Consider the following 56,553-nt stretch of genomic DNA (forward strand, 5'->3'; position numbering starts at 1 on the left):
GGTTGGTCAGCCAGGAGCGGGCCATCTTCGGGGTGGCCCAGCGCACCGCGTCGGTTTCCCTCCCGTCCGGGACCGGCGGGGTGCCCGGGAACTTCGCGGCCCAGTAGTAGACGACCTTGGTGCCGGAGCCCACCGCATAGGTCATCGCCGGCAGCGGAATGCCCAACTGGATGTCCAGCCCGACCTCCTCGAAGACCTCGCGGGTGGCGCACTCGGGCAGGGTCTCCCCGGGATCGAGCTTGCCCTTGGGCCAGGACCAGTCGTCGTACCGGTCCCGGTGGATCATCAGGACCTCGAGCCCGCCGCCGTTGACCCGCCAGACGAGGGCCCCTGCCGCCCGCACCGCGAAGTCGCCGGTGCGGATGGATTCCGAATCGCTTGAACGCACGAAATGCACGCCCCTAGCGCCTGACCACGGTCCGCTGGCGGGTGCGCGACTCAATCAGCCACGACTGGATGTCTTCCAGCGGAGCGCCGTCCTCGTCCTTGTGGTGCCGGGTCCACTGGCCCTCGGCGTCCAGGTGCCAGCTGGCGGTGCCCGGATCCATGTAGCGGTCCAGCAACGCGACCAGCTCGGCGGTGTCCTCGCGGCTGCTCAGCGAGACCAGGGCCTCGACGCGGCGGTCCAGGTTGCGGTGCATCATGTCGGCCGAGCCGATGTAGACGATCGGCTCGCCGGCGTTGTGGAACATGAACACGCGGCTGTGCTCCAGGAAGCGGCCCAGGATCGAGCGCACCCTGATGTTCTCGCTCAGCCCCGGAACCCCGGGGCGCAGCGCGCAGATCCCGCGCACGATGACATCGACCGCGACCCCGGCCTGCGAGGCGCGGTAGAGCGCGTCGATGACGGCCTCGTCGACCATCGAGTTGACCTTGATGACCACCCGGGCAGCCAGGCCCGCCTTGCGGTTGGCGATCTCCGCCTCGATCCTGTCGATCAGCCCCGAACGCAGCGAGCGCGGGGCCACCAGCAGGCGCTTGAAGGTGGAGCGCGGGGCGTACCCGGAGAGCTGGTTGAACAGCCTCGAGAGGTCCTCGCCTACCGCGTCGTCACTGGTCAGCAAGCCCAGGTCCTCGTAGTAGCGGGCCGTGCGCGGGTGGTAGTTGCCGGTGCCGATGTGGCAGTAGCGGCGCAAGCGCTCGCCCTCGCGGCGGATCACCAGGGAGAGCTTGGAGTGGGTCTTCAGGCCCACGATGCCGTAGACCACGTGCACCCCGGCCTGCTCCAGCTTCCGGGCCCAGGAGATGTTTGCCTGCTCGTCGAAGCGGGCCTTGATCTCCACCAGGGCCAGCACCTGCTTGCCGGATTCGGCGGCGTCGATCAACGCGTCCACGATCGGCGAATCGCCACTGGTGCGGTACAGCGTCTGCTTGATGGCCATGACCTTGGGGTCGTTGGCAGCCTGCTCCAGGAACGCCTGCACACTGGTGGAAAAGGAATCGTAGGGGTGGTGCAGCAGGATGTCGCGGCGGCGCATCGCGGCAAACACGTTCGCGGCCTTGGAGGTCTCGGACTCGTTGAGGAAGCGCGAGGTGTGCGCCAGGTGCCTGGGGAAGTGCAGGTCCGAGCGGTCGATGTTGGCGATCACTCCCAGCCCGCGCAAATCCAGCGGCGCCGGCAGGGCGAAGACCTCGTCGTCCTCGACGCCGAGCTCGCGCACCAGCAGCGCACGGATGTTCGGGTTGATGTCGTCGACGACCTCCAGGCGCACCGGCGGGCCGAAGCGGCGGCGCAGCAGCTCCTTCTCCAGGGCCTGGAGCAGGTTCTCCGCGTCGTCCTCCTCGACCTCGAGGTCCTCGTTGCGGGTGACGCGGAAGAAGTGGTGCTCGACGATGTCCATCCCCGGGAACAGGTGTTCCAGGTGCTCGGCGATCACGTTTTCCAGCGAGATGAAGCGCGCCACCCGGCCCGCCGAGTTCCCGGCGCGCGGCCCGTCCACGGAGATCAGCCGCGCCATGGTGTCCGGGACCTTCAGCCGGGCGAAGAGCTCCTTGCCGGTCACCGGGTTGCGGACCACCACGGCCAGGTTCAGCGAGAGCCCGGAGATGTAGGGGAAGGGGTGGGCGGGGTCCACGGCCAGCGGGGTGAGGATCGGGAAGACCTGGTCAACGAACCAGCGGCGCAGCTCCTCGCGGGCCCGCTCGTCCAGGTCCGCCCAGCCCACCAGCAGGATCTGCTCCATTTCCAGGGCCGGGCGGACCTGCTGCGCGAAGACCTTCGCGTGGCGCAGCTGCAGCGCGTGCGCGTCGGCCAGCAGCATTTCGAGCTGGTCGATGGGGCTCATCCCGGCCGCCGAGGGCACCGCCAGGCCGGTGGCGATGCGGCGCTTGAGGCCCGCTACCCGGACCATGAAGAACTCGTCCAGGTTCGAGGAGAAGATCGACAGGAAATTGACCCGCTCCAGCAGGTGCATTTCTGCATCCTCGGCCAGCTCCAGCACCCGGGCGTTGAAGTGCAGCCAGCTCAGCTCGCGGTCAAGGAACCTGTCGTCGGCGAAGTCGCCGTCGGGGATCGGCGAGGGCTCGAAGTCGGGCAGCTCGATCCGGTCCTGGGTGGCGCGGGCCGCCGGGACGTCGGTGATGCCCAGGGAGGAGGTGGGTGGGTGCGAATCCATGAGCGTTGCCCCTAGCATGAAATATTGGTGGTGGTGCGTGCTTTCACGGCGGGCCGTGGAAAGGGCACGCGGCCTTGCGTCGCTTACTACCTTACCGAAGCCGGGGCGTACATGACGTCAACATCCCACTTGGTGAAGCCCAGTTTCCGGTAGAGCGAGACCGCCGGGGCGTTGTCCGCATCCACGTAGAGCATCAGCGCATCCAGGCCCAGGGAATCGAGGTACTCGATGCCCGCCAGCGTGAGCACCTTGCCCAGCCCGGTGCCCTGCGCCTCGGGGACGACCCCGACCACGTAGATCTCCCCGATGGCCTGGTGCTCGCCGGTGGTGGGGGAGGAGAGCGCCGGGTGCACCTTGGTCCAGTGGAAGCCCAGGATCTTCCCGGCTTCGTCCACTGCCAGCAGGAAGCCGGCCGGGTCGAACCAGTCCTCGGCCATGCGCGAGGCCAAGTCCTCGAGCGTCAGCGCCCCCTGCTCGGGGTGGTGGGCGAAGGCCGCGGCGTTGGCCGCGACCCAGCCGGCGGTGTCGGTGGCCGGGTCGAAGGCGCGGATGGTGATGCCGTCAGGGACGATGGCGGCGGGCACCTGCGTTCCGGCGACCATGCGCATGCGCCACAGCTCGCGCACCGGGGTGTAGCCGAAGCGTTCGGCGAGCTTGGCGGCGGCCTCGTGGTTCCCGTGCGCCCAGGCTCGCAGCGTGCCCAGCTCGGTGTTCTTCCCCAGGGCGGTGACCAACGCCCCGGCGATGCCCGAGTCGCGGAAGGAAGGGTGCACCACCATTTCCAGGGTGCCCGGGGCCGCGTCGGTGCCGCGCACCGCCACCGCGGCGCCGACCAGGTCGGTGGAGACGGTGTCGTCGTCCTGGCCCAGGTAGGCGTAGGCCCCCACCAGCAGCCCGGAGGCCGAGGGCGTGCGCAGGTCGAGCAGGGTCTGTTCGCTCAGCGGCGGGTTGCCGTCGGCTTCCTCGCCGGCAGCCACCAGCGCATGCAGCTCGGCGAGCACCTCCGGGTCCGGGGTGCCGGTGACGACTTCGATGCTGACTTCGGGATTCGGTGCGGCGTTCATATCCCTAAGATAGCCGCAGCGGCACCTAGGCGTCGACGACCTCGGTGTTTTCGTGGCGCGCCGGGGCAAAGCGGTAGCCGACGTTGCGCACCGTGCCGATGAGCTGTTCGTGGTCGGTGCCCAGCTTGGCGCGCAGCCGGCGCACGTGCACATCCACGGTGCGGGTGCCCCCGTAGTAGTCGTAGCCCCAGACCTCGTGCAGCAACTGCTCGCGGGTGAAGACCCGTCCAGGATGCGCCGCCAGGTACTTGAGCAGCTCGAATTCCTTGTAGGTGAGGTTCAGCGGGGTGCCGTGGACCTTGGCGGTGTAGCTGGCCTCGTCGATGATGACCCCGGCGGCGCGGATGGGTGCGCCGGCGGCTCCCGCGGCGGGTGCCGAGCGGGCGATGGCCAGGCGCAGCCGCGCCTCCACCTCGGCGGGCCCGGCGGTGTCCAGCAGCACGTCGTCGACCTGCCAGGATGCGGAGATCGCCGCCATCCCGCCCTCGGTGAGCACCAGCAGCAGCGGGGCCGAGATGCCGGTGGTGCGCAAGAGCTGGCACAGCGTGCGGGAGCCGGCCAGGTCCTTGCGACCGTCCACCAGCACGACCTCGGCGCCGTCGGAGGCCAGCAGCGCGGAGCCGGAGGCCGGCAGGACGCGGACCTGGTGGGAGAGCAGCTCCAGCGACGGGACGATCTGGGCCGAGGTGCCGGGGGTGTTGGTCAGCAGCGCGATGATCGCCATCGGGACCTCCCCCTGTGCTTGGGTTGCCGCTTGTCCCCGTGCGGCGCCGCCTGCGCGGCGCACCCTGGGGGGACAAACGGTGCTTACAACATGAAGTATAGATTGCGACGGGTTTCGAACATGTTTCGCTCCACGCAACACGCCCAGCGCCCCGGCGCCCGAATGGGGGCCCCGGGGGTGGTTAAGGCAGGATGTAACCTGTGAGACTCAAAGTTTTGGCCACCGGAACCATTGCCCTGGCACTGCTCGTGACGGCCAGCTACCTGCCCGGCCAGCTGGAAGGCGCGACCAACTGGCCGCTGGCCGCCGTGACCCTGGTGCTGATTGCCGCCTTCGCGCTCGGCTGGCCGAAGCTGATGAAGCTCTCGGCGCCGCTGCCGGTGTCCGCGGTGATTTTCCTGGTGGGTGCCGGGTCGACGGTGCTGGGCCTGTGGGCCCCTCCGCGTCCCTCGCTGGGATGGGTGGCACCGGCCCTGGCGGCCGGCGTCATCCTGGTGTTCCTCACCCAGCTGGTGCGCGGCACCGATGCCACCAAGCGCCTGGAATCGGCAGCCGTGGGCATGCTTGGCCTGCTTGTCGCCGCCTTCGGCTCCGGCTGGGCGGTGCTGGGCACCGAACCGGCCTGGCGCTCGGTGGCGCTGATGGCCGGGATCAGCATCCTGGCCGCCGCGGTGCCCGGGGTGCTGCGTTTGCCGGACCGCATCGTCTTCCCGCTGGGATTCGTGCTGGCCGTGCTGGCCGGCGGGGCCGCGAGCCTGCTCCACCCGGCGGTCCAGCTGGCCCCGGCGCTGGTGCTGGGCGCCGCGTGCGGGCTGGTGGTCGTCGGCTCGCGGGCCATGCTGGTGTCCTTGGGCGGACCCAAGGGAACCGTGCAGATGGCGGCCGCGGCGCTGGCCCCGCTGCTGGTGTGCGGATCGGTCACCTGGTACGTGTTGCTGCTGCTGCTTTAGCGGCTGCGGCGTGTCGCACCCAATGCGTGGCTGGCGTCATGAAAGAGGCAACCGGCGCCCCGAAGCGGTTAGGATGGTGCCATGAACGAATACCTTGGACTTGAAATCTTCTTCCTCTCCCTGCTGACCCTCGCGGGCCTGGGCATGGCCGGCTTCGCCGGGCTCGTGGTCGCGCGCCTCTTCAAGGGCCAGAAGTAACCTACCCCCGGCAGCAAAGAAGTACACACGATGGCCATTGAGATTCCCACCGACCTGACCCCCGAGCTGGTGCCGCTGTCGTGGTTGATCGGATCCTGGGAAGGGACCGGCCGCCTCGGCGAAGGCGAAGTCGACGACGAGCACTTCTGCCAGCGCGTGAGCTTCACCCAGAACGGCTTGCCGTTCCTGGAATACCGGTCCGAAACCTGGCTCACCGACGAGCAGGGCAACACGTTGCGCCCGCTCACGGTGGAGACCGGGTTCTGGTCCCTGGAACGCCCCATGGTCGAAGCGGACCTCGGCCCGGGCATGGTGCCCGGCGACGTGGTTCCCGCACTTCGCTCGGCGCAGGACGTCGAGGAGCTGCGCACCGATGAGGGCGGGTTCAAGATCCAGGCCAACATCGCGCACCCCGGGGCGATCTCCGAACTCTACTACGGCGTCATCAAGGGCCCGCAGATCCACCTGGCCACGGACCTGGTGATGCGCGGCACCAACGCCAAGGACTACGCCTCGGCCACCCGCATCTACGGGCTGGTTAACGGCGATTTGTTCTGGCGCTGGGACGTATCCACCGGCGGCAACGACCTGAAGGCCCACGCGTCGGCCGCCCTCAAGAAACAGGGATGACCATGGCGAATTCGCCGTTACTGTCACGACCCGGCGCAGTCGCCGGCGCAGGGATCGACGCGGGCACCGCCGCACACTACGGGGAACTGAACAAGGAGCAACGCGCGCTGTCCAACGGCTCCGCGGTGGCCGACATGTCCCACTTCGAGGTGGTGACCCTCGCCGGCGAGGACCGATTGACCTGGCTCAACACGCTTTCCAGCCAGTCGCTGACCGGGCTGCGTCCGGGACAAAGCACCCAGACGCTGCTGCTCACCGTGCAGGGCCGCATCGAATTCGACATCCGCGTGCTGGCCGATACGGACAAGCTCTGGCTCCTGGTGGAACCGGGCCAGGCCGAGCCGCTGGCCGCGTTCCTGAACCGGATGCGCTTCATGCTGCGCGTGGAGATCACCGACGTCTCGGAACGGTTCGCGATCCTCGGGGCGTGCGCGGCGCAGCCTTCACTGGAAAAGTACCCGGTGTGGGTGGATCCGTGGCCCGGGGTCACCGAGGGCGGCTACGCCTACTCCGCGCCCGAGCACCCCGGTGCCGAGCGCCCGTGGTTCGAGTACATCGTGCCGGCCGACGAGCTGGAAACCGCCGTCGGTCAGACGCCGCTGGCCGGGATGCTCGCGGTGGAGGCGCTGCGCATCGCCGCCTGGCGCCCGCGCTTCGGCTTCGACACCGACGAGAAGACCATCCCGCAGGAACTGGACCTGCTGCGCACCGCGGTGCACCTGGACAAGGGCTGCTACAAGGGCCAGGAAACCGTGGCCCGCGTGCACAACATCGGCCGGCCCCCGCGCCGCCTGGTGTTCCTGCAGCTGGACGGCTCGATGCACACGCTGCCCGCCCTGGGCTCCGAGGTCCGCATCGGGGAGAAGACCGTGGGCACGCTGACCTCGGTGGCCTCGCACTTCGAGGCCGGCCCCATCGGCCTGGCCCTCGTCAAGCGCAACATCGACCCGGGCACCGACGTCGAGGTCGTCGACGGGGACGAGCACTACGCCGCGAAGCAGGAAACCATCGTGAGCCCGGACGCCGGCCAGACCGCCGGGCGCTTCACCGGGTTCCTGCGCACCCCGCACTAAACGGAAAACAGCAGCAAGGGACGGGAACGCTCCGCTTGCGCCACAACACGCACAACGCCCGGCCGGGAAATCCTGGTCGGGCGTTGTGCGTGGACGGGCCGGCTTGGCCCCGCGGCGCTAGAGCCCGGTGTGCAGCTTCAGGGTCATCAGCGAGCCGACCATCTCGAATCCCAGCGAGGTGGCCAGCGCGTTGGCGGCGTCCTGCCCCTCCTTGATCCTCGCCTGCGGGACCAGGCCCTCGGACAACGCGTCGTCCACGGCCAGCGCCGCGGCGTACCGGCCCAGCCCGTGGCCGCGCAGCCCCGGCGCCGTGAGCACCGTGGTGTCGGCCAGCAACCCGCCCGGCGCCCAGTAGCCGGCCCCGGCCACCGGGTCCTCCCGGGTGTCGGAAAACAGCACGAAGCATTGGTCCCAGCCGGCCAGCTCGGTGGAGGAGGCATCGTCGCGAGGGCTCTGCTCGCGCAGCTCCGCCAGGTCCTCCGCGTCGACGGAGACCGTGATGTGCTCCGAGTCCACGATCTCGAACGGGGCGTCCAGGTAGGTCAGCGCATCCACGCCCAGCGAGCGGACCGAGGGGGCCAGCCCGGAGCCATGCAGCAGGCCCAGCAGCGCCCGGTCATCGACGAAGCGCTGGTCCCCGGCATCGCGCAGCAGCGGCAGGATGTCCGCCGGGGCGCGGACCACCTGGTGGTCGCCCAGGTGCAGCACCTCCACGCGGTCGCTGCCCAGCGCGGGGACGAACAGGCTCACCGGCGGGCGGTCGGGTTGCAGCGCGGAGTCGGGCACGGAAAATTCGCGTGCCCAGGACAGGGCAACGATGGCGCGGGTGCCGAATTCAAGATTCACGTTTTCGAGCCTAGTGCAGGTGAAGGGTCGCGGATGCCGCCGGATGCGTGCAAAACGCCTCGGCGTTGCGCAGCACCGGCCCGCCGGGCGCATCAGCCGAAGAGGATCCGCGCCTCGTCGTAGCGGTCCTGCGGAACGCGCTTGAGGTTGTTCAGTGCCGCCTGGAACGGCACCCGGTTGATCTTGGTGCCGCGCAGCGAGACCATCGAGCCCCAGGCCGCCTCGGCCACCGAGTCCACCGCGGCCATCCCCAGCCGGGTGGCCAGCACGCGGTCGAAGGCGCTGGGCACCCCGCCGCGCTGGATGTGCCCGAGCACCGTGGCGCGGGTCTCGATGCCGGTGGCGTCCTCGATGAACGGGGCCAGCTGCTCGCCGATGCCGCCCAGCCGCGGGCGGCCGAAGGCGTCCAGGCCGCGCTCGGAGAAGGCGCCTTCGGCGCCCTCGGGCACGAAGCCCTCGGCCACGACGACCAGCGGGGCGCGCCCGCGGTCGTGCGCCTCGGAAACCCAGGCGTAGATCTGTTCCATGGTGGTGGACTGCTCGGGGATCAGGATCGCGTGCGCCCCGGTGGCCATGCCGGCGTGCATCGCCAGCCAGCCCACGTGCCGGCCCATGACCTCGGCGATCATGCAGCGGTGGTGGGACTCGCCGGTGGTGCGCAGCCGGTCGATGGCCTCCACGGCGATCTGGTTGGCGGTGTCGAAGCCGAAGGTGTAGTCGGTGGCGTCCAGGTCGTTGTCGATGGTCTTGGGCACCCCGACGATCTTCAGCCCGGCATCGGTCAGCCGCTTGGCCCCGGCCAGGGTGCCCTCGCCGCCGATGGCGATCAGCGCGTCCACGCCCAGGCGCTCCAGGGTGGCGGCGATGTTCGCGGCCCCGCCGTTTTCGCCCTCGAAGGCGTTGGTGCGCGAGGTGCCCAGGATGGTGCCGCCCTGCTTGGAGATGCCGCGGACCGCGTGGCGGGGAAGTTCGATGAAGTCCCCGTCCTTGACCCCGCGCCAGCCGTCGCGGAAGCCGACGAATTCATGGTCGTAGCTCTTGATGCCGTTCAGGACGGCTCCGCGGATGACGGCGTTCAATCCGGGGCAGTCCCCGCCGCTGGTCATGATCCCGATGCGCATGCTCACTCAATTCATTTCCGTGCTCGATCACCCACGATGGACCTGCCTTCGGCCCGGGCGTTGTGTTGGAGCGCGACGTTGAGCTCGCCGAGAACAAGTGTAGCCAAGGCGGGGTTGTGATCGCCAACACCGCGTCGGCTGGATGGTCCCTGCATGACGCCGCCGTGCCGGCTAGTGTACGCCGCCCTGGCGCCTGCCGGACGCGCCGCGGGCCATGCCGCACGGGGAGGTTTTTCCTCGGCGGCATGGCCCGCGGGCAATGCATGGGGGGCGGGGGGAAGGCGTCAGCGCACGGAGCGGATCAGCTTCTGCAGGGCGATCGTGTCGTCCTGGTTGGGGATCAGCAGCCAGGCGACCACGTAGGCGCCGAGGCCGAAGAACGGCAGCAGGAAGCTGAGCAGCACCCCGATGCGCACCAGGGTGACGTCCCAGCCGAACTTGTCGGCGATGCCGCCGGCGATCCCGCCGACCAGGCGCTTGGGGCCGCGGCGGAGCGGGATTGAGCGAAGGGAATTGAAAAAGGTGTCCATGGTGTCAAAGTCTTTCATGTGGATCGCGGTTTGTGGGCGCGGGAGCGGATTTTGCCCCTTCGGGTTTTCCTACCGGGAGCGGCGGGCGGCCATGATCCCGGCGATGACCAGGATCAGCCCGGCCCCGGCCACGAGCCCGATGAACAGCAGCGGTGCGCTGATCTGGAAGCTGAGCAGCAGCCCGGCCAGCAGCGCGATGCCGATGGCCAGCAGGATCAGGCCGAAGACCAGGGTGCCGGTGGGGAAAGCCGGCGCCTCTTCGGCGGGGCTGGAGGGTTGTGCGGTGTGCTGGCTCATGGTGCAACCTCTGCCTTCTCTACGTTGATTTCGATGCTGCTGAATGCCCCGTCGATCTGCAGGTGCAGTTCGGGGCCGCCGAGCCCGGCATTCAGGACTGTGCTTCCATTGCGGATTTCGGCGGTGGCGCCATTGATCCGTTGGGATCCGAAGGCGCTTTGCGAGTCGATGACCACCGGGATGTTGTCCGGAACGATCAACTTCGTGGAGGAGAAGACGTTGTCGATCCGCACCGTGGTGTCCGAGGTGATGGTGGAGTACGACCGCAGGTCCAGTTCCCCGGAGTGGAAGACGTTGGTGGTGCCCCCGCCATCGGTGGTGGTGATGCCGCGGAACGAGGAGATCGGCCCGGAATCGCGCAGCGATCCGCCGCCCCAGACCAGGGCGAAGACCAGGGCGACGATGCCGAACCCGACCAGGGCCCCGCCGGTGCGGTTGCTCAGCGCCGCCCCGATGACTCCCAGGGCGATGATGATCAGTGCCACCGCGAATCCCACGGCCAGCGGGCTGGCCGGCACCTGGAGCATGCCCAGGTGTTCGAGCCCCGTGACCAGGGCGAAGGCGAGCACCGCCAGTCCCAGCACGATGGTTGCCACGTAGCCGGGGACGGACCTGCCGCGGACCTGCCGCGGAGCCTTGCCGGAACCCGGCGCGGGGGAGCCCGTTGCCGGTTCGAAGCCCGACGGAGGCGTCGGCCCGGATCCCGAGGGCTGCCCCGCGCGGTGGCCGGACCGTGCATCGGTCGGGGAGGCGGGGGACTGGGATGTTGGTTGCGGCATGGTTTGCTCCTCCGGGAACGGGCCGTGCCCCGGCACGGCGGCGGTCAGTGGCGTGGTGGGTGCCTCGGATCCCGGGGCACCGGGTCCGGCGGGGTCGCCGCCCGAGGTCCGGGCATCGGCCCCGGCCGGGGTTTCCGCGTCGTCCGCCTTGGTGGCGTCCGCGTCCGAAGCATCCGAGGCGGGCACATCGTCCCTCGTGGAGCCCTCGTCGAAGGTGTCCGCAGCTGCACCTGCCGTTGTGTGGGTGGCAAAAGCGTCATCGGGCACCGTGCCCGAGGCGGTGGCGGGGGTTGCTTCCCCCGGCAAGGAGCCGGTGGACGCGGCAAAGGACGCCGTGGGTGCCGCCGCCTGGGAGGCCGGGGCCTGCGTGGCACCGGAACCTGCCGGGTTGGCCGGGGCCGGGCTGTCGGTGCCCGTGGCCCACGATGCGGCGGGTTGCTTGCCTCCGGCATTTTCGGCAAAGCGTCCGCGCCGGGAGAAGACCAGGAAGCAGACGCCCAGGATCACCAGCAGCGTCCAGAACCCGCCGTCCCACCAGCCAAAGAGTGCCGGGGAGCCGACCGCGCCGATGACGAAGAAGACCAGCGCCCCGCTCATCCCGCTGCTCCAGCGCCCGGCAATCGCCTCCTGCACGTGGATCTTCCCGTCGGCCCCGGGCAGCAGGGCCCAGCCGACGCCGTAGACCAGCAAACCCAGCCCGGCCACGAAGCACAGCGCCACGAAGGCGCCGCGCACCAGGATGGGGGCGATGCCGAAGCGCGTCGCAACCCCGGAGGCGACGCCGCCGACCCAGTGGTCCTCGCCGCGCCGCAGCCCCAGTTCTCGTATCCACCGGAAAAACCCGTGTTCCATCGATGCTTCATTCATGCTTCAATCCTCGCGCCTCGGCTGCACCCCGCGCTATGGGGGTCGCCCCTGATTGAACCCTGAGCCCTACCCCGGGATCGGTGGCCAAAGGCCCGTTTGGGGCCCGGGGCATGCTTGGATGGATACATGAGCCAAGCACCCCTGCGTCCCGAGTTGCTGCGCGGACCGTCGCGCATCGTTGCCGGGGTCTGCTCCGGGGTGGCGGCGCACCTGGGCGTGCAGGTGAAATGGGTGCGGATCGGCTTCCTGGCCGCCTGCCTGCTGGCCGGGGCCGGGGTCGTGCTCTACGCCTGGCTGTGGATCTTCCTGCCCAGCGCCAACGACGCCGAACGCGACGCCGAGCGGCGCAGCGGCACTCGCCGCTTCACCCTCGCCGAGGAACTGGGCGCCGGCACCCGCGGCGCGTCGGATGAACCGGGGGACGGCGCCCGGCAGGCCTCGCTGCGCCAGGTGCTCATCGGCATCGCCCTGCTGCTGGTGGCGGGGCTGGCCGGTGCACAGCTGCTCGGGGTGGCCATCCGCTGGAACGTCGTCTGGCCGCTGCTGGTGGTGGTGGCCGGCGCGGTGCTGGCCTGGACGCAATTGGACGAGGGCGGACGGCAGGACCTGCGCAAGAACACCGGGGCGCTGGGCGCCGCCGGGCTGGCGCGGCTGCTGGTGGGCGTCTCGCTGGTGGTCGCCGGGGTGCTGCTGCTGCTCAGCGGGGCCGTGGGCCTTAGCGCCCTGCTCTCGGGGCTCGCGGTGGCGGTGGCGGTCATCGCCGGGCTGGCACTGGTGCTGCTGCCCTGGGCGCTGCGCTTCTGGCGCGACTTCGTCTCCGAACGCACCAACCGGGTGCGGGCGGCGGAACGCGCGGACATCGCCGCGCACCTGCACGACTCGGTGCTCCAGACCCTGGCGCTGATCCAGAAGCGCGCCGAGGACCCGGCCAAGGTGCTCACCCTGGCCCGCGCCCAGGAACGCGAGCTGCGCTCCTGGCTGTACGACGAGCACGAGCGCAGCGAGGACGGGATCACCGAGGCGATCCGCACGGCCGCCGGCGAGATCGAGGAACTCTACCTGGTGTCCATCAACGTGGTGGGCGTCGGGGAGCGCACCGGAGCCCCCGGGCACGAGGCCCTGCTGCAGGCCACCCGCGAGGCCATGGCCAACGCGGCCAAGCACGCCGGCGGCACCATCTCGGTGTACGTGGAGGCATCCCCCGCCAAGGTCGAGGTGTTTGTGCGCGACCGCGGACCGGGCTTCGACCCCGCCGCGGTCTCCGCGGACCGGCACGGGGTGCGCGAATCGATCATCGGGCGCATGGAACGCAACGGCGGGAGCGCCCGCATCAAGAGCGACGCGGAGGGCACCGAGGTGCATCTGGTGCTGGAAACGGAAAACGGAGAAGGACATGACTGAGTCAACCGAAAACACGGCATCGAACCGGGTGCGGGTGGTGGTGGTCGATGACCACGGGATCTTCCGCTCCGGGCTCAAGGCCGACCTGGACGGGCGCATCGAGGTGGTCGGCGAGGCCGCCACCGTCGAATCCGCCATCGCGGTGGTGCACGCCCAGCTCCCCGCGGTGGTGCTGCTCGATGTGCACCTGCCCGGTGGGCGCGGGGGCGGCGGCGCGGAGGTGCTCACCGGCTGCGTGGACGTATTCGACCAGGTGAAGTTCCTTGCGCTGAGCGTCTCGGATTCCGCCGAGGACGTGGTCACGGTCATCCGTGCCGGGGCCCGCGGCTACGTCACCAAGTCGATCTCCGGCACCGAGATCTCCGATGCGGTGCTGCGGGTGGCCGGCGGGGACGCGGTCTTCTCCCCGCGGCTGGCCGGGTTCGTGCTCGATGCCTTCGGCACCCAGGCGGCGATCAGCGCCGACGAGGAGCTGGACCTGCTCAGCGCCCGCGAACTGGAGGTCATGCGCCTGATCGCGCGCGGCTACAGCTACAAGGAGGTCGCCAAGGACCTGTTCATCTCGGTCAAGACCGTCGAGACCCATGTCTCGAGCGTGCTGCGCAAGCTGCAGTTGTCCAACCGGCACGAACTCACCCGCTGGGCCGTGGACCGCCGGATCCTCTGACATCCCCCGCGCCGGGGCCACCCGGAACGCAAGGAAGGCCGGTGTCCGGAATCCCGCGGGGGAATCCGGACACCGGCCTTCGCCGTGGCAGGCGGTTGCGCTACCTGGCCTCGCCCAGCAGGGTGGCCAGGCGTCCGACGCCCTCGGCCAGGTCAGTGTCGCCCAGCGCGTAGGACATGCGGATGTAGCCCGACGGTCCGAAGGCCTCGCCCGGCACCACGGCCACCTCGACCTGTTCCAGGATGAGTGCGGCCAGCTCGGCCGACGTCGTGGGAACCACGCCGCGGATCTCGCGGCCCAGCAGGGCGCGCACGTCGGAGTACGCGTAGAACGCGCCCTCCGGGACGGGGCAGTTGACCCCGTCGATGGCGTTGAGTGCCGAGACCATCGCCTTGCGGCGGCGGTCGAAGGCGGTGCGCATCTGCGCCACGGCATCCAGCGGGCCCGAGACCGCGGCCAGCGCGGCGACCTGCGAGATGTTCGAGACGTTGGAGGTCGCATGCGACTGCAGGTTGGTGGCGGCCTTGATGACGTCCAGCGGCCCGGCCATCCATCCCACGCGCCAGCCGGTCATGGCGTAGGTCTTGGCCACGCCGTTGAGCACGATGACCTTGTCGCCCAGTTCCGGGGCGGCCGTGGCGATCGAGGTGAACACCGCATCGTCGTAGGTCAGGTGCTCGTAGATCTCGTCCGTGATGACCCACAGGTCCTTGGAAGCAGCCCAGCGGCCGATTTCCGCGACCTTGTCGGGGGAGTACACCGCACCGGTCGGGTTTGACGGGGAAACGAAGAGCAGCACCTTGGTCTTGTCGGTGACCGCGGCATCGAGCTGCTCGACGGTGACCTTGTAACCCTGCTCCGGTCCCGCGAACACCTCGACCGGGACACCGCCGGCCAGGCGGATGGCCTCGGGGTAGGTGGTCCAGTAGGGGGTCGGCACGATGACCTCGTCGCCCGGATCCAGCAGGGTGGCAAAGGCGTTGTACACGGCCTGCTTGCCGCCGTTGGTGACCATGACCTGCGCGGCGTCGAGCTGGTAGCCCGAATCGCGCATGGTCTTTTCCGCAATGGCTGCGCGCAGCTCGGGCAGGCCGGCGGCGGGGGAGTAGCGGTGGTACTTGGGGTTGCGTGCCGCGGCAACGGCCGCCTCGACGATGTAGTCGGGGGTGGCGAAGTCCGGTTCACCGGCACCGAAGCCGATGACGGGCCGGCCCGCCGCCTTCAGTGCCTTGGCCTTGGCGTCTACGGCCAGCGTGGCTGATTCTGCGATGGACCCGATACGTCGGGAAATGCGTGGCATGTCGTCGCTTCCTGGAAAGGGAGGTGTGGGTGTGCGTATGGAACAAGCTTAGTGGTCGCGGCCGTGGCGGCACGATTATTTGTTGACGCGCCGTCGTAGTGTGAAGCCGCACTTGGCCGGCGGACCGAGGCCGCCGCCGGCCGGGCTCCCGGCGGCACCGTGGACGGTGCGGCCAGGGCTCCCGGCGGCACCGTGGACGGTGCGGCCAGGGCTCCCGGAAGGCTTCGGGACCTAGTGGCCCGGCTCGCGGCCGTAGCGATTCCGAAGCAGCTCCGCGGACCGCTCCGCGTCGATGTCCGTCTCCGGCTGGCTGTGGCGCACCTGGTGCCACTGGTAGTAGGCGGCGGCACCGAGGAACAGCGGCGGGGTCAGGGCAAAGGGCAGGAACAGTACCCCGGAGAAGTCGATCATTCCGAACTGGGCCCCTCCGGCCAGCACCAAAAGGCTGGTGCCCGCCCACATCAGCAGGCTCCGGCCAAGGCGCATCGCCCAGAGCACCAGGCCGATGCCGAGGTACCAGGACAGCGGAAGCGCCGAGCCCATGGCCAGGACCCCCACTCCGATCGCCAGCAGCAGTTGCAGGAACAGGCTCCCGGAAAGCCCCTTCCGGCCACGCAGGCAGATCCAGGTGCCCATGGCGATGAACATGGGCACGGCGGCGAGCAGCAGCTGGGGCAGCATCCCTGCAGCCGGTGAGTACCGCGAGGTTGCGCGCAGGATGGCGTCAAGCACCGAGCCGCCGGCAAAGACCAGCAAGACCAGGGCGGTGGTGGAGCCGGGGTGCGGGCGCCGGGCTGTCGTGGGGAACATGCCACCAACCTAGCAGGATGTTTCCGGGCCAAATATCGGCCGGAAAACGCCTACCGGGCCCCCGGTTCGACAATCGGCACAATCTTTGCGTAGACTTGATCCTCGGTGTTGGAAAACATCTGGATCACCAAGTCCGATGAGGATTTGATGGTCCGCGAGCTTGACGCTCGAAGGGTAGTGGCGCAATTGGTAGCGCAGCGGTCTCCAAAACCGCAGGTTGCAGGTTCGAGTCCTGTCTGCCCTGCGCAGTGGCAATCATCTACGGTTGCTCGGCGAATATTCACGTCACGGTGTGTTGTGGTCGATACGGCTGCGGCACACCGTGATTGTTTCAAGTGGGATAATCTGAAACGAGGAATCGGTGACCGAAACGACTGCGAGCGATTCGCATGGCGCTGGGCACAACAAGAAGCCGTCGAAAGCCGGTTTCTTCGCAGGCATTGCCCTCTTCTTCCGCCAGATGATTTCCGAGCTGAAGAAAGTCGTCACACCTACCCGCAGTGAGCTGGTCAACTACACACTGGTTGTCATCGGCTTCGTGGTGTTGATGATGTTGATCATTTCCGGTCTGGACTTCGTGTTCGGCAACGGATCGATTCTGATCTTCACCAATTCGCCCGAACAGTAACCCGGGACCAAACGCCCCACATTTCTGGTGAACCAGTAACAGAAAGCAGGAACCGCAGTGTCCGAGCAGGAACTCGAACCGCAGGCCACCGAAGAACTCGAAGGCCAGGCAGTAGAGGTCGATACCGATAAGGTGTCGGCCGATTCCGTCGTTTCCGAGGACGCCGAGCAGGCTCCCGAGGTAACCGAAGACGCCGCGCAGGCCTCCGAGGAAGCCGAGCAGGATGAAGCAGCCGAGGAAGCCCCGGCCGTGGATCCCATTGAAGAATTCCGCACCAAGCTTCGCCGCCAGCCAGGCGACTGGTACGTCATCCACTCGTACGCAGGTTACGAAAACCGCGTCAAGGTGAACCTCGAGACCCGTATCCAGACCCTGGGCATGGAGGAATTCATTTATGAAATCCAGGTCCCGATGGAAGAAGTCGTCGAGATCAAGAACACCACGCGCAAGATCGTGCGTCGTGTCCGCATCCCCGGCTACGTGCTGGTTCGCATGGAACTGACCGACGCCTCGTGGGGTGCGGTTCGCCACACCCCAGGTGTCACCGGCTTCGTCGGCAACGCCCACGATCCGGTCCCGCTGCGTCTTGAGGAAGTCTTCTCGATGCTTGAGCACACCATCGTGACCGAGGAAGCCGGCGAGCACTCGAAGGCCGGCCGCGCCCCGATCACCGAGGTCCACGTCGACTTCGCGGTCGGCGAATCGGTCATCGTCAATGACGGCCCGTTCGAGACCTTGCCGGCAACGATCAGCGAGATCAAGCTGGAATCCTCGACCATGGTCGTGCTGGTCTCGATCTTCGAACGAGAGACCCCCGTGACCCTGTCCTTCAGCCAGGTCACCAAGATCCAGTAACATTTAGTTTTCGTGCCTGCCACCCGGATGCTTTACCGGGCACAGGCACGGTTTCGGTCGCCGCGCCACGGCGGCCAACCCCCCGAGGCACGCTCCTGTGCAACGGGGCAACGCAAAAGAAGAAGGACCCGACATGGCCCCCAAGAAAAAGGTCACCGGACTCATCAAGCTGCAGATCCAGGCAGGCGCCGCCAACCCGGCACCGCCGATCGGCCCGGCGCTTGGTCAGCACGGCGTCAACATCATGGAATTCTGCAAGGCGTACAACGCCGCCACCGAGTCGCAGCGCGGCAACGTGGTTCCGGTTGAAATCACTGTCTACGAAGACCGTTCGTTCACCTTCATCACGAAGACCCCGCCGGCAGCCGAGCTCATCAAGAAGGCCGCAGGCGTTGCCAAGGGTTCAGCCACCCCGCACACCGTCAAGGTTGCCAAGCTGACCCAGGCCCAGGTTGAAGAGATCGCCACCACCAAGATGGAAGATCTCAACGCCAACGACATCAAGGCTGCTGCCTTGATCATCGCCGGCACCGCCCGTTCGATGGGCATCACCGTAGAAGGCTAGTAACGCCCTTTACAACCGCGCACCTGGCCAGCCAGGAACGCAAACCCAAAACAACCAGACGATGCGGAACCAGCCGGAACTAACCGGTGCACCGCATTGCAAGTGGCAGGGTCGCGCGCGACCCAAACATGACCACGACTGCATAAGGAGAAAAAGCAGATGGCAAAGCGCAGTAAAGCATTCGTAGCCGCCGCGGCGAAGATCGAAGAAGACAAGTTCTACGCTCCGGTTGAGGCAATTGCCTTGGCCAAGGAGGTCGCCTTCTCGAAGGCCGACGAGACCGTTGAGGTCGCTTTCCGCTTGGGCGTTGACCCTCGCAAGGCAGACCAGATGGTTCGCGGCACCGTGATCCTTCCCCACGGCACCGGCAAGACCGCCCGCGTCCTCGTGTTCGCGAACGGCGACAAGGCAGAGGCTGCAATCGCAGCCGGCGCCGACTTCGTTGGCTCGGACGACCTGATCGCCAAGATCGCTGGCGGTTGGACCGACTTCGACGCAGCGGTTGCAACCCCTGACCTCATGGGCAAGGTTGGCCGCTTGGGTAAGGTGCTGGGTCCCCGTAACCTGATGCCGAACCCGAAGACCGGCACCGTCACCATGGACGTCGCCAAGGCCGTCAACGACATCAAGGGTGGCAAGATCGACTTCCGCGTCGACAAGCACTCGAACCTGCACTTCATCATCGGCAAGGTTTCCTTCGATGCGCAGAAGCTTGCTGAGAACTACGCAGCAGCACTGGATGAGGTTCTTCGTTTGAAGCCTTCCTCCTCCAAGGGCCGCTACATCACCAAGGCGACCCTGACGACCACGTTCGGCCCGGGCATCGCGGTTGACTCCAACGTCACCCGAGTTCTGCCTGACGCTTCCTAATTACGCGTCCACGTCGCTGACCCGGTACCAGCCCCTCAGGGGTGCTGGTACCGGGTCAGTCCGTTTAACGGGCATGTCGTCGCCCGCCGGACATCGGGTACTTGCCCGGACGCCGGAGGGCACGGGTCAACAAGCCTGTGCAACGACCATGGGCGAACACCGGATTGGTAGCGGGCAAGGTGAACCAACAGCGCCGGATGCCACCGACCGCGCCAGCCAGAGGCCCATGAACTTGGATCTGGCCGTGGGCCGGAGAGAACGGCCCGAAGGACACCTGGGGGGCGATGCCGGGGGAGCGCCACCAAAGGCATGCTCGAGTCCTTGCCCTGGCAGCTGGCTGCCGAGTTCCGTGGAAGCCGGCCTGGTTTTGGCCGTTGCCACTCACAATCCATGTTGTGGGCTGCCGCGGTCGAGTGCCGACGTGCAACCACGCCGGAATCCCCGGCATTCCATGGTTTCCCGACGCGTCGGCGGGCGGCCGGCTAGCAATAGAAGGGACTTTCGCCTGATCAGCGAGGCATTGGGAAAGATTTCGGCCCAGTGAGTTGTTGGATGGCACATTCCTGATAAGCTTAAGTGGTCGCGATCTGATTGCGACCGGTGACTATGTCACCACGCGCTCCACGGCGGAGACCCCAAGCCCCGCCCCGAGCGTGATACCGCAGCAATGCGTTCCCCCAAGTTGCATTGCTGCACAGACGGGCCCCTCCCTTCCGCTTTCCCCCAAGTTGCGGAACCTGAGGGGCCCGTCGCTTTTTCCCGGCAAGCCGTATCCGGGCACCGTCCTGGCATTGTTGCAAGGAACACCCCGTACTCGATTTGGAGCCGGTGGCGTTCCGCTGTTAGGCTTGGGACTACCGAAGACCGTCGGTCGAGGATTGCTGTTTATGCGGTAAGACTCCGAAAGTCCCACAAAGGACGACCTGCGCAGGTGAACGAAGTGAATTTTCCGCAATACTGTTGCGTTCTTTCCGCCCCGTGCATCTGCATGGGGCGTTTTTTATGTCAGTACTCCTGACCGGGCCAGATTGACAGGTTTCAGATCTATACCCCGGAAGGAGTGTTATGGCAACGCCGACTAAGGTTTCCGCAGTTGAGGAAATCACCGCCGACTTCAAGGAGTCGACCGCCGCTGTCCTGACCGAATACCGTGGGCTTACTGTTGCGCAGCTCAAGCAGCTTCGCCGCTCACTTGGTCAGGAGACCAAGTACGCGGTTGTGAAGAACACCTTGACTGGTATCGCAGCAAAGGAAGCCGGCATCGAAGCATTCGAAGGCCAGCTTGCTGGCCCGACTGCAATCGCCTTTATCAAGGGCGACGCAATCGCTGCCGCTAAGAGCCTCACGGATTTCGCCAAGGACAACAAGCAGCTCATCATCAAGACCGGTTTCTTCGAGGGCAAGGCCCTTGACGCAGCCGGAGTTGCCGCACTGGCAGCCCTTGAATCGCGTGAGTTTCAGCTGGCACGTGTTGCCGGTGTGCTGCAGGCTCCGGCTTCCGCCGCAGTCCGCACCATCGAAGCACTGCGTGCAAAGCTCGAAGAAGCAAACGGTGGCGCTGCTGAAGCACCTGCCGAGGCCGAGGCACCTGCTGCCGAAGCCGCCACCGAAGAAGCCTAAGCTTTCTTCAACCCCTCACTCAAGTAACTTGCGGCACATAAGTGCCGCCGACGGAAAGGCTGCCCACCATGGCTAAGCTGTCCACCGAAGAGCTCTTGGAAGCCTTCAAGGAAATGACCATCATCGAGCTCTCCGAGTTCGTAAAGACCTTCGAGGAGACCTTCGAGGTCTCCGCAGCTGCTGTCGCAGTTGCCGGCCCGGCCGCTGGTGCCGCTGAAGCCGAAGAGCAGACCGAATTCGACGTTATCCTCGAATCGGCCGGCGAAAAGAAGATCGCAGTCATCAAGGAAGTTCGTGCCCTGACTTCGTTGGGTCTGAAGGAAGCCAAGGATATGGTTGACGCCGCTCCGAAGGCCATCCTCGAAGCTGCCACCAAGGAAGCTGCAGAGAAGGCAAAGGAGGCCCTGGAGGCCGCCGGCGCAACGGTTACTGTCAAGTAACTCTTCGCTTCACCACCTCTGGCCCGCAAAACCCCTGGTTTTGCGGGCCAGAGGTCTTTAGCCCCGAGCTTCCGGCGAAAAAGCTTATGACTTGCTGTGACATGCATCTCTTGTTGATCTTTGGGGTACTGCGACTAATGTTCTTTGATACCGTAGATAACGGATATATAACGAACTAGGTCAAGCGCAGGGGGAAGCAGCAATGTCGCACAACGCCACGGCAACCATCACCGCCCCGGCCGCCGCAACCCAAACCAAACCCGCCCATAGGGCTGATACTGCTCCGAAGAAGGCCCCGCGCCTGGCCCTGCTCGACGGACTGCGACTCGGCGCAGCCGTGCTGGTGGTGCTCTTTCACTACACCGCGTGGCACCACGGCTTCTGGGGAACCGCCGAGGCCAGGGACGCCTGGCCGCTGCTCTCCAAGGTCACCGTATACGGCAACATGGGTGTGCAGCTGTTCTTCATCATCAGCGGATTCGTCATCCTGCTCTCCGCCTACGGAAAAGGCGCCGGCCGCTTCGTCGGTTCGCGGATCGGCCGGCTGTATCCCGCCTACTGGTTCGCCGTGTTGGCCACCGGAACACTGGTGATTTTCGTGTGGCCGCAGATGGGCTCGGGGCTGGGCATCAGGGAGCTGCTGGCCAACCTCACGATGTTCCACCCGGCCATGGGCCTGCGGCACATCGACGGGGTCTATTGGACCTTGTGGGTCGAAATGCGTTTCTACCTGCTCATACTTGCGCTGATCATGCTGCGCCTGCTGACCGTTCGGACCATGACGGTCTTGGCCGCGGCCTGGCCCGTGATTGGATTGGCGCTGCACATCGCGAACCGCGAGGCCGCGGCACAGTTCCTCATGAGCGAATATGCGCCGCTCTTCTGCGGCGGGATCATGCTCTTCCTCATCTACCGCTTCGGACACAGCCCGATGCGCTGGTTCCTGCTGGCGCTCAATGTCGTCATTGCCGGGTTCTTCACGGGGGTGAAGGGACCGGCCGAGGCCCTGGAACTGGTCGGCTACGTCATTCCTGCCTGGCACTACTGGCTGATCATTGCCGGGCTTTTTGCCGCGGTGATCTTGCTGTCGCTCACGCCCCTGCGCAACGTGCAGTGGCGATTCCTGGCCACCATGGGCGCGCTGACCTATCCGGTCTACCTCTTGCACCAAGTGTGGGGTTGGTGGATGATCGAGCACCTCAACCCGGTGCTGGGTCAGTACCTGACGCTGTTCCTGGTCATTGGCATGGTTTTCGGTGCCGCCTACCTGGTCCAGAGGTTCATTGAACGCCCGCTGGCCAAGCCGTTGGCCGCCGCGACCACCAGGTCCCTGAACTACCTGGGCGGCCGGCTCGGGCTCACCAAGAAGTTGGAAGCTGCGGCTCGGGATCACTGATGTCGGCCACCGTGGCATCAAGTGCCGCGATCAGGTCCGTGGAATCCACGAACGCCGAGTGCCCATGGGCGCCGGCACCGATGCAGATCCGCCCGGGTTCGACGCCGAAGTCCGCGTAGACCGGCCACGGCGTACTCGAGCCCAGCGGGGTTATCGTGCCGCGCTCATATCCCGTGGCATCGAAGGCCACGTCGGAGCGCGGCATGGACAACTTGTTCACGCCAAGCAGGGAGCGCAGCTTGGGCCATGAAATGACCCTGTCACCCGGAATCAGGGCGAAGAAGAACGACCCGTCCTTGTGCTTGACCACCAGAGACTTGATGATCTCGCGCGGCTGGATTCCCAGGAGGCCGGCTGCCTCGGCCAGGCTGCCGGCCGGAGGGCGCGACACGACCTCCACATCGAGGCCGCGTGCCGATGCGTCATGCATCATTCGTTCCACACCTGCCGGCAGCTGATCCGCCATCTTGCCTAGGCCTCTCGGCTCAGCAGCAGGGCATCGCCCTGGCCGCCGCCGCCGCACAGGCTGACGGCGGTCCGGCCGGAGCCGCGACGCTTGAGTTCCAGTGCCGCGGTCAGGGCCAGGCGGGCGCCGGACGCGCCGATCGGGTGGCCGAGCGCAATCGCACCGCCGTGGATGTTGGTCTTTTCCAGCGGGTAGTCCAGGTCCTTCAGCGACTGGCAGGCCACGGCGCCGAAGGCCTCGTTGATCTCGATGAAATCAAGATCCGAGGTGGTCCAGCCCTGGGTCTTCAGCGCGGCGGCAATCGAGTGCGACGGCTGGGAATGCAGCGAGTTGTCGGGGCCGGCGACCTGTCCGGCCGCCCCGATGGTTGCCAGGACCTCCAAGTTGTGCGACTCGGCGTATGCGCGCGAGGTGACGATGACCGCTGCCGCCCCGTCCGACAGGGGAGAGGAGTTTCCGGCGGTAATGCTGCCGTCCTTGGCGAAGGCCGGGCGCAACCCGGCCAAGGTTTCGAGGGTGGTGTTGGGCCGGATTCCCTCGTCGGTGTCGATGACCAAGGCATCGCCCTTGCGCTGCGGGATGCTGACCGGGACGATCTCCTCGGCAAAGACGCCCGATTCGACGGCCATTGCGGCACGCTGGTGCGAGGCCGCGGCAACCTCGTCCTGCTCGGTCCGTGTCAGGCCCAGCTCGGTGTTCTTGGTTTCGGTGCTCATGCCCATGGAATTCCCGTCGAAGGCGTCGGTCAGCCCGTCGTTGGCGACCGAGTCGATGGCGGTGATGTTCCCGTAGGTCCAGCCCTTGCGTGAACCCGGCAGCAGGTGCGGGGTCTGTGACATGGATTCCTGGCCGCCGGCGACCACGACGTCCGCGTCGCCGACGCGGATCAGGCGTGCCGCATCGGTGACGGCTGCGAGTCCGGAGAGGCAGACCTTGTTCAGCGTGGTGGCGTTGACGTCCCAGCCGATCCCGGCCGCGATCGAGCTCTGGCGGGCCGGGTTCTGGCCGCAACCGGCCTGGACCACGTGTCCCATGATGACGGCCTGCACGTCTGCGGCTGCAACGCCCGAGCGTTCCAGTGCCCCGCGGATGGCGGCGGCGCCGAGGTCGACGGCACTGAGGGTGGAGAGTTGGCCGTTGAGGCGGCCGAAGGGGGTGCGCGCTCCGGCAACTATGACTGCGTCTCGTGGTGAGGACATGATGGTGGATCTCGCTTTCGGGGGTTGCGGTGAAACAACTGCTACCTCTACACTAGCGCGCTGTGGTTTGGCCCACAGGACCCCCAAAGAATAGTGATGGAAATCTCAGCCAAATCGGCCCTTGGGTAGCCGGGTTGCACGCATGCCGGTGGACATGGTAAGCCACATGGTGTAGCGTAGAGATTTGCGTCTTCTCTTTTCATCTCCGGCCTTCATATAGCGGTGGGCCTGCTCAGCGGTGCTGTGATCAGTGAAACTGGTCACGGGGAGACGACGCCGGAAACCTGACGGTCTGTGGAAGGATCCATCTTGGTCGCCTCGAGCACCTCTAACAACCAAACCGCTAGTTCGGCCCGCAGCGCGGAATATGCTGGCCGACTTTCTTTTGCAAAGATTCACGAACCACTTGACGTCCCGAACCTCTTGGCGCTTCAGACCGAGAGCTTCGATTGGCTCATCGGCAATGAGCGCTGGAAGAACCGTCTGGCATACGCCCAGACCATCGGTGACACCAGTGTAGCCAACGTCTCCGGCCTGGCCGAGATCTTCGAAGAGATCTCCCCGATTGAAGACTTCCAGGAGACCATGTCCCTGAGCTTCTCGGAGCCGGAGTTCGCTGATCCCAAGTACACGATGGCCGAGTGCAAGGACCGCGACGCAACCTACGCGGCTCCGCTGTACGTCAAGGCCGAGTTCATGAACAACAACACGGGCGAAATCAAGCAGCAGACCGTGTTCATGGGCGACTTCCCGCTGATGACCGACAAGGGCACCTTCATCATCAACGGCACCGAGCGTGTCGTGGTGTCCCAGCTCGTGCGTTCCCCGGGCGCCTACTTCGAGCGCACCCCGGACAAGACCAGTGACAAGGACATCTTCACAGCGAAGATCATCCCGTCGCGTGGTGCCTGGTTCGAACTCGAAATCGACAAGCGCGACCAGGTCGGCGTCCGCCTTGACCGCAAGCGCAAGCAGTCGGTCACCGTCCTGCTCAAGGCCCTGGGCTGGACCGAAGGCCGCATCCTCGAGGAGTTCGGTCAGTACGACTCGATCCGCGCCACCCTCGAGAAGGACACCACCGATACCCAGGAAGAAGCACTCCTGGATATCTACCGCAAGCTTCGCCCGGGCGAGCCGCCGACGGTCGATGCCGCACAGGCGTTGCTGAAGAACCTCTACTTCGAGGCGAAGCGCTACGACCTGGCCAAGGTTGGCCGTTACAAGAKCAACCGCAAGCTCGGCGTCGACACCCCGCTGAACTCCCCGGACGCCTCGGTGCTGAACATCGACGACATCGTCGCGATGATCAAGTTCCTGGTTGCCCTGCACGCAGGCGAGAAGACCACCCCGGGCATCCGCGACGGCAAGCCCGTCGACCTGACCGTCAGCATCGATGACATCGACCACTTCGGCAACCGTCGCATCCGCGCCGTGGGCGAACTGATCGAGAACCAGGTCCGCACGGGTCTTTCCCGCATGGAGCGCGTGGTTCGCGAACGCATGACCACCCAGGACGTCGAGGCGATCACCCCGCAGACGCTGATCAACATCCGTCCGGTTGTTGCAGCGATCAAGGAGTTCTTCGGAACCTCCCAGCTCTCGCAGTTCATGGACCAGAACAACCCGCTGGCCGGTCTGACGCACAAGCGTCGTCTTTCCGCGCTGGGCCCGGGCGGTCTGTCCCGTGACCGTGCAGGCATGGAAGTTCGAGACGTCCACCCGTCCCACTACGGACGCATGTGCCCGATCGAAACCCCTGAAGGCCCGAACATCGGCCTGATCGGTTCGTTGGCGACCTACGGCCGCATCAACGCCTTCGGCTTCATCGAAACCCCGTACCGCCAGGTCGTCAACGGCCAGGTCACCGGCCAGATCGATTACCTGACCGCGGACGACGAGCTGGACCACTTCATCGCCCAGGCCAACGCGCCTCTGAGCGAAGACGGACACTTCATCGAAGATGGCGTCCTGGTCCGCGAAAAGGGCGGTGGCGGCGAGCCCGTCATCGTAGAGCCGTCCGAGATCGCGTACATGGACGTTTCCCCGCGCCAGATGGTGTCGGTGGCAACCGCCCTGATTCCGTTCCTCGAGCACGACGATGCCAACCGCGCCCTCATGGGTGCGAACATGCAGCGCCAGGCTGTGCCGCTGCTGGCATCCGAGTCCCCGCTCGTGGGCACCGGCATGGAGAAGTTCGCAGCCGTGGATGCCGGCGACTCCGTCGTCGCCTCCACCGGCGGCGTGGTCTCCGAGGTGTCGGCCGACTTGGTCACCGTCATGAACGACGACGGCACCGAAGCCTCCTACCCGATCATGAAGTTTGCACGCTCCAACCAGGGCAACGCATACAACCAGCGCGTGATGGTGTCCGAGGGCGACCGGGTTGACTACAACTCGATCATCGCCGACGGCCCGTCCACCGACAAGGGCGAGCTCGCCCTGGGCAAGAACCTCCTGGTGGCGTTCATGTCCTGGGAAGGCCACAACTTCGAGGATGCGATCATCCTGTCGCAGCGCATGGTCTCCGACGACGTGCTCACCTCGATCCACATCGAAGAGCACGAAGTCGATGCCCGCGACACCAAGCTCGGTGCCGAGGAGATCACCCGGGACATCCCGAACGTCTCCGAGGAAATCCTGGCGCAGCTCGACGAACGCGGCATCATCCACATCGGTGCCGAGGTCGAAGCCGGCGACATCCTCGTTGGCCGTGTCACGCCCAAGGGCGAGACCGAGCTGACCCCGGAAGAGCGCCTGCTGCGTGCCATCTTCGGCGAGAAGTCCCGCGAAGTGCGCGACACCTCGCTGAAGGTTCCGCACGGCGAGTCCGGCGTGGTCATCGGTGTTCGCATCTTCGACCGCGACAACGACGACGACCTGCCTCCGGGCGTGAACCAGCTGGTTCGCGTCTACGTGGCACAGAAGCGCAAGATCACCAACGGTGACAAGCTTGCCGGCCGCCACGGCAACAAGGGCGTCATTTCCAAGATCCTGCCGATCGAGGACATGCCGTTCCTGGAAGATGGAACTCCGGTTGACATCGTCCTGAACCCCTTGGGTGTTCCGGGCCGAATGAACGTCGGCCAGGTTCTGGAAATCCACCTGGGTTGGGCAGCCAAGCAGGGTTGGAAGATCGAGGGCGAGCCGGAGTGGATCAAGGATCTGCCGAACTTGCCGCGCGAGGTCGGTTCGACCACGGTTTCGACCCCGGTCTTCGACGGCGCTTCCGAGGACGAGATCCGCGGACTGCTGGACCACACCGCGGTGACCCGCGACGGCGTGCGCCTGATCGGCAACTCCGGCAAGACCCGTCTGTTCGACGGCCGCTCCGGCGAGCCGTTCCCGGATCCGGTCTCCGTGGGCTACATGTACATCTTGAAGCTCCACCACCTGGTGGACGACAAGATCCACGCCCGCTCCACCGGCCCGTACTCCATGATCACGCAGCAGCCGCTGGGTGGTAAGGCACAGTTCGGTGGCCAGCGCTTCGGTGAGATGGAAGTGTGGGCCCTGGAGGCCTACGGTGCCGCATACACCCTGCAGGAACTGCTCACGATCAAGTCCGATGACATCCACGGTCGCGTGAAGGTCTACGAGGCGATCGTCAAGGGCGAGAACATCCCGGAACCTGGCGTTCCGGAATCGTTCAAGGTCCTGATCAAGGAAATGCAGTCGTTGTGCCTGAACGTCGAGGTCCTCGGAACCGACGGACAGACCATCGAAATGCGAGACTCGGATGAAGAAGTCTTCCGGGCCGCGGAAGAACTCGGCATCGACCTTTCCCGGTCGGAACCGAACTCCGTCGAAGAGGTCTAGTTCCCCGCAGTGGGTTTTCGTGCCAGGGGGAGCGGTGCACCGGCAACGCCGGTCCGCCCGCCCCCGGCACGAAACCACGGCCACGGAACTGGATCACTTCCAGACCCAACGGTGGGCGCCGATCCGCAAGGACCGGCGAACACCCCACCACATTAGACTTCAGAGAACTTAGAAGAGAGATAAGGACCATATGTCCAGCGAATCCTCATTCGGCCTCATGCGCATCGGCCTGGCAACTGCGGAAGAGATCCGCGGGTGGAGCTACGGCGAGGTAAAGAAGCCCGAAACCATCAACTACCGCACCCTCAAGCCGGAAAAGGACGGTCTTTTCTGCGAAAAGATCTTCGGTCCCACCCGTGACTGGGAGTGCAACTGCGGCAAGTACAAGCGCGTGCGTTTCAAGGGCATCATTTGCGAACGCTGTGGCGTCGAAGTCACCCGCGCCAAGGTCCGCCGCGAACGCATGGGCCACATCGAGCTCGCCGCTCCGGTGACCCACATCTGGTACTTCAAGGGCGTTCCCTCGCGCTTGGGCTACCTGCTTGACCTGGCCCCGAAGGATCTTGAGAAGATCATCTACTTCGCGGCCTACATGGTCACCGCCGTTGATGAAGAGCGCCGCCACGCCGAGCTGCCGAACCTCCAGGCCCAGCATGACCTGGAACGCAAGCAGCTGGTTGACACCCGCGACTCCGACATCGCCTCCATCGCCCGCGACCTCGAGGACCAGCTTGCTGCCCTCGAAGCCGACGGCGCCAAGGCAGCGGAAAAGAAGAAGACCCGCGACCTCGCGGACAAGACGATGGCCCAGGTGCGCAAGCGCGCCGACGCCGACATCGAGCGTCTTGACCAGGTCTGGGACCGTTTCAAGAACCTGAAGGTCGCTGACCTCGAGGGTGACGAAGGCCTGTTCCGTTCGCTGCGCGAACGCTACGGACTGTACTTCGAAGGCTCCATGGGTGCCGAAGCCATCAAGAAGCGCCTCGAGGGCTTCGACATGGAAGCGGAAGCCGAGATCCTTCGGGAAATCATCGAGACCGGCAAGGGCCAGCGCAAGACCCGTGCCCTGAAGCGCCTCAAGGTCGTCAACGCGTTCCTGACCACCACCAACTCCCCGTTGGGCATGGTCCTGGACGCCGTTCCGGTGATCCCGCCGGAGCTTCGCCCGATGGTGCAGCTGGACGGTGGCCGCTTTGCGACCTCCGACCTCAACGACCTGTACCGCCGCGTGATCAACCGCAACAACCGCCTCAAGCGCTTGTTGGACCTCGGTGCGCCGGAAATCATCGTGAACAACGAAAAGCGCATGCTGCAGGAAGCTGTGGACTCGCTCTTCGACAACGGCCGTCGTGGCCGTCCGGTGACCGGTCCGGGCAACCGTCCGCTGAAGTCCCTGAGCGACATGCTCARGGGCAAGCAGGGACGATTCCGCCAGAACCTCCTCGGCAAGCGCGTCGACTACTCGGGCCGTTCGGTCATCGTGGTCGGCCCGCAGCTGAAGCTGCACCAGTGTGGTCTGCCCAAGCAGATGGCCCTGGAGCTCTTCAAGCCGTTCGTGATGAAGCGCCTGGTTGACCTCAACCACGCACAGAACATCAAGAGCGCCAAGCGCATGGTCGAGCGTTACCGTCCGCAGGTCTGGGACGTTCTCGAAGAGATCATCACCGAGCACCCGGTGTTGCTTAACCGTGCACCCACCCTGCACCGTTTGGGCATCCAGGCGTTCGAACCCCAGCTGGTTGAAGGCAAGGCCCTTCAGCTCCACCCGCTGGTTTGTGCCGCCTTCAACGCCGACTTCGACGGTGACCAGATGGCAGTCCACCTGCCGCTGAGCCCCGAGGCCCAGGCCGAGGCACGCATCTTGATGCTGTCCTCGAACAACATCCTGAAGCCGTCCGATGGCCGCCCGGTTGCACTTCCTTCGCAGGATATGATCATCGGTCTGCACCACTTGACCACCAAGCGCCTGGACGAGAAGGGCGCCGGTCGTGCGTTCTCCTCGGCCGCCGAGGCGATCATGGCGATGGACCGCGGAGAGCTGCACCTGAACGCACCGGTCAAGATCCGCGTGTCGGGCTTTGTCCCGTCCGCTGACCAGCCGGCTCCGGAAGGTTGGGTCGAGGGCGCCGAGGCGCTCATCGAGACCTCCCTCGGACAGGTCCTGTTCAACGAGACCCTGCCTGCGGATTACCCGTGGGTGGAGCGTGTCGCCGGCAAGGATGCCCTCTCGGACATCGTCAACGACCTGGCCGAGCGCTACCCGAAGGTTGTTACCGCGGCAACGCTGGACAACCTCAAGGATGCAGGCTTCAAGTGGGCCACCCGCTCGGGCATCACCGTTGCCATCTCCGACATCACCTCGAACATGGACAAGGCCACCATCCTTGCCCCGTACGAGGAGAAGGCGCGTCGCGTCCAGTCGCAGTACGACAAGGGCCTGATTGCCGACTCCGAGCGCCGCCAGGACCTGATTGACATCTGGACCAAGGCGACCGACGAGGTTGCCGCGGCCATGCAGGCCGGCATGGAAGAGCTGAACACCATCAACCGCATGGTGACTTCCAAGGCTCGTGGTAACTGGCTGCAGCTGCGCCAGATTGCCGGTATCCGTGGCCTGGTGTCCAACCCAAAGGGCGAGATCATCCCGCGTCCGATCAAGTCTTCATACCGTGAAGGCCTGTCGGTCCTTGAGTACTTCATCGCGACCCACGGTGCCCGTAAGGGCCTGGCGGATACCGCGCTGAAGACCGCCAACTCGGGTTACCTGACCCGTCGTCTGGTGGACGTCTCGCAGGATGTCATCGTGCGCGAGCAGGACTGCGGCACCAGCCGCGGCCTGACCGTGCCGATCGCCTACACGGACGAGATCGGCACCGTGCGCATGCACGAAACCGTCGAGAACTCGGCCTACACCCGTACGTTGGCCACCGATGTGACCGACGCAGAGGGCAAGGTGCTGGCTGCGGGCGGCTCGGACGTGGGCGACGTGCTCATCGACGAGCTGTTCAACGCCGGTGTCACCGAGATCAAGGTCCGCTCCGTGCTGACCTGTGAATCGGCCGTCGGAACGTGTGCACTGTGCTACGGACGTTCGCTGGCCAGCGGCAAGACCGTTGACATCGGTGAAGCAGTGGGCATTATTGCCGCACAGTCCATCGGTGAGCCCGGTACCCAGCTGACCATGCGTACCTTCCACACCGGTGGCGCTGCCTCCGCGGAAGATATCACCCAGGGTCTGCCGCGTATCCAGGAGCTCTTCGAGGCACGTACCCCCAAGGGTGTTGCCCCGATCTCCGAGGTTGCCGGTCGCGTGACCATCGAGGATTCCGAGAAGCAGCTGCGCATCGTGATCACCCCGGACAACGGCGACGAAGAAATCGCCTACCCGGTGCTGCGTCGTGCACGTCTATTGGTTATCGAGGGCGAGTCCGTCACCGTTGGCCAGCAGCTGGTTGCCGGTGCGATCGATYCGAAGCAGGTCCTGCGAGTTCTTGGCCCGCGTGAGGCACAGAAGTTCCTCGTACGCGAAGTCCAGGAGGTCTACCAGTCCCAGGGCGTGGGCATCCACGACAAGCACGTGGAAGTCATCGTTCGCCAGATGCTTCGCCGCATCACCGTCATCGAGTCGGGCGAAACCGACTTGCTGCCGGGCGAGCTGGCGGACAAGGCACGCTTCCAGTCGGAGAACCGCAAGGCCGTCTCCGAGGGCAAGCGTCCCGCATCCGGTCGTGACGAGCTGATGGGTATCACCAAGGCTTCCTTGGCTACCGATTCCTGGCTCTCGGCCGCGTCCTTCCAGGAGACCACGCGTGTCCTGACCCAGGCCGCGATGGAAGGCAAGTCCGATCCATTGCTCGGCCTGAAGGAAAACGTCATCATCGGTAAGCTGATCCCGGCCGGTACCGGCCTGGATCGCTACACCCAGGTGAACGTGGAACCGACCGAGGCAGCGAAGGCTTCGCTGTTCACCGGGCAGTCCGCCTTCTCCACCGGCATGGACTACGAAGGTCTGGAGCCGGGCCTGAGCCCGGAATTCCACGCCATCGCCATGGATGACTACGATCTCGGCAACGATTTCCGCTAAGGCGTAGTTCTTCTTCCCGGCATCGCCGGGAAGAAGAACACGTAACGAGGCCGGCCCGTGCCGCACTTCCCGCTCCTTGAAAGAGGAGGCGGGGGAGTGCGGTGCGGGCCGGCCTTTTTCATGCCCAAGGGTGTCGGTGCCGTATCGGGGTTCGGGAACCGGGGCCTGGCCGCAAGTGACGGCGGGAGGTGTCCGGGGGGCGCGAGGGTGGCACGGTGGGAAGATGGTGCGGCATTGGATGTAATTGCACCCGATGTTGGACTGGTGGTCCCCCGACGCGCACGCTTGCGGTGCAGTGCGTGCGGTCTCATTTCGCGGAATGATGCGGAATTTCGGACGCGCACGAGAGCGACCATTGGATTATGCACCTAGTGGATAACTTGCCTGGTGCCGTCTTGGCAGGCGGGGGAATGGCGGCTGGTGCCGTGCGCTCCTGCATGGAACCAAGCGGCCTTGCCGCTTCCGTTCTGGGAGGCAGGCAACGTGAGAAGCGGCGGGCCAAGCCGTTTGACGGTTAGCCGATGGCCTTGGCGCTCGGGTGGAAGATCCAATTACGGCGGAGTCGCTGTTCGGGATCAAGTGCCTTGTTCTGCAGGACGTAGGGGATCGAATTCACCACTACGATCTTGAAGTGACCGGCGTGGAAGGAAGCATGGCATGCCGGGCAAAGAAGCGCGCTATTGGCCAGGTTGGTTTCGCCGCCTAGGTACCAGGGCTTGATGTGGTTGGCTTCGCAGCGATGCCCTGCCATGCTGCAGCCCGGATTGATGCAGCCGATGTCCCGCAGCATCATGGCCCGTCTTTGTGCGCGATTGAAGAACCGTTGGGTTCTGCCGAGATCCAGGGGTTGCGACTCCGTTCCCAGTACGGCCGGAATGACGTTGGCGGAACAGGCGAGTCTCCGCGCGTATCCGGCCGAAACCAGATGGTTGTGACTGGTGAGACCCGGGTCGTTCAGCTTCCCGATCAGGGAATCCCAGGAAATCGTCACGATCAATTCCACATTGGGTCTCATGGGCAGATCCGGCGAGGCTTCCTGGTCGCCGTCGGCAACGAAGCGCGCGGAATCGAACAGGAACCGGAGCAAGCTCCTTGCCTTCAGCCGTTCCCGGGCCGCCGCCGGCGCCTCGCCGGGTTGGAGCTGCAGCCCGGGCATCTGGTCTTCGGCGGTTCCGGGCCGTCCAACGTCGGCAAACCCTGCTCGCGGCCGCTGGTCTTCCGGCATGTCGGGGTCGACGGCCCACGCGGGGACCGGCGGTGCAACCGGGAAAAGCGACTCGTTCGAAAGGCCCGGAAGCTCGGGCTGCTCACCGGAAGATTCCCCTGACTGTTGCCCGTTGCCCTCTCCATCGGGGGGTGTGGTGTCACGACCGAATGCGGACCGCGGATTGGACAGTTGGTCCGATAACGTCTGGAGCATCGCATGTCCCCGGAGATCGGTGCAGAGCTCCCAGATGAATCCGCGCGGCTGCTTGCCCTTGTAACGCAGTCCGATGTGGGCTTCCATCTCCGCCTCGCTGCGTTCCAGCGCGCTAGCGTCGAGTTCCGCGGAGATACGCTTGAAAAGCTGGGCGGTGCCGGAGGGGTTCCTGTCCTCCAATGATTCGGCAAGCTGCTGCTCAATGGACTCGGCTGTTGCCGCGGGATCCTGYTGGGCATCGATGCCTGGTTGCAGCGCGAGCATTCGCCGGGCGGCGAGTGCGACCTCGTGGGGGTCGGCCGAACCGTCATTGAACACGCTGGCCAGCTGTCCAAAGTGCGGAGGGAGAACGGCACCGTTGAACCCTGCACGGGGGAGCAGCAGGTCGTGGACGATGACCCGGTGCTTGGCCTGGGCAAAGGAAAGATGCAGCTGGTCCTTGAGCAGATCGGTGGCGTCCTTGAACAGCATCTTGGTCCCGGGAGCGTTGCGATGGTCACCGGGCAGCGAGATGCTTCCCCCGATGAATGCAGCCAAGCCGCGGTGCGCTTCGTGAAGCAGGGCGAGGGGTTCTTCCCGAAGCGTGTGGGCCTCGGTTTCCTCGAGTTTCCCCGCCTCAACGATTTGGGCACGACCTGCTGTCCGGGCCAGGTCCTCGGTCAGCAGTGCCAGGAACACGGACCTGGCAGGAGACGACGAGACGGCGTGTGCGACGTCGTCGAGGAGGATCTTTTGCATGGAGTTCAGGACGGCGAGCAGGCGCAACTTCTCGTCCACGGTGGTTGCGGATGGGTTTGCATTCAGGTCCTTCGTGGACGGAGCCAGGATCTGCTGGAGACCAGCCAATCCGGCGGTCGCGAGTGTTGCCGTCGTCGTCATGCCATCCACCATGGACCTTTGCCGCGTCGAAATGTTGGGTCTGGGCGAATATGTGGATAACTTTCGGTGAAGTGGCGGTGGCCCCGGGGTCGGATGGGAAGTGAAGGGGATTGCCCGGGGCGGTCGAATGGAGGCGGAAATTAAGTGATGTGCGTTTCAGCGCAGGCGCGCGGGGAAGGTCTGGTGGCGGGAGGCAATGGCGGAATTACGGTGGTTCCTGGAGCGACGGGGGAGCGTGGCCCGATTCCGCGGGGATGGGGGGCTTCTCGGGAAGAGGCGCGGTGTCAGGGGGCGGGTGATCCGCGTGCTAAGCTTGAGCTAATTGTTTTTCATGTGTGGCAAATGGACACGGTCCGGGTTGCGGGTAGGTTGCGCAACAGATGCCACACTTTCGCACGCCTAGGGTCAAATCCGAAGTCGCTGTGATGAAACGACTATAAACGCAGCGTCTCCAAGCAGTTTGATTGTGGGTGGCGCCGCAGAACAAAGAAACCGGAGGACACGAAAGTGCCTACTATTCAGCAGCTGATCCGCAAGGGTCGCTCGCCGAAGGTCACTAAGACCAAGGCCCCAGCCCTTAAGGGCAACCCGATGCGTCGTGGCGTATGCACCCGTGTGTACACCACCACCCCGAAGAAGCCGAACTCCGCACTTCGTAAGGTCGCACGTGTGCGTCTTGCCGGTGGYGTCGAAGTTACCGCTTACATTCCGGGTGTCGGCCACAACCTGCAGGAACACTCCATCGTGCTTGTGCGCGGCGGACGTGTGAAGGACCTCCCGGGTGTGCGCTACAAGATCGTACGTGGCGCTCTCGATACCCAGGGTGTCAAGAACCGTAAGCAGGCTCGTTCCCGCTACGGCGCCAAGAAGGAAGGTAAGTAATGCCTCGTAAGGGCCCCGCGCCACAGCGCCCCCTCGTCTCGGATCCGGTATACGGTTCCCCGCTTGTTACCCAGCTGATCAATAAGGTTTTGGTCGATGGTAAGAAGTCCACCGCAGAGCGTATCGTTTACGGTGCACTCGAAGGTGCCTTGGCCAAGAACGGTACCGACCCGGTCGTGACCCTGAAGAAGGCCATGGATAACATCCGCCCGGCCCTCGAGGTTCGCTCCCGCCGTGTTGGTGGCGCAACCTACCAGGTTCCCGTTGAGGTCAAGCCCGGACGCTCCACCGCGCTGGCTCTTCGCTGGCTCGTTGGCTACTCCAAGGCTCGCCGCGAGAAGACGATGATCGAACGTCTCATGAACGAGATCCTCGACGCATCGAATGGTCTTGGTGCCGCTGTCAAGCGTCGCGAAGACACTCACAAGATGGCAGAGTCCAACAAGGCCTTCGCCCACTACCGCTGGTAAAAAGCGTTTTGTCCGGTTGGCGGGATTGGTCATAGACCGGTTCCGCCAACGTCGCGGGCATAACCAACAAAGGGAGACATCGTGGCACAGGACGTGCTTACCGACCTAAACAAGGTCCGCAATATCGGCATCATGGCCCACATCGATGCCGGTAAGACCACTACTACGGAACGCATCCTGTTCTACACGGGTGTGAACCACAAGCTCGGCGAAACGCACGACGGCGGCGCAACGACCGACTGGATGGAGCAGGAAAAGGAACGCGGCATCACGATCACGTCTGCCGCCGTGACCTGCTTCTGGAAYAACAACCAGATCAACATCATTGACACCCCGGGTCACGTTGACTTCACCGTTGAGGTTGAGCGCTCGCTGCGCGTCCTCGATGGCGCCGTTGCGGTATTCGATGGCAAGGAAGGCGTGGAGCCGCAGTCCGAGACTGTTTGGCGCCAGGCCGACAAGTACAACGTTCCGCGTATCTGCTTCGTCAACAAGATGGACAAGCTGGGTGCTGACTTCTACTTCACCGTAGACACCATCATCAAGCGCCTTGGTGCCAAGCCGCTGGTCATGCAGCTGCCGATCGGCTCCGAGTCCGAGTTCACCGGCGTTGTCGACCTGATGACCATGAAGGCTTTCGTCTGGGAGGGCGACTCCAAGGGTGACGTCACCATGGGTGCCGCCTACGAAGTCCAGGAAATCCCGGCCGACCTTCAGGAAAAGGCCGAGGAATACCGCGCCAAGCTGGTTGAGGACGTAGCCGAGGGCTCTGACGAGCTCATGGAGAAGTTCCTCGAAGGCGAAGAGATTAGCATTGCTGAGCTCAAGGCCGGCATCCGCAAGATGGTTGTCAACTCGCAGCTCTACCCGGTCTTCTGTGGTTCTGCCTTCAAGAACCGCGGCGTCCAGCCGATGCTCGATGCTGTCATCGACTACCTTCCTTCGCCGCTCGACGTCGAGGCCATGATCGGCCACGACCCGAAGAACGAAGAGATCGAACTGATCCGCAAGCCTTCCGAGGACGAGCCGTTCTCGGCACTTGCGTTCAAGATTGCAACTCACCCGTTCTTCGGCCAGTTGAACTTCATCCGCGTGTACTCCGGCAAGGCAACTCCCGGTACCCAGCTGCTGAACTCGACGAAGCAGAAGAAGGAACGTATTGGCAAGCTCTTCCAGATGCACGCCAACAAGGAAATGCCCGTAGACGAGGTCCACGCCGGCCACATCTACGCTGTGATCGGCCTCAAGGACACCACCACCGGTGACACCTTGTGCGATCCGGCACACCCGATCGTTCTTGAGTCGATGTCCTTCCCCGATCCCGTGATCTTCGTTGCCATCGAGCCGAAGACCAAGGGTGACCAGGAGAAGCTCTCGACCGCGATTCAGAAGCTTTCGGCTGAGGACCCGACGTTCACCGTCTCCCTCAACGAAGACACCGGCCAGACCGAAATTGGCGGCATGGGCGAGCTTCACCTGGATATCCTGGTGGACCGCATGCGCCGCGAATTCCGCGTTGAAGCCAACGTTGGCAAGCCGCAGGTTGCATACCGCGAAACCATCAAGAAGGCTGTGGAGAAGGTTGACTTCACCCACAAGAAGCAGACCGGTGGTTCGGGCCAGTTCGCAAAGGTCCAGGTCTCCTTCGAGCCCCTGGAAGTTGTCGACGGTGTCATCTACGAGTTCAAGAACGGCGTCACCGGTGGACGTATTCCTCGCGAATACATCCCTTCGGTAGACGCAGGTATCCAGGACGCCATGCAGTTCGGCATCCTGGCCGGCTACCCGATGGTGGGCGTCAAGGCGACCCTCCTCGACGGTGCCTACCACGACGTTGACTCCTCGGAAATGGCGTTCAAGATTGCCGGTTCACAGGTGTTCAAGGAAGGCGCACGCCGCGCCCAGCCGATCATCCTCGAGCCGGTCATGGATGTCGAAGTCCGTACTCCGGAGGAGTACATGGGCGACGTCATCGGTGACTTGAACTCCCGCCGTGGTTCCATCGCCTCGATGGAAGACGCTGCAGGCGTGAAGGTCATCCGTGCGACGGTTCCGCTGTCTGAGATGTTCGGTTACATTGGTGACCTGCGCTCGAAGACCCAGGGCCGTGCAGTGTACTCGATGACCTTCTCCAGCTACGCAGAGGTCCCGAAGGCAGTTGCCGAAGAGATCATCCAGAAGTCCCGCGGCGAGTAATCGTCCGGACCAAGAATTGGCCGTGACCCCGATCATCGGGTGAGTGGCCGCACGATGGGGCCGGTGCGGAGAAATCCAATCCGGCCCCGCCAGGCCAACTAACGGATCCCACGTTGGATCCCGCAGCTAACCACAATTTAAACATTTCACTAAGCCCCCAGTAGACTTGTACAAGTTTCGTCCGCGACCCGTGTGGACGAGGTACGTCTTCTGTAAACGTTTCTAGGAGGAACCTGTGGCAAAGGCAAAGTTCGAGCGGAACAAGCCGCACGTCAACATCGGCACCATTGGTCACGTTGACCATGGCAAGACCACGTTGACCGCCGCCATTTCCAAGGTGCTTGCTGACAAGTACCCGGATCTGAACGAGCAGCGCGATTTCGCTAATATCGACTCCGCTCCGGAAGAGCGCCAGCGCGGTATTACCATCAACATCTCGCACGTTGAGTACCAGACCGAGAAGCGCCACTACGCGCACGTTGATGCCCCGGGTCACGCTGACTACATCAAGAACATGATCACCGGTGCTGCCCAGATGGACGGCGCGATCCTCGTGGTTGCCGCCACCGACGGCCCGATGGCCCAGACCCGCGAGCACGTTCTGCTGGCCCGCCAGGTTGGCGTTCCCTACCTGCTGGTCGCACTGAACAAGTCCGACATGGTTGAAGACGAAGAGCTTCTGGACCTCGTGGAAATGGAAGTTCGCGAACTTCTCTCCTCGCAGGGCTTCGACGGCGACGAGGCACCGGTTATGCGTGTTTCGGGCCTGAAGGCACTGGAAGGCGACCCGGTTTGGGTCAAGTCCGTTGAAGCACTCATGGACGCCGTTGACGAGCACGTTCCGACCCCGGTTCGTGACCGCGACAAGCCGTTCCTGATGCCGGTTGAAGACGTCTTCACCATCACCGGTCGTGGCACCGTTGTTACGGGCCGCGCCGAGCGTGGAACCCTCGCCATCAACTCCGAGGTCGAGATCGTCGGCATCCGCCCGGTCCAGAAGACCACGGTTACCGGTATCGAGATGTTCCACAAGCAGCTCGACGAGGCATGGGCCGGCGAGAACTGTGGTCTGTTGCTTCGCGGCATCAAGCGCGAAGACGTAGAGCGTGGCCAGGTCATCGTGAAGCCGGGTTCCATCACCCCGCACACCGATTTCGAGGCCAACGTGTACATCCTTTCCAMGGATGAGGGCGGGCGTCACAACCCGTTCTACTCGAACTACCGCCCGCAGTTCTACTTCCGCACCACGGACGTCACCGGCGTTATCACCCTGCCGGAAGGCACGGAAATGGTTATGCCCGGCGACAACACCGAAATGTCCGTCGTGCTGATCCAGCCGATCGCCATGGAAGAGGGCCTCGGCTTCGCAATCCGCGAAGGCGGCCGCACCGTTGGTTCGGGCAAGGTCACCAAGATCACCAAGTAATTTTGACTTGCTGATCCCGGCCTAACAGCCTGGAGAAGGCCCCTGCCGCACTGTTTCGACAGTGCAGCGGGGGCCTTTTTCTTGTCCCGTGCAATGCCTTGTGTACATCCCTGCCACATATATCAAACGAATGGTCTGACTGGGGTACGCTGGGGACTGCGCACGGCCCGGTGCCGGGCAGGACGCGCATGGAACCAGCTGAAGGCGGGGAACCGGTATGGATGGGTTGGCGTTGATCGTGGTGGCCGCGGTCATGTTCGTGGCCGGGCTGTTTGTCGGCAGGCAGGCAGCGGCGAAAAAGCTTGCCGCACGGCAGCCGGCCGACGGGACGACGGACCGCATGGCCCTGGCTTCGGCGTGGCAGCGCGGATTCGATGCCGCGACGCTGGCGGCCACCCGGCCGCCGGTGTCGGACGCAGAACTCCCGGCAGGCGCGGCGCCGGAACCGGCGCCGGAACCGGCGCCGGTTGGGCCTGCGCCCGCGCCGACCCCGGGGCCTTCCGAAGGTGTGGGGCAACCTGCCGGGATCCAGGCCGGGCCCCCGGCGGGACCGGCGCTGTCCGGCCCGGCCGCGGCACCAGCCCGTGTGGTGCCGCAGGCGCCGCCGGCAGTTGTCCCGGTCGACCCGCGCGTGCGGGCGCTGCGGAACATCAACATCACGCTGTACGTCGCGGCCCTGCTCATGGTTGCCGCCGCGTCGCTGTTCATCGCCCTCGCGCTGCCGGCCGCGGCCAAGGTCGTGGGCCTGGGCGTCGTCGCGGCGGGCTTCTACGTCGTCGGGCTCGTCATGCATGCCCGCAGCGAGCGGCTCCGCCCGGCGGCGGCCGCCTTCACCGCCACCGGCCTGGCGCTGGTCCCGATGACTGGCCTGGCCCACTACCTGCTGCTCTCCACCACCCCCGGCGCCAGCTGGTTCACCACCTCCCTGGTGGGCACGGCGGCCTTCATCTTCGCCGCGGGGCGGCTGCAGTCCAAGGTCGTCGCCGGCCTGGCCACCACCTTCCTGGTGTCAACCGCCTACTCCGGCGGCGCGGTGCTCAACCGCGGCCTGATCTTCTACTTCCTGTTCAGCATGCTGCTGGCCGCGGCGATCACCCTGGTGGGCCTGAAGCGGCCACGCTGGATCTCCAACATCTACCTGGCATCCTTCACCGTCGCCCACCGCTACCTGGTGCCCGCGACGCTGGCGGCCGCCGTCTTCTCCGCGGCCGTGCTCGATGCCGTCGACTACGGGTGGCTCTTCACCGCCGCCGCGCTCTACTACGCGGTCGCGCTGGCGGCCGGCCCGCGGGCCGAGCGGTTCGGGCACCAACTCGCGGTGCGCGCCGCCGCGCTGGTCGCCATCGCCTGCTTCCTGCACGTGGCCGACGTGCCCGCCACCGTCCTCTGGCGCATCATGGCCGCGCTGCTGCTCGTCCAGGTGGTGCTGCTGGCCCGGTTCACCGCGGCCTACCGACGCACCACGGGCCTGGGCCGGGGGATCGTGCACAGCGAGGCATGGATCCTGCTCGTGATCGCCGGCGCCTGCACCATGTTGGGCGCCGAGGGGCTGCTCTCCGGGATCTGGCCGGGCGGGAAGAGCGCCGGGCTCGACCTTAACTGGGCGCTGGCCGTGCTGCTGGCAGCCGGCGTCTATGCCGGGGCCAGGTTCGGCGGGAATTTCCGCTGGGTGCCGTTGGGCGCCGCGGTGCTGGGTGCCGTCGAGCCGTCGGCGCTGAACCTGGGGCGCCAGGGAATCCTGGTCGCCGCCGCCGCGCTGGCCACCTGGGCGCTGGCGCGCCGGGCGGGCGGCCGCGAGCGGCAGGCCCTGCACTGGGCCGCCCGGATCGCGACGGTTCTCGCCGCCGGGGCACTGGTATCCCTCGCGGCCTCCGGCTGGGTGCTGCGGCCGCGCTTCCACCGCTTGCCCACCGAGGTCCCCGGCGCCGCCTTGCTGCTGGAGCGGTCCGTCGAGGTCGCGTCCTGGGTCGGGGTCGGCCTGGCTGTGCTGGTGCAGCTCGCGTTGGCCGCCCGGAACCTGCGGCGGGCCGGGCGAACCGCGCAGCCCGGTGCGCAAACGCGCTTCGGCATGGCCGGGGAATCGGTGATCTTCACCGGGTCCGTGCTGCTCGCCGCGGTCGCCGCCTGGACGGTCTCGGGGCTGCTGCGCCGGGGAAGCCACGGGCTGGCCGCGGAGGTGCAGGATTTGGGCCTGGGCTGGAGCGCCGCGCTGTGGCTGGGCCACCCGTGGGGACTGGTGCTGGCCTGGCTGCTGCTGGGTGCGGGGCTGCTCGGCGCCACCGCGGTGCTGGGGCACCGCCGCCCGGTTCCGGGCGGTCCGGGGAACCCTGTCACCGCGGAAGCGAACCGGCCGCAGCTGGTGGTGCATGCCGGCGGGCTGATGGCCCTGGCCGCCGGGCTGGGCCTGGTGGCGGGCCGCAACCCAGACTGGCTGGTGGAGATCGCGGCGCTGGCCGGCCTCGCCTACGCGGGCATTCGCATCCTGGCCGCCACCGGGACGGGCGGCAGGATCGGCTACGCGTTGCTGGCCCAGGCGCTGTACTCCGGCACCGCGTGGCACATCGCCGACCGCTTCGCCATGGACGTGCACGGGCAGTACGCGCTGTTTGCCTTCACCGTGGCCTCCGCACAGGGGGCGCGAGCCTACCTGGGCCGGAATTCCGCGGCACGCAAGCCGTCCGATCCACGCTCGCTGATGACCCTTGCCGCGGTGGCCGTGTTACTGCTGGTCCCGTTCGCCTACCTGGTCTCCGGGCCCCGCGGCCTGGACCAGGCCGCGCTGCTGGTCCAGTTCCTGTGCCTGCTGGCCTTCTCCGCCCTGGTCGCCGTGACCCGCGCACGCAAGGACGCGGGATTCGCGTACGTCGCGATCCCCGCCGCGCTGGGACTGCTGGGGCTGGTGCTGGCACCGGCCAACGGGCAGTCGCTGCGCGGCGGGGGATGGCTGCCGGAGCCGCTGTGGAACAACGACGTTGCGTTCGCGATCCTCGCGGTGCTGCTGATCGGCTTGCTGGTGGCCGAGCGGCGCACCGCCGGGGGGAAGGAATTCCGCTGGGTCCGGGCGGGGGTGGCGCTGCTCTACGCGGCGGCGCTCTTCGGCTTGCACGACGCCGCCGAACCCGGCTGGCAGGTCGCGGCCGGGCTGCTGGGTGCCGCCGCGCTGCTGGTCTTTTCCGCGACCCGCGGCATCCCGCTGCTGTTGCTGGGCAGTGCGGCGCTGGTGCTGCTCGCCGCGCTGCGCGGAACCGAATTCATCCACGTGCTGGCCGGGCAGCAGGGGAGCGAGCCGCTGGACACCATGCTCGCGCTCGGTGCAACCTGCGTGGTGCTGCTGGTCGCCGCGATCTTCGGCGACCGCTTTGGCGGCGACGGCGTGCCGTTCTCCGCGGTCCTGCGGCGCACCGCAGGCTGGGGCCCGGCCCACGGGCGGGTGCTCTTCAGCTCCTCGCTGGCCGCACTGGGCATCGGCGGGCTGATCGGCCTGGCCGCAGACGCCGACCGGTACGTCTACGCCGGGGCCGCGATGCTGCTGGCGGCCGTCTTTGCCGCGGCGGCCCTCGAGGTTCCGCTGGTCCGCCGCGAAACGGGTTACGAGGCGGCGGCGCTGGTGGGCGCCGCGGTCATCCAGCGCTGCTGGTGGGTCGCCGTCGGCGGCACCGGCACGTTTGCCGCGCTCTACTACTGGATCATCGTGCTCGGGGTGCTGGCCGCCTACGAGTACACGCGCAAGCGCGAGCGGAACGGCACGCTCGTGCTGGGCACCGCGGCCGGAGTGCTCTCGCTGGTCGGTCTCGGGACGGTCTTTTCCTCCACGCTGGGCCAGCAGTTGCTGGTCTTGTTGACCTTTACCGCATTGCTGGTTTTCGGGCTGGTGACCAACCGGAGGATCTTCACCGTGTGGGGAGCCGTCGGGGTCGGCGTCGCGGTGCTGTGGTTCCTGCGCGGCTTTACGTTCCTGTTGCTGCTGCTGATCGCGGCGGGCCTGATCGCGCTGGCCCTGTGGAGGCTGGGCCGGATGAACCGGACCCCCGACTCCCACGGCCTGCCCGGCCACGGGCAACCACCGGCGGGGCCCGCGGCGCACGGGGACGGACAGCCGAACGCCGAACACCCGTGGGCCGAAGTCACGACGGACGGCTTCGCGGGGCCAGGGCCGGAACCGGAGCAGCAAGAAACCGGCCAGGGACGGCCGGGCCAAGGGATGCCGGGAACCCCGGCGGACCAAGGACAGGCACCGGCACGGCTCACGGGCATGCCATGGATGAAGCCTCCGGCCGATGACGGCGCCACCGGCGGCGACCGGGGCTGAGCGGGAAACGCCGGGGGTGATCGCGCAATCGGCCCGGTCTCCGCAGTGACCTCGGTGCCGCCAGCGGCTAGGCTGGTCCCATGAAGTTCTTGATAGTCCTGCTGATCGTTGTGGTGGTGGTTGTGGTCGTGATGCGCTTGCGCACGCAATTCTCGAAGGAGATCGACCGGGCCAAGGAAATCCGCCGGGCCAACCGCGACGAGTAGCCGCGGCACCGCGACGAGGCCGGTCGGTGAGCTTGCTCACGCGACGAGAGGGCAGCGGCCCCGTCAGCGTCGGCGGCCGGGAGAGGGATCACCGAAATACCGGTGTTTTCATCCTCCGGCCCAGGCGCGCCGGCGCTTCCGCGTGGTGGCCGCGACGATTGGTCGCCGGAGCTGGAACCATCAAAGATTTGGTGTTTGGGCCCGGAACCTGACACACTAGACAAGTTGTTCGTGAGCATTTCCATGGTTCATGTCTGCTGATCGGGAAACCGATACCGGGACATGGATTTTTTCTACCGAGATTGTGTCTCACCCGGGATAATGCCCGGGGCTGGGGAGCAATACAACCGAAATTCCTGGAAACACGAACAATGTCCCCCAAGGTTTTTACGGGTTCGGTGTCGCTGAAAAGTGCGACACGCCCGACCGCGGGGGTCGGGCTTCGGCGGATTGAGGAACCCGGATTTATTCGGATTCAGTTCGATGCGAGGCGTGCCGGTCCCGAAAGGGGCCCGTAGGGCACAGTAACTGTACAGAGAGTGCTAATTAGAAAGAGGCATCAAGCCATGGCGGGACAAAAAATCCGCATCCGGCTGAAGTCGTATGACCACGAGGTCATTGACGTTTCTGCCCGGAAGATCGTTGAGACGGTGACGCGCGCTGGCGCGACCGTAGTCGGCCCAGTGCCGCTCCCAACGGAAAAGAACGTGTACTGCGTTATCCGTTCGCCCCACAAGTACAAAGACAGCCGTGAGCACTTTGAAATGCGCACGCACAAGCGTCTGATCGACATCATCGATCCGACCCCGAAGGCCGTAGATTCGCTGATGCGTCTTGACCTGCCGGCGGATGTCAACATCGAAATCAAGCTCTAAGGGGAGGTGGCGAGAAAACTATGACCGCAACCCGTAACGTAAAGGGCCTGCTGGGCACGAAGCTCGGCATGACCCAGGTTTGGGACGAGAACAACAACCTCATCCCGGTAACCGTTGTACAGGCCGACAGCAATGTCGTCACTCAGCTGCGCAACGCCGAGCGCGATGGCTACACCGCGGTTCAGATCGGCTACGGCCAGATCGACCCGCGCAAGGTCACCCAGCCGCTCGCCGGCCACTTCGAGGCAGCAGGGGTCACCCCGCGCCGCCACGTCGTTGAGCTGCGCACTGCCGACGCCGATTCCTACGCCGCAGGCCAGGAACTGACCGTCGAAATCTTCGCCGCCGGCCAGAAGGTCGACGTCGTTGGAACTTCCAAGGGTAAGGGCTTCGCCGGCGTCATGAAGCGCCACGGCTTCCACGGTGCTCCGGCATCGCACGGTGCTCACAAGAACCACCGTAAGCCGGGCTCCATCGGCGGCGCATCGACCCCGGGCCGTGTGTTCCAGGGCCAGAAGATGGCCGGTCGCATGGGCGCCGAGCGCGTCACCACGCAGAACCTCACCGTTCACGCTGTGGATGCCGAGAAGAACCTCCTGCTGATCAAGGGTGCCGTTCCAGGCGCTCGCGGCCGCGTCGTACTCGTGCGCACCGCTGTGAAGGGAGCATAACTAAATGTCTAAGGCACTTACTGTCGAGTTCCCTTCGGAGATCTTCGACGTTCAGACCAACGTTCCGCTGCTGCACCAGGTCGTCGTGGCCCAGCTGGCAGCTGCTCGCCAGGGCACGCACAAGACCAAGAACCGCGCCGAAGTTTCCGGTGCCGGTCGCAAGCCGTTCAAGCAGAAGGGCACCGGCCGCGCCCGTCAGGGTTCAATCCGTGCTCCTCACATGACCGGTGGTGGCGTTGTCCACGGACCGACTCCTCGCGATTACAGCCAGCGCACCCCCAAGAAGATGAAGGCTGCTGCATTGCGCGGCGCCCTGTCCGACCGCGCTCGCAACAACCGCATTCACGTCATCGAAGCCCTGGTTGAAGGCACCACGCCGAACACCAAGGCAGCACTGGCCACCCTGCGCGCTCTGTCCGAGCGCAAGAACCTGCTCGTAGTCATCGAGCGCGCCAACGACGTTGCAGCCCTTTCGGTCCGCAACCTCACCGAGGTCCACGTCCTGTACGTAGACCAGCTCAACACCTACGATGTGCTGGTTTCCGACGACGTCATCTTCACCAAGGCCGCATTCGATGCCCTGGTCCAGAAGGAGGAAGCCAAGTGAGCACCTTCTCAAAGGCTCCGCACGATGTGGTCATCGCACCCGTCGTATCGGAAAAGAGCTACGGTCTGATCGACGAAGGCAAGTACACCTTCCTCGTTGACCCGCGTTCGAACAAGACGGAAATCAAGAACGCCGTGGAAGCTATCTTCTCGGTCAAGGTTGACTCCGTAAACACCCTTAATCGTGCCGGCAAGCGCAAGCGCACCAAGTTCGGATGGGGGACGCGCAAGGCTACCAAGCGTGCGATCGTCTCCCTGAAGGAAGGCTCGATTGACATCTTCGGCGGTCCGCTTTCTTAAGCGGAGACCACTTTAACGAGGAATTAAACTATGGGAATCCGTAAGTACAAGCCGACAACCCCGGGCCTTCGCGGCTCGAGCGTTGCCGACTTCGCAGAAATCACCCGATCGACTCCGGAAAAGTCGTTGCTTCGCCCGTTGCACAAGACTGGCGGCCGTAACAACACCGGTAAGATCACCACCCGTCACAAGGGTGGCGGACACAAGCGCCAGTACCGTCTGATCGACTTCCGTCGCCACGACAAGGACGGCGTGCCGGCAAAGGTCGCTCACATCGAGTACGACCCGAACCGCACCGCTCGCATTGCGCTTCTTCACTACGCTGATGGAACCAAGCGTTACATCATCGCACCGAACAAGCTCTCCCAGGGCGACACCGTTGAGGCCGGCGCAAATGCCGACATCAAGCCCGGCAACAACCTGCCTTTGCGCAACATCCCGGTTGGTACCGTAATCCACGCTGTGGAATTGCGTCCCGGCGGCGGTGCAAAGATGGCTCGTTCCGCAGGCGCCTCGGTGCAGCTGGTGGCCCGTGAGGGTCGCTTCGCCCAGCTCCGTTTGCCGTCCGGCGAAATCCGCAACGTTGACGTGCGCTGCCGCGCAACCGTCGGCGAGGTCGGAAACGCCGAGCAGTCGAACATCAACTGGGGCAAGGCCGGCCGCATGCGCTGGAAGGGCGTTCGCCCGACCGTGCGTGGCGTGGCCATGAACCCTGTTGACCACCCGCATGGTGGTGGCGAAGGCAAGACGTCCGGTGGCCGTCACCCGGTCAACCCGAACGGCAAGCGCGAGGGACGCACCCGTCGTCCCAACAAGGACAGCGACAAGTTGATTGTTCGCCGTCGTCGTACCGGCAAGAACAAGCGATAGGAGCCTGGAAACATGCCACGCAGCCTGAAGAAAGGCCCCTTCGTCGATCAGCACCTGTTTGTAAAGGTCGCTGCTGAGAACGAAAAGGGCACCAAAAACGTCATCAAGACGTGGTCCCGCCGTTCGATGATCATCCCCGACATGCTCGGGCACACGATCGCCGTACACGACGGACGCAAGCACATCCCCGTGTTTGTCACCGAGTCGATGGTCGGGCACAAGCTCGGCGAGTTCAGCCCGACCCGGACGTTCCGCAGCCACGTGAAGGACGACAAGAAGGGCAAGCGCCGCTAACCCGCAAGGGTTCAGCGAGTGCTTAGCACTTCTTCGAGAGACGAGAGAAGGAAAGCAATGGAAGCCAAGGCAATTGCGCGCCATATCCGCGTGACGCCTATGAAGGCCCGGCGCGTCGTCAACCTTGTTCGTGGCAAGCAGACGAACGAAGCACTGGCGATCCTGAAGTTTGCCCCGCAGGCAGCTTCAGAGCCAGTGTTCAAGGTTGTAGCATCGGCAGTGGCTAACGCCCGTGCCGCCGCAGACCGCGAGGGTGTCGCGTTCAACGAAGACGAGCTGTTCATCAGCGAAGCGTTTGTTGACGAGGGTCCGACCATGAAGCGGTTCCAGCCGCGTGCTCAGGGTCGGGCATACCAGATCAAGAAGCGCACGAGCCACATCACTGTGGTCGTCGCAACCCCTAAGAAGGGTGGGGAAGAGTAAAATGGGACAGAAGGTTAACCCGCATGGGTTCCGTCTCGGTATCACTACCGACCATGTTTCGCACTGGTTCGCCGACAGCACCAAGGTCGGTCAGCGTTACAAGGACTTCGTAAAAGAAGACATCCGTATCCGCGAACTGATGACCGTTGGCATGGAACGCGCCGGCATCGCCCGCGTGGAGATCGAGCGCACCCGTGACCGTGTTCGTGTGGATATCCACACCGCACGCCCGGGCATCGTTATCGGTCGCCGCGGCGCCGAAGCCGATCGCATCCGTGGCGAGCTCGAAAAGCTCACCGCCAAGCAGGTTCAGCTGAACATCCTCGAGGTCAAGAACCCCGAGATCGAAGCCCAGCTTGTTGCCCAGGGCATCGCCGAGCAGCTTGCTTCGCGTGTGGCTTTCCGCCGCGCGATGAAGAAGGCCATGCAGTCGGCAATGCGCGCAGGTGCCAAGGGCATCCGCGTACAGTGCTCCGGTCGTCTGGGCGGGGCAGAAATGTCCCGCAAGGAGTTCTACCGCGAAGGCCGTGTGCCGCTGCACACCCTGCGTGCGAACATCGACTACGGCAAGTTCGAAGCCAAGACCACCTTCGGCCGCATCGGCGTGAAGGTCTGGATCTACAAGGGCGACGTAACTTCGAAGGAACTGGCAGCCCAGGCTGCAGCAGCTCCGGCCCGCGGTCGCGGCGATCGTCCCGGCGGACGTCCGGGTGGACGCCCCGAAGGTGGCGAACGTCGTCGTCGCCCCGAGCGCAGCGCAGCTCCAGGTGCAGAAGCAGCTTCGGCTGTTGAGGCTCCCGCAGCAGCAGTTGCAGAAGGAGGACAGGCTTAAATGCTTATCCCACGCCGAGTAAAGTACCGCAAGCAGCACCACCCCGGTCGGAGTGGCGCAGCTTCGGGCGGTATCACGGTAGCCTTCGGCGAGTACGGTATCCAGGCCCTTACCCCGGCCTACGTTACCAACCGCCAGATCGAGGCAGCTCGTATCGCAATGACCCGCCACATCAAGCGTGGCGGCAAGGTCTGGATCAACATTTATCCGGACCGTCCGCTGACCAAGAAGCCTGCCGAAACCCGCATGGGTTCCGGTAAGGGTTCGCCGGAATGGTGGGTCGCAAACGTAAAGCCGGGACGGGTTCTCTTCGAACTCTCCGGTGTCAGTGAAGAGGTAGCACGCGAGGCATTGCGCCTGGCAATCCACAAGCTGCCGTTGAAGGCACGCATTGTGCGTCGCGAAGGTGGTGAATAGGAATGGCAATCGGATCCAAGGATCTAGCAACCGAAGCACTGGACGGCTTTGATAACGCCCGTCTGGTCGAGGAGCTCAAGAAGGCCAAGGAGGAGCTGTTCAACCTCCGTTTCCAGTCGGCCACCGGTCAGCTCGAATCGCATGGCAACCTGAAGGCTGTCAAGCGTGACATCGCTCGTATCTACACCGTGCTCCGCGAACGCGAGCTGGGCATTCGTCCCGACGTTGTAGTGCCGGTCGAAGAGACCAAGAAGAGCAAGGAAGCCAAGTAATGAGCGAGAAGGATAACGTCGTGGATGCAGCTGCAGAGCGCAACGACCGCAAGACCCTCCGTGGTTACGTGGTTTCCGACAAGATGCAGAAGACCATCGTCGTTGACGTCGAGGACCGTGTAAAGCACGCCCTCTACGGCAAGGTCATGCGTCGCAACAAGAACGTCAAGGCTCACGACGAAGAGAACAGCGCCGGCATCGGCGACCTCGTTCTCATCGCCGAGACCCGCCCGCTGTCTGCCGACAAGCGCTGGCGCCTCGTGGAAATCCTCGAWAAGGCCAAGTAAGCCCCTTTCGTTGGTTTTCACTTAGACGTGAACCAAGCTCAACACCCCGGGACCGCTGGATTCATCCAGCCGGTGCCGGGGTGTTTTGCGTTCGGCGGGGGAGTGCCGCCGGTAGCATGGGGGACTTGGCCCGGTCCCGGATCGGCGGGCTTCAACACAAGGGGTGGGGAACACCACGATGGGCAACTCCGGAGCGGGACAGGTGCAGGTCGGCCGCGCACCCAAGACCCGTGGCTTGTTCCCCGTGGTCATTGCCGGGGCGCTGTTGGTTCTCCTGCCGCACCTGGACCTCGGGGACTCCAGGTCCCTGGCGGTGCTCCAGGCACTGCTGCCGGCCCTCTGCCTGGCCGCGCTGGCACTTGGCCTGTTTCTGCTCTTTCGACGCGCCTGGGTTCCCGCTGCGGTGCTGCTGGTCAGCGCGGCCGTTTCATTGGTCCCGGTGCTCCAACCCGGTGCCGGGGGAACTTGTACACCGGGGGAGCCGGTGACAGTGCTGTCCCTGAACGCGGGGCGCGGGAATGCCGATCCCTCGGTGCTTGCCGATGCCATCACGGCGTCCGCCCCGGATGTGCTGGTCCTGGTCGAGGCGAGCGAGCCGATGCTGCAGGCGTTGGCCGGCACACTGCCGCAGTGGGACTACACCCACCGGACCGGGTCCGTTGTCACCGGCGGCGCCGTGGACACCGTCATCCTCTCGCGCCACCCGATGCATTCCGAGGCTCCGGCGGCCCGGCAAGCGGACGGCTCCCTCTTTGACATACCGGTGGCGGTCATCGACCTCCCGCGGGCGGGGCGGATCCGCGTGGCCGGGATCCATCCGGTGCCGCCGACCCACGGCCCGGCATCCTGGGCGACCACCTTGGCCGCGGTGGAAAGCTGGGCGGGGCAAAACACCGATCTGCCGCTGGTGCTGGCGGGAGATTTCAATGCCACCAGGGCCCACCCCCGGTTCCGGGCACTGGCGCACGGTTTTTCCGATGCCTCCCCGGCGTTCGGGCCCCTGGCCGCCGCCACCTGGCCGGCCGACGGCGCGGTTCCCGCCTTTGCCGCGATCGACCACGTGCTGGTGCGCGGCCTTGGGGTCATTGACTCCGGGCTCATTGCGGTGGCGGGCACCGACCACCACGGGATCGTGGCCAGGCTGGCCACCTGCCGGTGAGCGACTGGCGATCTGCACCCGAATTGGGCCGTTTCATGTGACCAAGGACCCCCTGTTGCCCCATAGCACACGGTTTCGGGATCACGCATTCTTGCGGTAGACTTTTTATTCTGTGCGCGTTATGTCTGGAGACTATCCACCTCCGCCATGATGCATAGTGCAGCCGGAGGGTTTTTTACGGGCCCGGAAAGCTGTGCGGCATAGCTCTGAGCTAACGCCTCGGCCCTGCTTCCCCAGCACCAACTGTTCCTCGCCCTCGGGCGCCTTGAACCGTTGTGTATGGAGGTGGGGGTAAGCGGAAGCTGAGATGGACCATATCCGTTCCGCAAGGCTCCCTAGGAGAACCAGCGAGACGACAGGAGTAAAAAGTGATTCAGCAGGAATCGCGACTGAAGGTTGCCGACAACACCGGTGCTAAGGAAATCCTTACCATTCGTGTTCTCGGTGGCTCTGGCCGTCGCTATGCAGGCATCGGCGACGTAATCGTCGCCACCGTCAAGGATGCAATCCCTGGCGGAAACGTAAAGAAGGGTGACGTCGTCAAGGCTGTCATCGTTCGCACCAAGAAGGAGCGTCGCCGCGTCGACGGTTCCTACATCAAGTTCGACGAGAACGCAGCTGTCATCCTCAAGGCTGACGGCGAGCCCCGCGGCACCCGTATTTTCGGTCCGGTGGGTCGTGAACTTCGCGACAAGAAGTTCATGAAGATCGTTTCCCTGGCTCCGGAGGTACTGTAACCATGGGTGCAAAGATTAAGAAGGGTGACCTCGTTCAGGTCATCGCCGGTTCCGACCGCAACAAGCAGGGCAAGGTGCTGAAGGTATTCCCGGCAGCGCAGCGCGTTCTTGTTGAGGGTGTCAACCGCGTCACCAAGCACACCAAGGCCGGCCAGACCGAGCGTGGCACGCAGACCGGTGGCATTGAGGTCGTTGAGGCCCCGATGCACATCTCGAATGTCGCAATCGTTGACCCGGAAACCAAGAAGCCGACCCGCGTTGGCTTCCGCGAGGAAACCGTGGAGAAGAACGGCGTGTCCAAGACCGTCCGTGTTCGCTTCGCCAAGTCTTCCGGAAAGGCACTGTAATGACTGAAGCAGCTGTGAACATCCAGCCTCGCCTTAAGGCCAAGTACAACGCCGAAATCCGCGAAACCCTGACGAACGAGTTCAACTACGCCAACCCGATGCAGGTCCCGGGCCTGGTCAAGGTTGTTGTGAACATGGGTGTCGGCGAAGCCGCCAAGGACTCCAAGCTCATCGAAGGCGCAGTTCGCGACCTCACCGCCATCACCGGCCAGAAGCCGTTGGTTACCAAGGCACGCAAGTCGATCGCACAGTTCAAGCTGCGCGAAGGCATGCCGATTGGTACCCACGCAACGCTTCGCGGCGATCGCATGTGGGAATTCGTGGATCGTCTGGTTTCGCTGGCACTGCCGCGTATCCGTGACTTCCGTGGCCTGAGCCCGAAGCAGTTCGACGGCAACGGCAACTACACCTTCGGTCTCACGGAACAGTCGATGTTCCACGAGATCGATGTTGATTCCATCGACCGCGTTCGCGGCATGGACATCACCGTAGTGACCACCGCGAAGACCGACGACGAAGGCCGCGCCTTGCTCAAGGCCCTGGGCTTCCCGTTCAAGACCGCCAACTAGATCAACTACGTTGCAGGTCCGCGCTTGCGCGGAAACCGTAGCGAGGAAGGGCAGAAGCCCAAATGACAATGACAGATCCTGTCGCAGATATGCTGACTCGTCTGCGCAACGCCAACTCGGCTTACCACGACACGGTTTCCATGCCGTCGTCGAAGCTGAAGGTGCGCGTTGCCCAGATCCTCAAGGAACAGGGCTACATCGGCTCGTTCGTTGAAGAAGCAGCAGAGGTCGGCAAAAAGCTGACCATCACCCTGAAGTTCGGCCCGAGCCGCGAGCGTTCAATCGCTGGCGTTCGCCGTATTTCGAAGCCGGGCCTGCGTGTATACGCAAAGTCCACCAACTTGCCGCACGTCCTTGGTGGCCTCGGCATTGCAATCCTGTCCACGTCCTCCGGTCTCCTCACGGACCGCCAGGCAGCCAAGAAGGGTGTAGGTGGGGAAGTCCTCGCCTACGTCTGGTAACGGGAAAGGGAGAAAGAAACCATGTCACGTATTGGACGTCTTCCGATCACTGTTCCTGCCGGCGTTGAGCTCAAGATTGATGGCGACGTTGTCACCGTCAAGGGCGCCAAGGGCGAACTGAACCACACCGTAGCAAGCCCGATCGCTGTTGTTCTCGAAGAGAACACCGTGACCGTGTCCCGCCCGAACGACGAACGCGATTCGCGTTCGCTGCACGGCTTGACCCGTACCCTGATCGAGAACATGATCATCGGTGTCACCGCAGGCTACGAAAAGAAGCTCGAAATCCACGGTACCGGTTACCGCGTTGCAGCAAAGGGCTCGAACCTCGAGTTCGCCCTGGGCTACTCGCACCCGGTTGTTGTCGAGGCTCCCGAGGGCATTGCCTTCGCTGTCGAGGGCAACACCAAGATCACCGTCTCGGGTATCAACAAGCAGCAGGTTGGCGAAGTTTCCGCCAACATCCGCAAGCTCCGCAAGCCTGACCCGTACAAGGGCAAGGGCGTTCGGTACGCTGGCGAAATCATCCGCCGCAAGGTCGGAAAGGCTGGTAAGTAACCATGGCTCTCGGAATCAAGGGTAAGAGCAAGGCAGCCGCACGCGGCCGTCGCCACTTGCGTGTTCGTAAGCGCATCACCGGCACCGAGGTGCGTCCGCGCCTGGTCGTCAACCGCTCCGCACGCCACATCTTCGTTCAGGTCGTAGACGACAGCAAGGGCATCACCGTTGCTTACGCGTCGACGATGGAAGCTGACTTGCGCGCATTCGACGGTGACAAGACCGCCAAGGCCAAGCGCATTGGTGAGCTCGTCGCCGAGCGCGCCAAGGCTGCCGGCATCGAATCCGTGGTCTTCGACCGCGGCGGCAACAAGTACCACGGTCGCGTGGCAGCTGTTGCTGACGGTGCACGCGAAGGTGGGCTGGCACTGTGAGCGAAGCAACTAACAAGAAGGAAACTCAGGTGTCTGAAGCTACTGAGGCAGTCGCGACTGCTCCTGCCGCTGACAAGGCCGGAGCCGCTCGCGGCGAAGGCCGTGGACGTGGCGGCGAAGGCCGTGGCCGTGGCGAGGGTCGTGGCCGTGGCCGCGACCAGAAGGACAGCCGCAACGATGACAAGGACAAGTTCCTTGAGCGCGTTGTAGCCATCAACCGCGTATCCAAGGTTGTCAAGGGTGGTCGTCGCTTTAGCTTCACCGCGCTTGTGGTTGTGGGTGACGGCAACGGTCTCGTTGGCGTTGGCTACGGCAAGGCCAAGGAAGTTCCGGCAGCAATCGCCAAGGGCGTTGAAGAAGCCAAGAAGTCCTTCTTCCGCGTTCCCCGCGTCGGCACCACCATCCCGCACCTGGTGCAGGGTGAAGCCGCTGCCGGCGTTGTCCTCCTGCGTCCGGCTGCTCCGGGTACCGGCGTTATCGCCGGTGGTCCGGTCCGCGCCGTACTGGAATGCGCAGGCATCCACGATGTCCTGTCGAAGTCCATGGGCTCGAGCAACCAGATCAACATCGTCCACGGCACCGTGGCCGCACTGAAGGCCCTTGAAGAGCCTCAGGCAGTGGCAGCACGTCGTGGCCTGCCGTTGGAAGAAGTTGTTTCGGCACAGATGCTGTGGAACATCCAGAACCAGAAGGCAGGTGCGTAATAGTGGCGAAGAACATTGTCCCTAGCGACGCGACTCTGACAATCACCCAGATTAAGTCCACCATTGGTGGCAAGCAGAACCAGCGCGACACCCTTCGCTCGCTCGGTCTGAAGCGCATCGGCCACACCGTGGTCCGTACCGCCGACGCCGTCACCGTAGGCATGGTCAACACGGTTCCGCACCTCGTAAAGGTTGAGGAGGCGAAGTAGTCATGGCTGAAAAAGAAAACGCATTGAAGGTACACCACCTGCGTCCGGCCGAAGGTGCCAAGACCGCCAAGACCCGTGTGGGTCGTGGTGAGGCATCCAAGGGCAAGACCGCTGGTCGCGGTATGAAGGGCACCAAGGCGCGCTACCAGGTCAAGGCCGGCTTCGCCGGTGGCCAGTTGCCGCTGCACATGCGCCTTCCGAAGCTTCGCGGCTTCAAGAACCCGTTCCGCGTCGAGTTCCAGGTTGTAAACCTGGACAAGATCTCGGAGCTGTTCCCCGAAGGTGGCGAAGTCACCGTTGAGGCATTGGTCGCGAAGGGCGCCGTTCGCAAGAACGAGCCCGTCAAGGTCCTTGGCTCGGGCGAACTGACCGTCAAGGTCGACGTGAAGGTCAACGCCTTCTCCTCGTCCGCGTCGGAAAAGATCGTCGCAGCCGGCGGCTCTGCAGTAGAGCTCTAAGCTACGTGGTCTCTTGATCACACAGTGAGAAGGGGTGGACCCGGGAATTCGCTAAGCGGATTCCCGGGGACACCCCTTTTTTCTTTCCGCTACACCTTCGGGAACCGGCTGTCATGCAGTTATGCCGTGGGCATGGTTCCGCAGGTGGTTTCCCGCTGGATATATCGATCAGCCGGGGAATGATTACAGTCCCAGCCGCGATTCATTTGGTGTGTAACACTCACCACCCGATAGAATCAATAGGTCAACCCCCGGGTACCCCCGGCCACCACCAATCAGGAGGACGCTTGTTCAGCGCCATTGCCCGGGTATTCCGGACGCCTGACCTGCGACGCAAGTTGTTGTTCACGCTCGCCATCATCGCGATCTACCGTGCAGGTGTCTACATCCCTGCCCCTGGCGTGGACTACTCCAACGTCCAACAGTGTCTTGCCGCGGGTAACACCACCGGCGGCCTGTACCAGTTCGTGAACCTGTTCAGCGGCGGTGCATTGCTGCAGGTCTCGATCTTCGCCATGGGCATCATGCCCTACATCACGGCCTCCATCATCGTCCAGCTGCTGCGTGTGGTGATCCCTCGCTTCGAGGAGCTGCACAAGGAAGGACAGGCCGGACAGGCCGTCCTGACCCAGTACACCCGGTACCTGACCATTGCGCTGGGCCTGTTGCAGGCAACCACGCTGGTCTCGCTGGCACGCAGCGGAATGCTCTTCCCCTCCTGCCAGCTCCCGATCGTCCCCGAGGACAACCTCTGGGTCATCATCCTGATGATCTTCACGCTCACCGCAGGCACCGGCCTGATCATGTGGATGGGCGAGCTGGCCACCGAACGCGGCGTCGGCAACGGCATGTCGCTGCTGATCTTCGTGTCCATTGCCTCGGGCTTCCCCTCGGCCATGGGCGCCATCGCCACCTCGCAGGGCTGGGGCGTCTTCACGGGGGTCATCCTCATCGGCGTCGCGGTCATTGCCCTGGTCGTCTTCGTGGAGCAGTCCCAGCGCCGCATCCCGGTGCAGTACGCCAAGCGGATGATCGGGCGCCGCACCGTGGGCGGAACGTCCACCTACATCCCGATCAAGGTCAACATGGCCGGCGTGATCCCGGTGATCTTCGCTTCCTCGATGCTGGCACTGCCCTCGATGGTCGTGCAGTTCAACACGCGCGCCGACGGCACGCTGCCGGACTGGGCGCTGTGGGTGCAGACGAACTTCGCCGGTTCCTCGCCGCTGTACATGATCGCCTACACGCTGCTGACCATCGGCTTCACCTACTTCTACGTCGCCATCACGTTCAACCCGACCGAGGTTGCCGACAACATGAAGCAGTACGGCGGATTCATCCCCGGCATCCGTGCCGGACGTCCGACGGCCGAGTACCTCGAGTACATCCTCAGCCGCATCACGTTCCCCGGTGCCATTTACCTGGCATTCGTGGCCCTGATTCCGTTGATCGCCTTCGTGTTGATCAATGCCGATCAGAACTTCCCATTTGGCGGCACCTCGATCCTCATCATGGTTGGTGTGGGTCTTGA

General features: G+C 64.9%; 56 protein-coding genes and 1 tRNA gene (2 of these 57 running past the window's edge). 43 read left to right on the plus strand and 14 right to left on the minus strand.

Going from position 1 to position 56,553, the window contains the following annotated elements:
- The 4 genes from BLJ79_RS01595 to BLJ79_RS01610 all read right to left on the minus strand — a co-directional run.
- A protein-coding gene (locus BLJ79_RS01595; protein WP_083410925.1) for an NUDIX hydrolase crosses the window boundary here: on the minus strand, positions 1 to 397 show its start. The gene continues 569 nt to the left of window position 1, outside the view; only the first 397 of its 966 coding nucleotides appear in the window; it begins with the start codon at positions 395 to 397; its stop codon lies beyond the left edge, outside the window.
- 4 nt (positions 398 to 401) lie between these two features.
- Positions 402 to 2,615: an RNA degradosome polyphosphate kinase gene (locus BLJ79_RS01600; RefSeq protein ID WP_139194667.1), complete on the minus strand. Its 2,214-nt coding sequence runs from the start codon at positions 2,613 to 2,615 to the stop codon at positions 402 to 404.
- Positions 2,616 to 2,701: 86 nt separating this feature from the next.
- Entirely contained in the window at positions 2,702 to 3,679 is a 978-nt protein-coding gene (gene mshD / locus BLJ79_RS01605; protein WP_071212905.1) for a mycothiol synthase, read from the minus strand.
- A 25-nt stretch (positions 3,680 to 3,704) separates the two neighbouring features.
- Positions 3,705 to 4,403: a winged helix-turn-helix transcriptional regulator gene (locus tag BLJ79_RS01610; protein ID WP_071212906.1), complete on the minus strand. Its 699-nt coding sequence runs from the start codon at positions 4,401 to 4,403 to the stop codon at positions 3,705 to 3,707.
- 200 nt (positions 4,404 to 4,603) lie between these two features.
- On the opposite strand from BLJ79_RS01610, the gene BLJ79_RS01615 reads away from it, so the two are divergent.
- The 3 genes from BLJ79_RS01615 to ygfZ all read left to right on the plus strand — a co-directional run bounded on the left by BLJ79_RS01615 (position 4,604) and on the right by ygfZ (position 7,254).
- Complete coding sequence (locus BLJ79_RS01615; protein ID WP_139194668.1) at positions 4,604 to 5,353, plus strand: hypothetical protein; 750 nt, start codon at positions 4,604 to 4,606, stop codon at positions 5,351 to 5,353.
- A 228-nt stretch (positions 5,354 to 5,581) separates the two neighbouring features.
- Entirely contained in the window at positions 5,582 to 6,181 is a 600-nt protein-coding gene (locus BLJ79_RS01620) for a heme-binding beta-barrel domain-containing protein (protein ID WP_071212908.1), read from the plus strand.
- A gap of 2 nt (positions 6,182 to 6,183) precedes the next feature.
- Entirely contained in the window at positions 6,184 to 7,254 is a 1,071-nt protein-coding gene (ygfZ, locus tag BLJ79_RS01625) for a CAF17-like 4Fe-4S cluster assembly/insertion protein YgfZ (protein ID WP_502686088.1), read from the plus strand.
- Positions 7,255 to 7,371: 117 nt separating this feature from the next.
- On the opposite strand, the gene BLJ79_RS01630 is transcribed toward ygfZ, so the two are convergent.
- The 5 genes from BLJ79_RS01630 to BLJ79_RS01650 all read right to left on the minus strand — a co-directional run bounded on the left by BLJ79_RS01630 (position 7,372) and on the right by BLJ79_RS01650 (position 11,694).
- Entirely contained in the window at positions 7,372 to 8,100 is a 729-nt protein-coding gene (locus tag BLJ79_RS01630) for a GNAT family N-acetyltransferase (RefSeq protein WP_071212910.1), read from the minus strand.
- A gap of 92 nt (positions 8,101 to 8,192) precedes the next feature.
- Positions 8,193 to 9,221, minus strand: coding sequence for a 6-phosphofructokinase (locus BLJ79_RS01635; protein ID WP_071212911.1), 1,029 nt, complete (start codon positions 9,219 to 9,221; stop codon positions 8,193 to 8,195).
- 284 nt (positions 9,222 to 9,505) lie between these two features.
- A complete protein-coding gene (locus BLJ79_RS01640) occupies positions 9,506 to 9,751 on the minus strand; it encodes a PspC domain-containing protein (RefSeq protein ID WP_071212912.1) in 246 nt (81 codons plus the stop codon).
- Positions 9,752 to 9,820: 69 nt separating this feature from the next.
- Positions 9,821 to 10,048 carry a hypothetical protein gene (locus BLJ79_RS01645; RefSeq protein WP_071212913.1) on the minus strand — a complete coding sequence of 76 codons (228 nt, stop codon included), beginning with the start codon at positions 10,046 to 10,048 and terminating at the stop codon, positions 9,821 to 9,823.
- Entirely contained in the window at positions 10,045 to 11,694 is a 1,650-nt protein-coding gene (locus tag BLJ79_RS01650; RefSeq protein WP_083410926.1) for a PspC domain-containing protein, read from the minus strand. The genes BLJ79_RS01645 and BLJ79_RS01650 overlap by 4 nt, the downstream gene beginning before the upstream one ends.
- 126 nt (positions 11,695 to 11,820) lie before the next feature.
- Here BLJ79_RS01650 and BLJ79_RS01655 point away from each other — a divergent pair, with 126 nt between their 5' ends.
- Complete coding sequence (locus BLJ79_RS01655) at positions 11,821 to 13,095, plus strand: ATP-binding protein (protein ID WP_071212915.1); 1,275 nt, start codon at positions 11,821 to 11,823, stop codon at positions 13,093 to 13,095.
- A complete protein-coding gene (locus BLJ79_RS01660) occupies positions 13,088 to 13,762 on the plus strand; it encodes a LuxR C-terminal-related transcriptional regulator (RefSeq protein WP_071212916.1) in 675 nt (224 codons plus the stop codon). The genes BLJ79_RS01655 and BLJ79_RS01660 overlap by 8 nt, the downstream gene beginning before the upstream one ends.
- Positions 13,763 to 13,862: 100 nt before the next feature.
- Here BLJ79_RS01660 and BLJ79_RS01665 read toward each other — a convergent pair whose 3' ends face one another.
- Together BLJ79_RS01665 and BLJ79_RS01670 are read right to left on the minus strand one after the other, a co-directional pair.
- Entirely contained in the window at positions 13,863 to 15,062 is a 1,200-nt protein-coding gene (locus BLJ79_RS01665) for a pyridoxal phosphate-dependent aminotransferase (RefSeq protein ID WP_071212917.1), read from the minus strand.
- Between the two features lie 231 nt (positions 15,063 to 15,293).
- Positions 15,294 to 15,872 (minus strand): hypothetical protein, encoded by a 579-nt coding sequence (locus BLJ79_RS01670; protein ID WP_071212918.1) that lies wholly within the window; start codon positions 15,870 to 15,872, stop codon positions 15,294 to 15,296.
- A 171-nt stretch (positions 15,873 to 16,043) separates the two neighbouring features.
- Between BLJ79_RS01670 and BLJ79_RS01675 the strand changes: the two genes are divergently transcribed.
- The 8 genes from BLJ79_RS01675 to BLJ79_RS01710 all read left to right on the plus strand — a co-directional run bounded on the left by BLJ79_RS01675 (position 16,044) and on the right by BLJ79_RS01710 (position 22,246).
- Positions 16,044 to 16,116, plus strand: a tRNA-Trp gene (locus tag BLJ79_RS01675).
- A 117-nt stretch (positions 16,117 to 16,233) separates the two neighbouring features.
- A complete protein-coding gene (gene secE, locus BLJ79_RS01680) occupies positions 16,234 to 16,500 on the plus strand; it encodes a preprotein translocase subunit SecE (protein WP_071212919.1) in 267 nt (88 codons plus the stop codon).
- A gap of 57 nt (positions 16,501 to 16,557) precedes the next feature.
- Positions 16,558 to 17,355 carry a transcription termination/antitermination protein NusG gene (nusG, locus tag BLJ79_RS01685; RefSeq protein WP_071212920.1) on the plus strand — a complete coding sequence of 266 codons (798 nt, stop codon included), beginning with the start codon at positions 16,558 to 16,560 and terminating at the stop codon, positions 17,353 to 17,355.
- Between the two features lie 133 nt (positions 17,356 to 17,488).
- Entirely contained in the window at positions 17,489 to 17,920 is a 432-nt protein-coding gene (rplK, locus tag BLJ79_RS01690) for a 50S ribosomal protein L11 (RefSeq protein WP_071212921.1), read from the plus strand.
- Between the two features lie 159 nt (positions 17,921 to 18,079).
- Positions 18,080 to 18,790 carry a 50S ribosomal protein L1 gene (gene rplA / locus BLJ79_RS01695; RefSeq protein ID WP_071212922.1) on the plus strand — a complete coding sequence of 237 codons (711 nt, stop codon included), beginning with the start codon at positions 18,080 to 18,082 and terminating at the stop codon, positions 18,788 to 18,790.
- A gap of 1,065 nt (positions 18,791 to 19,855) precedes the next feature.
- Positions 19,856 to 20,410, plus strand: coding sequence for a 50S ribosomal protein L10 (rplJ, locus tag BLJ79_RS01700; RefSeq protein WP_007271013.1), 555 nt, complete (start codon positions 19,856 to 19,858; stop codon positions 20,408 to 20,410).
- A gap of 68 nt (positions 20,411 to 20,478) precedes the next feature.
- On the plus strand, positions 20,479 to 20,850 hold the full coding sequence (gene rplL, locus BLJ79_RS01705; RefSeq protein ID WP_071212923.1) for a 50S ribosomal protein L7/L12: 372 nt from the start codon (positions 20,479 to 20,481) through the stop codon (positions 20,848 to 20,850).
- A gap of 202 nt (positions 20,851 to 21,052) precedes the next feature.
- Positions 21,053 to 22,246, plus strand: coding sequence for an acyltransferase family protein (locus BLJ79_RS01710; protein WP_071212924.1), 1,194 nt, complete (start codon positions 21,053 to 21,055; stop codon positions 22,244 to 22,246).
- On the opposite strand, the gene BLJ79_RS01715 is transcribed toward BLJ79_RS01710, so the two are convergent.
- Positions 22,209 to 22,712 carry an aminoacyl-tRNA deacylase gene (locus BLJ79_RS01715; protein ID WP_071212925.1) on the minus strand — a complete coding sequence of 168 codons (504 nt, stop codon included), beginning with the start codon at positions 22,710 to 22,712 and terminating at the stop codon, positions 22,209 to 22,211. The genes BLJ79_RS01710 and BLJ79_RS01715 overlap by 38 nt on opposite strands.
- Before the next feature lie 5 nt (positions 22,713 to 22,717).
- On the minus strand, positions 22,718 to 23,911 hold the full coding sequence (locus BLJ79_RS01720; RefSeq protein WP_175475359.1) for an acetyl-CoA C-acetyltransferase: 1,194 nt from the start codon (positions 23,909 to 23,911) through the stop codon (positions 22,718 to 22,720).
- A 309-nt stretch (positions 23,912 to 24,220) separates the two neighbouring features.
- Between BLJ79_RS01720 and rpoB the strand changes: the two genes are divergently transcribed.
- Together rpoB and BLJ79_RS01730 are read left to right on the plus strand one after the other, a co-directional pair.
- Positions 24,221 to 27,727, plus strand: a complete 3,507-nt coding sequence (rpoB, locus tag BLJ79_RS01725; RefSeq protein ID WP_071212926.1) for a DNA-directed RNA polymerase subunit beta — start codon at positions 24,221 to 24,223, stop codon at positions 27,725 to 27,727.
- A gap of 190 nt (positions 27,728 to 27,917) precedes the next feature.
- Positions 27,918 to 31,811 (plus strand): DNA-directed RNA polymerase subunit beta', encoded by a 3,894-nt coding sequence (locus BLJ79_RS01730; RefSeq protein WP_071212927.1) that lies wholly within the window; start codon positions 27,918 to 27,920, stop codon positions 31,809 to 31,811.
- A 514-nt stretch (positions 31,812 to 32,325) separates the two neighbouring features.
- On the opposite strand, the gene BLJ79_RS01735 is transcribed toward BLJ79_RS01730, so the two are convergent.
- Positions 32,326 to 34,110, minus strand: a complete 1,785-nt coding sequence (locus BLJ79_RS01735) for an HNH endonuclease signature motif containing protein (RefSeq protein WP_071212928.1) — start codon at positions 34,108 to 34,110, stop codon at positions 32,326 to 32,328.
- Between the two features lie 507 nt (positions 34,111 to 34,617).
- Here BLJ79_RS01735 and rpsL point away from each other — a divergent pair.
- The 28 genes from rpsL to secY all read left to right on the plus strand — a co-directional run.
- Positions 34,618 to 34,992 carry a 30S ribosomal protein S12 gene (rpsL, locus tag BLJ79_RS01740; protein ID WP_007271021.1) on the plus strand — a complete coding sequence of 125 codons (375 nt, stop codon included), beginning with the start codon at positions 34,618 to 34,620 and terminating at the stop codon, positions 34,990 to 34,992.
- A complete protein-coding gene (gene rpsG / locus BLJ79_RS01745; RefSeq protein ID WP_071212929.1) occupies positions 34,992 to 35,462 on the plus strand; it encodes a 30S ribosomal protein S7 in 471 nt (156 codons plus the stop codon). The genes rpsL and rpsG overlap by 1 nt, the downstream gene beginning before the upstream one ends.
- An 81-nt stretch (positions 35,463 to 35,543) precedes the next feature.
- On the plus strand, positions 35,544 to 37,658 hold the full coding sequence (fusA, locus tag BLJ79_RS01750) for an elongation factor G (RefSeq protein WP_071212930.1): 2,115 nt from the start codon (positions 35,544 to 35,546) through the stop codon (positions 37,656 to 37,658).
- Positions 37,659 to 37,893: 235 nt separating this feature from the next.
- Positions 37,894 to 39,084, plus strand: a complete 1,191-nt coding sequence (gene tuf, locus BLJ79_RS01755; protein WP_071212931.1) for an elongation factor Tu — start codon at positions 37,894 to 37,896, stop codon at positions 39,082 to 39,084.
- A gap of 217 nt (positions 39,085 to 39,301) precedes the next feature.
- Entirely contained in the window at positions 39,302 to 43,393 is a 4,092-nt protein-coding gene (locus BLJ79_RS01760; RefSeq protein WP_071212932.1) for a hypothetical protein, read from the plus strand.
- An 80-nt stretch (positions 43,394 to 43,473) separates the two neighbouring features.
- Positions 43,474 to 43,599 (plus strand): hypothetical protein, encoded by a 126-nt coding sequence (locus BLJ79_RS23655; protein WP_286135228.1) that lies wholly within the window; start codon positions 43,474 to 43,476, stop codon positions 43,597 to 43,599.
- A gap of 566 nt (positions 43,600 to 44,165) precedes the next feature.
- Positions 44,166 to 44,474, plus strand: coding sequence for a 30S ribosomal protein S10 (rpsJ, locus tag BLJ79_RS01765; RefSeq protein ID WP_003803825.1), 309 nt, complete (start codon positions 44,166 to 44,168; stop codon positions 44,472 to 44,474).
- A 20-nt stretch (positions 44,475 to 44,494) separates the two neighbouring features.
- Positions 44,495 to 45,145 carry a 50S ribosomal protein L3 gene (gene rplC, locus BLJ79_RS01770; protein ID WP_071212933.1) on the plus strand — a complete coding sequence of 217 codons (651 nt, stop codon included), beginning with the start codon at positions 44,495 to 44,497 and terminating at the stop codon, positions 45,143 to 45,145.
- A 4-nt stretch (positions 45,146 to 45,149) separates the two neighbouring features.
- The gene (gene rplD / locus BLJ79_RS01775) at positions 45,150 to 45,752 is read left to right on the plus strand and encodes a 50S ribosomal protein L4 (RefSeq protein ID WP_071212934.1); all 603 of its coding nucleotides are present in this window, start codon (positions 45,150 to 45,152) and stop codon (positions 45,750 to 45,752) included.
- Positions 45,749 to 46,051, plus strand: a complete 303-nt coding sequence (rplW, locus tag BLJ79_RS01780) for a 50S ribosomal protein L23 (RefSeq protein ID WP_071212935.1) — start codon at positions 45,749 to 45,751, stop codon at positions 46,049 to 46,051. Before rplD ends, rplW begins: the two co-directional genes overlap by 4 nt.
- A gap of 30 nt (positions 46,052 to 46,081) precedes the next feature.
- A complete protein-coding gene (gene rplB / locus BLJ79_RS01785) occupies positions 46,082 to 46,921 on the plus strand; it encodes a 50S ribosomal protein L2 (RefSeq protein ID WP_071212936.1) in 840 nt (279 codons plus the stop codon).
- Between the two features lie 12 nt (positions 46,922 to 46,933).
- Positions 46,934 to 47,215: a 30S ribosomal protein S19 gene (gene rpsS, locus BLJ79_RS01790; RefSeq protein ID WP_068731512.1), complete on the plus strand. Its 282-nt coding sequence runs from the start codon at positions 46,934 to 46,936 to the stop codon at positions 47,213 to 47,215.
- 57 nt (positions 47,216 to 47,272) lie between these two features.
- Positions 47,273 to 47,638: a 50S ribosomal protein L22 gene (gene rplV, locus BLJ79_RS01795; RefSeq protein WP_071212937.1), complete on the plus strand. Its 366-nt coding sequence runs from the start codon at positions 47,273 to 47,275 to the stop codon at positions 47,636 to 47,638.
- Position 47,639: 1 nt separating this feature from the next.
- Positions 47,640 to 48,470, plus strand: coding sequence for a 30S ribosomal protein S3 (gene rpsC, locus BLJ79_RS01800; protein WP_071212938.1), 831 nt, complete (start codon positions 47,640 to 47,642; stop codon positions 48,468 to 48,470).
- Positions 48,471 to 48,887, plus strand: a complete 417-nt coding sequence (rplP, locus tag BLJ79_RS01805) for a 50S ribosomal protein L16 (protein ID WP_071212939.1) — start codon at positions 48,471 to 48,473, stop codon at positions 48,885 to 48,887.
- A 2-nt stretch (positions 48,888 to 48,889) separates the two neighbouring features.
- The gene (gene rpmC / locus BLJ79_RS01810; protein WP_071212940.1) at positions 48,890 to 49,159 is read left to right on the plus strand and encodes a 50S ribosomal protein L29; all 270 of its coding nucleotides are present in this window, start codon (positions 48,890 to 48,892) and stop codon (positions 49,157 to 49,159) included.
- The gene (gene rpsQ, locus BLJ79_RS01815) at positions 49,159 to 49,446 is read left to right on the plus strand and encodes a 30S ribosomal protein S17 (protein ID WP_071212941.1); all 288 of its coding nucleotides are present in this window, start codon (positions 49,159 to 49,161) and stop codon (positions 49,444 to 49,446) included. The genes rpmC and rpsQ overlap by 1 nt, the downstream gene beginning before the upstream one ends.
- Positions 49,447 to 49,624: 178 nt before the next feature.
- On the plus strand, positions 49,625 to 50,605 hold the full coding sequence (locus tag BLJ79_RS01820; RefSeq protein WP_071212942.1) for an endonuclease/exonuclease/phosphatase family protein: 981 nt from the start codon (positions 49,625 to 49,627) through the stop codon (positions 50,603 to 50,605).
- A gap of 368 nt (positions 50,606 to 50,973) precedes the next feature.
- Positions 50,974 to 51,342, plus strand: coding sequence for a 50S ribosomal protein L14 (gene rplN, locus BLJ79_RS01825; RefSeq protein WP_071212943.1), 369 nt, complete (start codon positions 50,974 to 50,976; stop codon positions 51,340 to 51,342).
- 2 nt (positions 51,343 to 51,344) lie between these two features.
- The gene (gene rplX / locus BLJ79_RS01830; protein WP_071212944.1) at positions 51,345 to 51,689 is read left to right on the plus strand and encodes a 50S ribosomal protein L24; all 345 of its coding nucleotides are present in this window, start codon (positions 51,345 to 51,347) and stop codon (positions 51,687 to 51,689) included.
- A complete protein-coding gene (rplE, locus tag BLJ79_RS01835) occupies positions 51,689 to 52,258 on the plus strand; it encodes a 50S ribosomal protein L5 (RefSeq protein ID WP_071212945.1) in 570 nt (189 codons plus the stop codon). Before rplX ends, rplE begins: the two co-directional genes overlap by 1 nt.
- 62 nt (positions 52,259 to 52,320) lie before the next feature.
- Positions 52,321 to 52,719, plus strand: a complete 399-nt coding sequence (gene rpsH, locus BLJ79_RS01840; protein ID WP_071212946.1) for a 30S ribosomal protein S8 — start codon at positions 52,321 to 52,323, stop codon at positions 52,717 to 52,719.
- A gap of 21 nt (positions 52,720 to 52,740) precedes the next feature.
- Positions 52,741 to 53,277: a 50S ribosomal protein L6 gene (rplF, locus tag BLJ79_RS01845; protein ID WP_071212947.1), complete on the plus strand. Its 537-nt coding sequence runs from the start codon at positions 52,741 to 52,743 to the stop codon at positions 53,275 to 53,277.
- Between the two features lie 2 nt (positions 53,278 to 53,279).
- Positions 53,280 to 53,651: a 50S ribosomal protein L18 gene (gene rplR, locus BLJ79_RS01850; protein WP_071212948.1), complete on the plus strand. Its 372-nt coding sequence runs from the start codon at positions 53,280 to 53,282 to the stop codon at positions 53,649 to 53,651.
- Positions 53,648 to 54,355 carry a 30S ribosomal protein S5 gene (gene rpsE / locus BLJ79_RS01855; protein ID WP_071212949.1) on the plus strand — a complete coding sequence of 236 codons (708 nt, stop codon included), beginning with the start codon at positions 53,648 to 53,650 and terminating at the stop codon, positions 54,353 to 54,355. Before rplR ends, rpsE begins: the two co-directional genes overlap by 4 nt.
- A 2-nt stretch (positions 54,356 to 54,357) precedes the next feature.
- On the plus strand, positions 54,358 to 54,564 hold the full coding sequence (gene rpmD, locus BLJ79_RS01860; RefSeq protein ID WP_071212950.1) for a 50S ribosomal protein L30: 207 nt from the start codon (positions 54,358 to 54,360) through the stop codon (positions 54,562 to 54,564).
- A 2-nt stretch (positions 54,565 to 54,566) separates the two neighbouring features.
- Entirely contained in the window at positions 54,567 to 55,022 is a 456-nt protein-coding gene (gene rplO / locus BLJ79_RS01865) for a 50S ribosomal protein L15 (RefSeq protein ID WP_071212951.1), read from the plus strand.
- A 287-nt stretch (positions 55,023 to 55,309) separates the two neighbouring features.
- On the plus strand, positions 55,310 to 56,553 hold the 5' portion of the coding sequence (gene secY / locus BLJ79_RS01870; protein ID WP_071212952.1) for a preprotein translocase subunit SecY. Its footprint extends 61 nt past the window's final position; the window shows 1,244 of its 1,305 coding nt (coding positions 1–1,244); it begins with the start codon at positions 55,310 to 55,312; its stop codon lies off the right edge, out of view.

The sequence above is a fragment of the Arthrobacter sp. UCD-GKA genome (genome assembly GCF_001863355.1).
In the GTDB taxonomy this organism is placed as follows: Bacteria; Actinomycetota; Actinomycetes; order Actinomycetales; family Micrococcaceae; genus Paeniglutamicibacter.

Bases quoted from the DNA above. Each gene is read 5' to 3' on its own strand.
- BLJ79_RS01610 (WP_071212906.1), bottom strand. From the start codon at position 4,403: ATGGCGATCATCGCGCTGCTGACCAACACCCCCGGCACCTCGGCCCAG.
- BLJ79_RS01650 (WP_083410926.1), bottom strand. From the start codon at position 11,694: ATGAATGAAGCATCGATGGAACACGGGTTTTTCCGGTGGATACGAGAA.
- BLJ79_RS23655 (WP_286135228.1), top strand. From the start codon at position 43,474: ATGAAGTTCTTGATAGTCCTGCTGATCGTTGTGGTGGTGGTTGTGGTC.
- rplE (WP_071212945.1), top strand. From the start codon at position 51,689: ATGACTGAAGCAGCTGTGAACATCCAGCCTCGCCTTAAGGCCAAGTAC.
- rplK (WP_071212921.1), top strand. From the start codon at position 17,489: ATGGCCCCCAAGAAAAAGGTCACCGGACTCATCAAGCTGCAGATCCAG.
- rplC (WP_071212933.1), top strand. From the start codon at position 44,495: ATGACCGCAACCCGTAACGTAAAGGGCCTGCTGGGCACGAAGCTCGGC.
- rplV (WP_071212937.1), top strand. From the start codon at position 47,273: ATGGAAGCCAAGGCAATTGCGCGCCATATCCGCGTGACGCCTATGAAG.
- rplP (WP_071212939.1), top strand. From the start codon at position 48,471: ATGCTTATCCCACGCCGAGTAAAGTACCGCAAGCAGCACCACCCCGGT.
- mshD (WP_071212905.1), bottom strand. From the start codon at position 3,679: ATGAACGCCGCACCGAATCCCGAAGTCAGCATCGAAGTCGTCACCGGC.
- rpsS (WP_068731512.1), top strand. From the start codon at position 46,934: ATGCCACGCAGCCTGAAGAAAGGCCCCTTCGTCGATCAGCACCTGTTT.
- BLJ79_RS01820 (WP_071212942.1), top strand. From the start codon at position 49,625: ATGGGCAACTCCGGAGCGGGACAGGTGCAGGTCGGCCGCGCACCCAAG.
- BLJ79_RS01710 (WP_071212924.1), top strand. From the start codon at position 21,053: ATGTCGCACAACGCCACGGCAACCATCACCGCCCCGGCCGCCGCAACC.
- rplJ (WP_007271013.1), top strand. From the start codon at position 19,856: ATGGCAACGCCGACTAAGGTTTCCGCAGTTGAGGAAATCACCGCCGAC.
- rpmC (WP_071212940.1), top strand. From the start codon at position 48,890: ATGGCAATCGGATCCAAGGATCTAGCAACCGAAGCACTGGACGGCTTT.
- rplX (WP_071212944.1), top strand. From the start codon at position 51,345: ATGGGTGCAAAGATTAAGAAGGGTGACCTCGTTCAGGTCATCGCCGGT.
- BLJ79_RS01600 (WP_139194667.1), bottom strand. From the start codon at position 2,615: ATGGATTCGCACCCACCCACCTCCTCCCTGGGCATCACCGACGTCCCG.
- rplR (WP_071212948.1), top strand. From the start codon at position 53,280: ATGGCTCTCGGAATCAAGGGTAAGAGCAAGGCAGCCGCACGCGGCCGT.
- rpsJ (WP_003803825.1), top strand. From the start codon at position 44,166: ATGGCGGGACAAAAAATCCGCATCCGGCTGAAGTCGTATGACCACGAG.
- rpsH (WP_071212946.1), top strand. From the start codon at position 52,321: ATGACAATGACAGATCCTGTCGCAGATATGCTGACTCGTCTGCGCAAC.
- rplD (WP_071212934.1), top strand. From the start codon at position 45,150: ATGTCTAAGGCACTTACTGTCGAGTTCCCTTCGGAGATCTTCGACGTT.
- rplB (WP_071212936.1), top strand. From the start codon at position 46,082: ATGGGAATCCGTAAGTACAAGCCGACAACCCCGGGCCTTCGCGGCTCG.
- BLJ79_RS01715 (WP_071212925.1), bottom strand. From the start codon at position 22,712: ATGGCGGATCAGCTGCCGGCAGGTGTGGAACGAATGATGCATGACGCA.
- ygfZ (WP_502686088.1), top strand. From the start codon at position 6,184: ATGGCGAATTCGCCGTTACTGTCACGACCCGGCGCAGTCGCCGGCGCA.
- rplF (WP_071212947.1), top strand. From the start codon at position 52,741: ATGTCACGTATTGGACGTCTTCCGATCACTGTTCCTGCCGGCGTTGAG.
- rplL (WP_071212923.1), top strand. From the start codon at position 20,479: ATGGCTAAGCTGTCCACCGAAGAGCTCTTGGAAGCCTTCAAGGAAATG.
- rpsC (WP_071212938.1), top strand. From the start codon at position 47,640: ATGGGACAGAAGGTTAACCCGCATGGGTTCCGTCTCGGTATCACTACC.
- BLJ79_RS01645 (WP_071212913.1), bottom strand. From the start codon at position 10,048: ATGAGCCAGCACACCGCACAACCCTCCAGCCCCGCCGAAGAGGCGCCG.
- rplO (WP_071212951.1), top strand. From the start codon at position 54,567: ATGGCTGAAAAAGAAAACGCATTGAAGGTACACCACCTGCGTCCGGCC.
- BLJ79_RS01640 (WP_071212912.1), bottom strand. From the start codon at position 9,751: ATGGACACCTTTTTCAATTCCCTTCGCTCAATCCCGCTCCGCCGCGGC.
- BLJ79_RS01670 (WP_071212918.1), bottom strand. From the start codon at position 15,872: ATGTTCCCCACGACAGCCCGGCGCCCGCACCCCGGCTCCACCACCGCC.
- BLJ79_RS01760 (WP_071212932.1), top strand. From the start codon at position 39,302: ATGGATGGGTTGGCGTTGATCGTGGTGGCCGCGGTCATGTTCGTGGCC.
- BLJ79_RS01660 (WP_071212916.1), top strand. From the start codon at position 13,088: ATGACTGAGTCAACCGAAAACACGGCATCGAACCGGGTGCGGGTGGTG.
- BLJ79_RS01665 (WP_071212917.1), bottom strand. From the start codon at position 15,062: ATGCCACGCATTTCCCGACGTATCGGGTCCATCGCAGAATCAGCCACG.
- BLJ79_RS01720 (WP_175475359.1), bottom strand. From the start codon at position 23,911: ATGTCCTCACCACGAGACGCAGTCATAGTTGCCGGAGCGCGCACCCCC.
- rplA (WP_071212922.1), top strand. From the start codon at position 18,080: ATGGCAAAGCGCAGTAAAGCATTCGTAGCCGCCGCGGCGAAGATCGAA.
- rpsG (WP_071212929.1), top strand. From the start codon at position 34,992: ATGCCTCGTAAGGGCCCCGCGCCACAGCGCCCCCTCGTCTCGGATCCG.
- BLJ79_RS01635 (WP_071212911.1), bottom strand. From the start codon at position 9,221: ATGCGCATCGGGATCATGACCAGCGGCGGGGACTGCCCCGGATTGAAC.
- BLJ79_RS01620 (WP_071212908.1), top strand. From the start codon at position 5,582: ATGGCCATTGAGATTCCCACCGACCTGACCCCCGAGCTGGTGCCGCTG.
- BLJ79_RS01655 (WP_071212915.1), top strand. From the start codon at position 11,821: ATGAGCCAAGCACCCCTGCGTCCCGAGTTGCTGCGCGGACCGTCGCGC.